This is a genomic window from Xanthomonas maliensis (assembly GCF_009192945.1).
GTDB classification, from domain to species: Bacteria; Pseudomonadota; Gammaproteobacteria; order Xanthomonadales; family Xanthomonadaceae; genus Xanthomonas; species Xanthomonas maliensis.
Genome location: NZ_NSET01000002.1, coordinates 1 through 55,737, shown reverse-complemented (window position 1 = coordinate 55,737; position 55,737 = coordinate 1). Strand labels below are relative to the sequence as shown.

The 55,737-nt window shown below is 66.3% G+C and carries 45 protein-coding genes, 1 pseudogene and 1 riboswitch; of the genes and pseudogenes, 15 read left to right on the top strand and 31 right to left on the bottom strand.

Annotated features, from left to right (window positions below; all coding sequences use genetic code 11):
* The 6 genes from CKY51_RS00450 to CKY51_RS00425 all read right to left on the bottom strand — a co-directional run.
* Positions 1 to 952: TonB-dependent receptor plug domain-containing protein (locus CKY51_RS00450; protein WP_152248725.1), on the bottom strand; the 952-nt coding region annotated here is incomplete at its 3' end.
* A 476-nt stretch (positions 953 to 1,428) separates the two neighbouring features.
* Positions 1,429 to 3,411 carry an esterase/lipase family protein gene (locus tag CKY51_RS00445; protein WP_022973170.1) on the bottom strand — a complete coding sequence of 661 codons (1,983 nt, stop codon included), beginning with the start codon at positions 3,409 to 3,411 and terminating at the stop codon, positions 1,429 to 1,431.
* Positions 3,408 to 4,427, bottom strand: a complete 1,020-nt coding sequence (locus tag CKY51_RS00440; RefSeq protein ID WP_152248724.1) for an Lnb N-terminal periplasmic domain-containing protein — start codon at positions 4,425 to 4,427, stop codon at positions 3,408 to 3,410. The genes CKY51_RS00445 and CKY51_RS00440 overlap by 4 nt, the downstream gene beginning before the upstream one ends.
* Positions 4,424 to 4,996 carry a TetR/AcrR family transcriptional regulator gene (locus tag CKY51_RS00435; RefSeq protein WP_022973167.1) on the bottom strand — a complete coding sequence of 191 codons (573 nt, stop codon included), beginning with the start codon at positions 4,994 to 4,996 and terminating at the stop codon, positions 4,424 to 4,426. Before CKY51_RS00435 ends, CKY51_RS00440 begins: the two co-directional genes overlap by 4 nt.
* 79 nt (positions 4,997 to 5,075) lie before the next feature.
* Entirely contained in the window at positions 5,076 to 7,790 is a 2,715-nt protein-coding gene (gene ppc / locus CKY51_RS00430) for a phosphoenolpyruvate carboxylase (protein WP_022973166.1), read from the bottom strand.
* A 461-nt stretch (positions 7,791 to 8,251) separates the two neighbouring features.
* Positions 8,252 to 10,702, bottom strand: a complete 2,451-nt coding sequence (locus CKY51_RS00425; protein WP_022973165.1) for a S9 family peptidase — start codon at positions 10,700 to 10,702, stop codon at positions 8,252 to 8,254.
* A gap of 177 nt (positions 10,703 to 10,879) precedes the next feature.
* Positions 10,880 to 10,985, top strand: a riboswitch (S-adenosyl-L-homocysteine riboswitch).
* Between the two features lie 31 nt (positions 10,986 to 11,016).
* Between CKY51_RS00425 and ahcY the strand changes: the two genes are divergently transcribed.
* From ahcY to CKY51_RS00405, 4 genes are all read left to right on the top strand, one after another.
* Positions 11,017 to 12,459, top strand: coding sequence for an adenosylhomocysteinase (gene ahcY, locus CKY51_RS00420; RefSeq protein ID WP_152248723.1), 1,443 nt, complete (start codon positions 11,017 to 11,019; stop codon positions 12,457 to 12,459).
* A gap of 509 nt (positions 12,460 to 12,968) precedes the next feature.
* Positions 12,969 to 13,253, top strand: coding sequence for a ribbon-helix-helix protein, CopG family (locus tag CKY51_RS00415; RefSeq protein WP_022973163.1), 285 nt, complete (start codon positions 12,969 to 12,971; stop codon positions 13,251 to 13,253).
* Between the two features lies 1 nt (position 13,254).
* Positions 13,255 to 13,554 carry a type II toxin-antitoxin system RelE/ParE family toxin gene (locus CKY51_RS00410; RefSeq protein ID WP_022973162.1) on the top strand — a complete coding sequence of 100 codons (300 nt, stop codon included), beginning with the start codon at positions 13,255 to 13,257 and terminating at the stop codon, positions 13,552 to 13,554.
* A gap of 600 nt (positions 13,555 to 14,154) precedes the next feature.
* Complete coding sequence (locus tag CKY51_RS00405) at positions 14,155 to 14,403, top strand: SHOCT domain-containing protein (protein ID WP_022973161.1); 249 nt, start codon at positions 14,155 to 14,157, stop codon at positions 14,401 to 14,403.
* Positions 14,404 to 14,553: 150 nt separating this feature from the next.
* Here the strand turns inward: CKY51_RS00405 and CKY51_RS00400 are convergent, their stop codons facing one another.
* On the bottom strand, positions 14,554 to 15,330 hold the full coding sequence (locus CKY51_RS00400; protein ID WP_022973160.1) for a class I SAM-dependent DNA methyltransferase: 777 nt from the start codon (positions 15,328 to 15,330) through the stop codon (positions 14,554 to 14,556).
* 453 nt (positions 15,331 to 15,783) lie between these two features.
* On the opposite strand from CKY51_RS00400, the gene CKY51_RS00395 reads away from it, so the two are divergent.
* From CKY51_RS00395 to CKY51_RS00385, 3 genes are read left to right on the top strand one after another with little or no spacing between them, the layout of a single operon-like run.
* Positions 15,784 to 17,175, top strand: a complete 1,392-nt coding sequence (locus CKY51_RS00395) for a cytochrome P450 (RefSeq protein WP_022973159.1) — start codon at positions 15,784 to 15,786, stop codon at positions 17,173 to 17,175.
* The gene (locus CKY51_RS00390; protein WP_022973158.1) at positions 17,168 to 18,082 is read left to right on the top strand and encodes a sulfotransferase domain-containing protein; all 915 of its coding nucleotides are present in this window, start codon (positions 17,168 to 17,170) and stop codon (positions 18,080 to 18,082) included. The genes CKY51_RS00395 and CKY51_RS00390 overlap by 8 nt, the downstream gene beginning before the upstream one ends.
* Positions 18,079 to 18,750, top strand: a complete 672-nt coding sequence (locus CKY51_RS00385; protein ID WP_022973157.1) for a sulfotransferase family protein — start codon at positions 18,079 to 18,081, stop codon at positions 18,748 to 18,750. The genes CKY51_RS00390 and CKY51_RS00385 overlap by 4 nt, the downstream gene beginning before the upstream one ends.
* Before the next feature lie 97 nt (positions 18,751 to 18,847).
* On the opposite strand, the gene CKY51_RS00380 is transcribed toward CKY51_RS00385, so the two are convergent.
* Both CKY51_RS00380 and CKY51_RS00375 read right to left on the bottom strand, forming a co-directional pair.
* Complete coding sequence (locus CKY51_RS00380) at positions 18,848 to 19,420, bottom strand: DUF3228 family protein (RefSeq protein WP_022973156.1); 573 nt, start codon at positions 19,418 to 19,420, stop codon at positions 18,848 to 18,850.
* Between the two features lie 188 nt (positions 19,421 to 19,608).
* Positions 19,609 to 20,154, bottom strand: coding sequence for a DUF2058 domain-containing protein (locus CKY51_RS00375; protein WP_022973155.1), 546 nt, complete (start codon positions 20,152 to 20,154; stop codon positions 19,609 to 19,611).
* A 462-nt stretch (positions 20,155 to 20,616) separates the two neighbouring features.
* Between CKY51_RS00375 and CKY51_RS00370 the strand changes: the two genes are divergently transcribed.
* Positions 20,617 to 21,987 carry an alpha-amylase family protein gene (locus CKY51_RS00370; protein WP_022973154.1) on the top strand — a complete coding sequence of 457 codons (1,371 nt, stop codon included), beginning with the start codon at positions 20,617 to 20,619 and terminating at the stop codon, positions 21,985 to 21,987.
* A 149-nt stretch (positions 21,988 to 22,136) separates the two neighbouring features.
* Here CKY51_RS00370 and CKY51_RS00365 read toward each other — a convergent pair whose 3' ends face one another.
* From CKY51_RS00365 to CKY51_RS00350, 4 genes are all read right to left on the bottom strand, one after another.
* Entirely contained in the window at positions 22,137 to 23,072 is a 936-nt protein-coding gene (locus CKY51_RS00365) for a Gfo/Idh/MocA family protein (RefSeq protein ID WP_022973153.1), read from the bottom strand.
* A gap of 323 nt (positions 23,073 to 23,395) precedes the next feature.
* On the bottom strand, positions 23,396 to 25,159 hold the full coding sequence (locus tag CKY51_RS00360; protein WP_152248722.1) for a S53 family peptidase: 1,764 nt from the start codon (positions 25,157 to 25,159) through the stop codon (positions 23,396 to 23,398).
* Between the two features lie 206 nt (positions 25,160 to 25,365).
* Positions 25,366 to 26,343: an NAD(P)H-quinone oxidoreductase gene (locus CKY51_RS00355; RefSeq protein WP_031340200.1), complete on the bottom strand. Its 978-nt coding sequence runs from the start codon at positions 26,341 to 26,343 to the stop codon at positions 25,366 to 25,368.
* A gap of 281 nt (positions 26,344 to 26,624) precedes the next feature.
* On the bottom strand, positions 26,625 to 26,858 hold the full coding sequence (locus CKY51_RS00350; RefSeq protein ID WP_022973149.1) for a hypothetical protein: 234 nt from the start codon (positions 26,856 to 26,858) through the stop codon (positions 26,625 to 26,627).
* A gap of 167 nt (positions 26,859 to 27,025) precedes the next feature.
* On the opposite strand from CKY51_RS00350, the gene CKY51_RS00345 reads away from it, so the two are divergent.
* From CKY51_RS00345 to CKY51_RS00335, 3 genes are all read left to right on the top strand, one after another.
* On the top strand, positions 27,026 to 28,321 hold the full coding sequence (locus CKY51_RS00345) for a glycoside hydrolase family 2 TIM barrel-domain containing protein (protein WP_031340199.1): 1,296 nt from the start codon (positions 27,026 to 27,028) through the stop codon (positions 28,319 to 28,321).
* A 247-nt stretch (positions 28,322 to 28,568) separates the two neighbouring features.
* Complete coding sequence (gene metF, locus CKY51_RS00340) at positions 28,569 to 29,396, top strand: methylenetetrahydrofolate reductase [NAD(P)H] (RefSeq protein WP_022973148.1); 828 nt, start codon at positions 28,569 to 28,571, stop codon at positions 29,394 to 29,396.
* 43 nt (positions 29,397 to 29,439) lie between these two features.
* Positions 29,440 to 30,012 (top strand): hypothetical protein, encoded by a 573-nt coding sequence (locus CKY51_RS00335; protein WP_022973147.1) that lies wholly within the window; start codon positions 29,440 to 29,442, stop codon positions 30,010 to 30,012.
* A 334-nt stretch (positions 30,013 to 30,346) separates the two neighbouring features.
* On the opposite strand, the gene CKY51_RS00330 is transcribed toward CKY51_RS00335, so the two are convergent.
* From CKY51_RS00330 to CKY51_RS00320, 3 genes are all read right to left on the bottom strand, one after another.
* On the bottom strand, positions 30,347 to 31,294 hold the full coding sequence (locus CKY51_RS00330) for a Nudix family hydrolase (RefSeq protein WP_022973146.1): 948 nt from the start codon (positions 31,292 to 31,294) through the stop codon (positions 30,347 to 30,349).
* A gap of 362 nt (positions 31,295 to 31,656) precedes the next feature.
* On the bottom strand, positions 31,657 to 34,395 hold the full coding sequence (gene secA / locus CKY51_RS00325) for a preprotein translocase subunit SecA (protein ID WP_152248721.1): 2,739 nt from the start codon (positions 34,393 to 34,395) through the stop codon (positions 31,657 to 31,659).
* Positions 34,396 to 34,553: 158 nt separating this feature from the next.
* Positions 34,554 to 35,495 (bottom strand): M23 family metallopeptidase, encoded by a 942-nt coding sequence (locus CKY51_RS00320; protein ID WP_022973144.1) that lies wholly within the window; start codon positions 35,493 to 35,495, stop codon positions 34,554 to 34,556.
* On the opposite strand from CKY51_RS00320, the gene CKY51_RS00315 reads away from it, so the two are divergent.
* Positions 35,496 to 35,942, top strand: a complete 447-nt coding sequence (locus CKY51_RS00315) for a DciA family protein (RefSeq protein WP_022973143.1) — start codon at positions 35,496 to 35,498, stop codon at positions 35,940 to 35,942.
* Positions 35,943 to 36,127: 185 nt separating this feature from the next.
* On the opposite strand, the gene lpxC is transcribed toward CKY51_RS00315, so the two are convergent.
* From lpxC to mraZ, 15 genes are all read right to left on the bottom strand, one after another.
* Positions 36,128 to 37,042 (bottom strand): UDP-3-O-acyl-N-acetylglucosamine deacetylase, encoded by a 915-nt coding sequence (gene lpxC / locus CKY51_RS00310; RefSeq protein ID WP_152248720.1) that lies wholly within the window; start codon positions 37,040 to 37,042, stop codon positions 36,128 to 36,130.
* A 228-nt stretch (positions 37,043 to 37,270) separates the two neighbouring features.
* Complete coding sequence (gene ftsZ / locus CKY51_RS00305; RefSeq protein ID WP_022973141.1) at positions 37,271 to 38,506, bottom strand: cell division protein FtsZ; 1,236 nt, start codon at positions 38,504 to 38,506, stop codon at positions 37,271 to 37,273.
* 220 nt (positions 38,507 to 38,726) lie between these two features.
* Positions 38,727 to 39,962 carry a cell division protein FtsA gene (gene ftsA / locus CKY51_RS00300; protein WP_022973140.1) on the bottom strand — a complete coding sequence of 412 codons (1,236 nt, stop codon included), beginning with the start codon at positions 39,960 to 39,962 and terminating at the stop codon, positions 38,727 to 38,729.
* On the bottom strand, positions 39,959 to 40,807 hold the full coding sequence (locus tag CKY51_RS00295) for a cell division protein FtsQ/DivIB (protein ID WP_022973139.1): 849 nt from the start codon (positions 40,805 to 40,807) through the stop codon (positions 39,959 to 39,961). Before CKY51_RS00295 ends, ftsA begins: the two co-directional genes overlap by 4 nt.
* An 88-nt stretch (positions 40,808 to 40,895) precedes the next feature.
* Entirely contained in the window at positions 40,896 to 41,879 is a 984-nt protein-coding gene (locus tag CKY51_RS00290) for a D-alanine--D-alanine ligase (protein WP_022973138.1), read from the bottom strand.
* Entirely contained in the window at positions 41,876 to 43,309 is a 1,434-nt protein-coding gene (gene murC / locus CKY51_RS00285) for a UDP-N-acetylmuramate--L-alanine ligase (protein WP_022973137.1), read from the bottom strand. The genes CKY51_RS00290 and murC overlap by 4 nt, the downstream gene beginning before the upstream one ends.
* The gene (gene murG / locus CKY51_RS00280) at positions 43,306 to 44,634 is read right to left on the bottom strand and encodes an undecaprenyldiphospho-muramoylpentapeptide beta-N-acetylglucosaminyltransferase (protein WP_152248719.1); all 1,329 of its coding nucleotides are present in this window, start codon (positions 44,632 to 44,634) and stop codon (positions 43,306 to 43,308) included. Before murG ends, murC begins: the two co-directional genes overlap by 4 nt.
* Entirely contained in the window at positions 44,631 to 45,974 is a 1,344-nt protein-coding gene (gene ftsW, locus CKY51_RS00275) for a putative lipid II flippase FtsW (RefSeq protein ID WP_152248718.1), read from the bottom strand. Before ftsW ends, murG begins: the two co-directional genes overlap by 4 nt.
* Positions 45,974 to 47,059, bottom strand: a complete 1,086-nt coding sequence (gene mraY, locus CKY51_RS00270; RefSeq protein ID WP_152248717.1) for a phospho-N-acetylmuramoyl-pentapeptide-transferase — start codon at positions 47,057 to 47,059, stop codon at positions 45,974 to 45,976. The genes ftsW and mraY overlap by 1 nt, the downstream gene beginning before the upstream one ends.
* A complete protein-coding gene (locus tag CKY51_RS00265) occupies positions 47,049 to 48,608 on the bottom strand; it encodes a UDP-N-acetylmuramoyl-tripeptide--D-alanyl-D-alanine ligase (RefSeq protein WP_022971139.1) in 1,560 nt (519 codons plus the stop codon). The genes mraY and CKY51_RS00265 overlap by 11 nt, the downstream gene beginning before the upstream one ends.
* Positions 48,605 to 50,080, bottom strand: a complete 1,476-nt coding sequence (locus CKY51_RS00260; protein ID WP_031338716.1) for a UDP-N-acetylmuramoyl-L-alanyl-D-glutamate--2,6-diaminopimelate ligase — start codon at positions 50,078 to 50,080, stop codon at positions 48,605 to 48,607. Before CKY51_RS00260 ends, CKY51_RS00265 begins: the two co-directional genes overlap by 4 nt.
* A gap of 8 nt (positions 50,081 to 50,088) precedes the next feature.
* Positions 50,089 to 51,957: a peptidoglycan D,D-transpeptidase FtsI family protein gene (locus tag CKY51_RS00255; protein WP_022971141.1), complete on the bottom strand. Its 1,869-nt coding sequence runs from the start codon at positions 51,955 to 51,957 to the stop codon at positions 50,089 to 50,091.
* Positions 51,958 to 52,168: 211 nt separating this feature from the next.
* Positions 52,169 to 52,432 (bottom strand): cell division protein FtsL, encoded by a 264-nt coding sequence (gene ftsL, locus CKY51_RS00250; RefSeq protein ID WP_022971142.1) that lies wholly within the window; start codon positions 52,430 to 52,432, stop codon positions 52,169 to 52,171.
* Complete coding sequence (rsmH, locus tag CKY51_RS00245) at positions 52,429 to 53,427, bottom strand: 16S rRNA (cytosine(1402)-N(4))-methyltransferase RsmH (RefSeq protein WP_022971143.1); 999 nt, start codon at positions 53,425 to 53,427, stop codon at positions 52,429 to 52,431. The genes ftsL and rsmH overlap by 4 nt, the downstream gene beginning before the upstream one ends.
* Before the next feature lie 14 nt (positions 53,428 to 53,441).
* Positions 53,442 to 53,897, bottom strand: coding sequence for a division/cell wall cluster transcriptional repressor MraZ (mraZ, locus tag CKY51_RS00240; RefSeq protein ID WP_022971144.1), 456 nt, complete (start codon positions 53,895 to 53,897; stop codon positions 53,442 to 53,444).
* A gap of 314 nt (positions 53,898 to 54,211) precedes the next feature.
* On the opposite strand from mraZ, the gene CKY51_RS00235 reads away from it, so the two are divergent.
* The 3 genes and pseudogenes from CKY51_RS00235 to CKY51_RS00225 form a co-directional block, all read left to right on the top strand.
* Positions 54,212 to 54,979, top strand: a complete 768-nt coding sequence (locus CKY51_RS00235; protein WP_022971145.1) for an NRDE family protein — start codon at positions 54,212 to 54,214, stop codon at positions 54,977 to 54,979.
* Positions 54,980 to 55,030: 51 nt separating this feature from the next.
* A complete protein-coding gene (locus CKY51_RS00230) occupies positions 55,031 to 55,282 on the top strand; it encodes a type II toxin-antitoxin system CcdA family antitoxin (RefSeq protein ID WP_022971146.1) in 252 nt (83 codons plus the stop codon).
* Positions 55,279 to 55,529 (top strand): annotated as a pseudogene (locus tag CKY51_RS00225) (CcdB family protein); the annotation flags it as partial. The gene CKY51_RS00230 and the pseudogene CKY51_RS00225, both read left to right, overlap by 4 nt.
* Between the last annotated feature and the right edge of the window lie 208 nt (positions 55,530 to 55,737).

Here is a 55,737-nt window from a genome sequence, read left to right as displayed (position 1 = left end):
GGGGGGGCCCCCCCCGCCAGTCCAGCGCGACATTGCCGCCGTAACGGCGGGTGTCGCCCTGCGAGTAGCCAATATTGACGCCGGTGCTCTGCAGCACCTGCTGTGGGTCGACGCCCGCTGCCAGTTTGCCGCTGGCATCGGCCCGCGCGAATTTCCACGATCCGTCGTTGCGTGCCGCTGCGGCGCCAGCCACTTCGCTGTTCACGAAGCGACGCTCGTCGTAATAGGCACTGAGCGCGATGCCGAACTGACCATCCGCACCAAAGCGCGCATGCCAATCGCCAGCAGCCCCGCCGCCCAGCCCGGAATCGCCGTAGTCGCGTGCGCGACTCTCCATGCGCCCACTCAGCAGGATGCTGCCGCCCTGTCGATCCTGCGAATCGAACGCGCTCGGCGTACGGTAATCGATGGTGCCACCGATCGCATCGCCATCCATATCGGCGGTGGAGGTTTTGCTCAAGGCGATGGTCTGCAGCCCGGAGGGCGGCAGCAGGCTCAGTTGCACGCCACGGCTGTAGGGCATGCCCTGCGCGACGTTGACGCCATTGACCAGATTGACGTTGTACTCGGCATTGAGGCCGCGCACCGAAGAGAACATGCCCTCGCCACGTGCGGCGCCATCGATGCCGCCAAAATACGATTGCCCGGTGTTGATCACGTTGACACCCGGCATCAATCCCAGCGCCTCGGCGACGTTGTGCACGGCAGTGGTCTTGAGATCGTCGGCCGACAGCACGTTGACGGTGTTGGTTGCCGCCATCTGCATGTCGGTGGCGTTGTAGCGTGTCGCCGCCACGGTCACCTTGTCGAGTGTCGTCAATGACGAAGACCCACTGGCCGGCGCGGTGTCCGGGGTGGATTGGGCTGCGGCCTGGCCGCACAACACGGACAGCGAGAGGCACACGGCCAGCGAAAGACGCGAGGGAAGCGGTTGCGAACGGCGGACGAGCATGCGGATACCAATTTGCGGCAACGCATGCGCAGAGAGTGCCACGCATGCGTCCGGTGGAGAGGGAGCGCGACCGCAATCGAAACGGCCGATTGCGTCACACTTGGGTGAAAACGCCGCGCATGGTGGTGAGCATCGATGTCAGTTCCGTGACACCTGTTTTTTAGGTGAATCCACCCGTGCTGCGATGCACAATTCCGCATAGTCGCTGGCGTATGGTCGCTTCGCTGCTGCAGCGCCTGCGCGTCGGCTATAGCGATTGGCTAGGCGCCCCATGCGTAGATGGGCACACTTCCCTTCGCGTCCGCTCGCATTCCTTCGCGTTCGGTCAGGGACGGCCCGCGCGCATCCGCGTTGCTGCGGTGGGGGCTGCCCTCGATGGCCGATCCGGGACGCGCCGGTTGCCAACATTGAGGGCGCATTGGGCTGCAGCGGATGCCTGGCTTGGCGCCCAGCTGCGCAGATTCAGCGCCCGCGACCTAGTGCGTGCCAGCGCCGCTCGCCTGCTCGCTGCGTTGTTGCAGGTGCAGGATGCGGCGGATCTCCAGGATCGCCTGCGGCGTTTCCTGCACGCTATGGCGCGAGGTCACCACCAACTCGGATGCCGCACCCTGCAGATGGGCACTGCGGTAAGGCACCAGACCATCGCTGGAGTCGACCAGCGGGACCGCCGGATTCTCGCGCCCGACGATGGTGTGATACCGCACCAGCGGCGAGATCGGCAGCTCGCTGCTGGCGCGCATGAAGGGATCGGTATCGCGCAGATTGTCCAGGCCGGTCGGCGGCAGCAGGCGGCGCGTCCGATGGCCGGCCGGCGCATTGTCCTTGACGGCGCCGTCGGCCAGGTCCTGCATCACCGCGTCGAAATTGTCCAGAAACGCGATCGGCAGGCGGACCAGCCGTCCCAGCAGACGAACCAGCCGTCCATCGGCGGTCGGGGTGCCACGATGCGGTGCGGCGATGAAGATCGCCCGGTCCACCTGGGGCAGCGGTGCAAAGTGCAGCAACGGTGCCAGCTTGGCGCGCACGCGGGCATCGCGCGCAGCATCGAGCCGGTAGTCGGCCATCAGGCTGTCCCAGAGCCGTTCGCCCGACGCCGACACCAGCAGGCGACCGATCACGCCGCCCATGCTGTGGCCGATCAGCGCCATGTGCTGCGATGCCGCCGACGTCCCGGCAGGATCGAAGTGCTGCAGGGTGTCCTCCACCAGCGCCTGGATCTGCGCGCGATTGAGCGCAATGGGCGCATTGGTCGGGTAATAGACCTGCCAGATCTGGTAGTGCTGGCGCAGCGCCTGGTCTCCCATTACCTCGTTGGCCACATTGACCCAGGCCTCCGGACTACTGGCCAGGCCATGCAGCATCAACAGCACCCGCCGGTTTGGGTCGAAGGGCTGCATCAAATACAGATGCGGACGCTCGATGCCGCGCGCGCGGCCCAGCATCGAGCGCAGCGATTGCGAAACGAATCCAGATTTGGCCAACCACAGCCCGTAGGCGGCGGTGAAGTTGGCGGCCAATGGCACCTGTTGACCGTGCAGCACCAGGTCTTGCTGACGATACGGGTCGTACGGCACCACCGTCACCCGCGTGGTTCGCAGCACTGCATCCAGGGTAGCGCCGTCGAAACGCAGCAAGACCGTGGTCGGTGCGTACGGCAGCTCGCTGAAGATCGGCGACGACGCGTCCTGCGCGTCGCTCTTTGCCGCGCTGCGCTCCGCGGCCATCCCAGCCGGATCGCCGACCACCTGCGGGTCGACCTCAGCCACCAGCTCGGCGCCGAAGCCATCGCGCCGATAGGTGCTGCGCAGGCCATGGAAGCGCAGATCCGGGGCGGCGAAAATCGCGCGCGGAAGCTTGCCGCCACCCGGCAACCGATACGCCGACATGTCAATGGCGACCTGCCAGTGCCCCAGCACGATGGGGACAGGCGTGGTATCGCGAGCCTGCTGCCCCCGGACGAACAACTGCACGACCACTTGCTGCACGGCGTAGTTGTAGTAGTCCCGCACCTGCGTCTGGCGGTTTTCGAACGCCCGCATGCTGGGCGCGCGTGCGGTGAAGAACAAATAGGCGTAGCTACTGCGCGCGGCCTCCAACCACGCCTCGGTTGCCGCATCGCTGATCTGTGCCGACCTATGATCACGCAGCGCCAGCGCATAGGCCGTCCACAGCTCGGCCTGGGTGGCCAGTCGTCGCTCCACCTCGATACCGGCAGTGGCCTGGAGTTGCTGCAAGCAGGACGGCACATCGGCGCGACAAGTCACCGGTGCCAGTCCTGCGACCTGCAAGGTCTCGCTGCTGGCCTGGCTGAGCGTGCCGGTGCTGAGTACATCGCCGCGCGTCAGCGCGACATAGTCGCTACCGGTCTGCGAGCGCACCGTCACCATGGCGCAGCCAGCGACCAGCAACATGGCGACAACGGCGACCGCGCATGCAAACGCCCTGCCGCGCCGCCTCATGGCGCCGCGCTCACCGGCCCTGGTGTCTGCGGCATGCCGACACGGATGCGGGTGGAGAAATCGGCGGCGCGATCAGCGGCGATGGCGCGCGCGGTGATACGGCCGCGTTCTTTCAGCGTGGCAAAGTCGTAGCCAGGCAGTAGGCCACCGTGGTCGTAGGCATACTCGGCGGCGTAGCCGGACAGCAGCAGCCGGTGATCCAGCGGCAGGTTCGGTTGCAGCTGCCGCACCAGCGCGAACACGATCGTCGTGCAATTGCTGGTCAGCGTGTTGTAGTACGCCGGCGCGCGATCCAGCTTGCTGGCCAGGTCCACGTAGCCCATGAACATGCGGCGCAGGCCCGCCTTGGGGATGGCCAGCCGATACAGATACATATCCTCGCCACGCACATTGGTGCGCACGCGAAAGATGTCGCGCTCGTCGGCGGCAACCAGGGTTTCTTCAAAACTCCGGAAGAAACCGCCCAACGCGGAGAACTGCTCACCACGCTCCTTGCGGATTTCCAGCGAAAACACCACCCGCGAGCCATCGTCGAAGCCGAACGACACCAGCGTGTGGGCGATCGCCGGCCCCATCCAGTACGACAGCGCCAGATCGGCGCTGACCAGCCGATCCAGATCGTATTGGCGGGTTTCCCAGCGCGGGCTGTAGTCGTTTTGACTAAGCCAGTCGAAATTGCGGACGTTGTGCAGGGTGACAAGGTGGCCGTGCACTTCCGGTTGCAGGCGTTGGGCGACATCGTCGGCCCAGTCGCGGTCCTGGCGGGGCTGCATCATCCACCAGGCACCCGCCAGCACCATAAAGGCGGCAGCGAAGATGCCCACCAGCGCCCAGTTCTCGCGGCCACGGCGCAAACCCCACAGTGCGACCACGCCCATCGCGCACCAGGAAAGGACCCAGCCGCCGCGTACCAGCGCGTTGCCGCTCAACGCGAAGTGGATCAATAGCCCACCCCACACCGCCGCCGCCAACACCGCCGCGCGCAGTGCCCAACGGCCCACGCCAAGGCGTGTCATCGCTGGTCGCCGGGCGTTGCGGACATTCCGAGCGCTTGCAGCAGCAGACTGGCCGAGCGCCGCGCCAACCGCTTGCGTTCGGCCTCGTCATTGCCGCGCAGGCAGCTGCCCAGCATGTCGATCACCAGCAGGATCTGCTCGTCGTCGAGGTCGGGACGGCACAGTCCTGCCGCCTGCGCCCGCCGCACGAGTGGCAGAAAGATCGAAAGCAGACGACGATCGGCAGCCTCCACCGCCGGGTGCGCGCGTTCCAGCGAACGCCAGAAGTCCACCAGCGGCGCGGATTGGGCGACGTGCTCGGCAACGTCGTGGACCAACACCGCCAGTCCGTCCGGCCGGTCGCCCAGATCGGCCACCAGCCGCTCCAGCCCGTCCAGTCCGCGCTCCAGTAGCGCGATCATCAGCGCCAGGCGGTCGGGGAAATTGCGATACAAGGTGGCGCGGCCGAGGCCGGCGCGCGCAACCACCAGTTCCAGCGGGGCGTTGACGCCGTGCTCGCTGAAGACTTCGTCGGCGGCATCGAGGATTTGCCGGCGGCGCAGCGCCGCATCGGGGCGAGAGGTCATCATGGCGGCATTATCGGACAACTTTGTCCGATAATGCCAGAGCCCGCTTGCACCTTGCCCGCTCCAGCCGATGAACGGCGACTCAGCCGGTGTTCTGCAGCCCTTGCGAGACCCCATTGACGCAGGCCACCAAGGCCCGCAGCAGATCCTCGTCTTCGCCGTCGGTGGCACGCCACCGCTGCAGCAGGTCCACCTGCAGCACGCTGATCGGGTCGATGTACGGATTGCGCAGACGGATCGACAACGCCAGCCGCGGGTCGTGCTGCAACAACGACTGCTGCCCGGTCAGCGCCTTCACCCAGCCCTTGGTCAACGCCAACTCGTCGCGGATGCGCGGGAAGAACGCCTCGTGCAGCGGCCCGGACAAGCGCGAGAACAACTCGGCGATGGCCAGGTCGCCCTTGGACAACACCATTGCGATGTCGTCCAGGAAGGTGCGGAAGAACGGCCAGTCGGCCGCCATCTCGCGCAGGCGCTCCTCGTGGCCGGCATCGACTGCGGCCTGCAGGCCGCTGCCTACGCCGTACCAGCCGGGAATCACCGCGCGCGCCTGGCTCCAGGCGAACACCCAAGGGATGGCGCGCAAGTTGGACAGTGCCGCATCCTGGCCCAGGCGGCGCGATGGCCGCGAACCCAGGGTCATGCGCTCGATCACGTCGATCGGCGTGGCCAAGCGGAAGTACTGCATGAAGTCCGGCGCAGCGACAAAGCCGCGGTAAGCCCGCGTGCTGTGTTCGGCCACCAGGTCCATCACCGGCCGCCACTGCGCCTCGCGCGGCTCCGGTGCGCGTGGCCGCAGGCTCGACAGCAGCACCGCGCCGGTCATCTGCTCCAGCGACCGCAGCGCCAACGCACGGATGCCGTATTTGCGATGGATCACCTCGCCCTGCTCGGTCACCCGCAGCCGACCATCCACGCTGCCCCGCGGTGCCGCCTCCAGCGCGCGCGTGGTCTTGCCGCCACCGCGCACGATCGAGCCACCTCGCCCGTGGAAGAAGGTCAGGCGAATCCCCAGCTCGGCGGCCGCCTCCAGCAGCTCTACCTGCGCGCGCTGCAATCCCCAGCGCGAGGCGGCGATACCGCCATCCTTGCCGCTGTCCGAATACCCCAGCATCACCATCTGCACGTCGCCACGTGCCGCCAGATGGCTGCGGTACACCGGGTCGGCCAGCAGGTCCTGCACGGTGCCGGTGCCCCCGCGCAGGTCGTCCACCGTCTCGAACAGCGGCACGATATCCAGCGGCACCGCGCCGGTGTCGTCGACCAGCCCGCCGCGACGGGCCAGCGCCAGCACCGTCAGCACATCGGCGCGGTTGTGCGCCATCGAGATGATGTAGCTGCCCAACGCATCGGCGCCGTGGCGCTGGCGTGCATCGGCCAGCGCAGCGAACACCGCATCCAGTCGCGCACTGTCGGCATCCTCGACCTGCGGCAGGATCTGCTCGCCCGCCGCGTAGGGTCCCAATGCCTGCGCCCGCTGCGCCGGGTCCTGCGTGTCTTCCTCCCGCTGGCCCAGCGCCGCAGCCACCGCACGTGCATGCACGCTCGACTCCTGACGCACGTCCAGGCGCGCCAGGTGGAAGCCGAAGCTGCGTACCCGCCACAGCAATCGCCGCACCGCGAACCAGCCGGCGTGCAGGCCACGATTCGCCTGCAGGCTGTCCAGAATCAGCTGCAGGTCGTCCTCTAGCTCGCTCGGTGCGGTGTAAGCGCCGTGCGCATCATCCAACGTGGCCTGCAGGCGCGCGCGCATCAGGTCGTTGAGCAAGCGGTACGGCATGTCGCCGTGACGCGGTCGCGAGCGCGCGGCCGCGTCCGGCAGCAGCGCGCGATACTGCTCCAGCCGCTGCTGCAGCTCCGCGCTCACCGGCACCAAGGTGGTCGATTGGCTGAGCAGGCTGGCCAACTCCCACAGTTCCTTCCGGTAGCGCTCCAGCACCACCTGTCGCTGTGCGTTCAAGGTCGCCGTGATGGTGCCGGCATCCACGTTGGGATTGCCGTCCATGTCGCCGCCCACCCAGGTCCCGAAACGCAACAGGCGCGGCAACGCCAGCGTGCTGCCATAGGTCTCGGCGATGGCGTGTTCGAGCGTTTCGTACATCGCCGGCACGATCCGGTACAGCACCTGGATCAGATAGAAACCGACATGCTCGCGTTCGTCGTCCACGCTGGGGCGCACCGGCGAGGAATCGGCGGTCTGCCAGGACGCAGTCAACGCCATGCGGAAGCGCGCCGCATCGGTGGCGCGTTCGTGCGGGGTACGCAGGCCGTCGAGGTTCTCGACCAGGCTGGCCACCATCAATTGTTCCTTCTCCAGCAGCGCACGCCGCACCGCCTCGGTGGGGTGCGCAGTGAATACCGGCTCCACATCGATCCGCGGCAGCCACTGCGCCAGCTCCTCCAGGCTCACACCCTGCGCCTTGAGCCGGCGCACCGCATCGTACAAGCCGTCCGGTTGCGGAGTGTCGGTGCCGCTGCGCTGGTAGTCGCGACGGCGACGGATGCGATGCACGCGCTCGGCGATATTGACCACCTGGAAATAGGTGCTGAAGGCGCGCACCAGCGCTTCGGCCGCGTGCGGCGTGCGCCCGCTCAGCGATTCGCTCAAGGTCGCAGGCGGCGCGGCGCTTTCGCGGCGGGCGATCGCCGCGGTGCGGATGTGCTCGATCTCTTCGAAGAATTCCGCAGACACCTGCTCGGCGAGCAGGTCACCGACCAGCGCGCCCAGGCGACGGACGTCGTCGCGCAGGGGCAAATCGGGCGTAGCGAACACAAGACTGCTGCGGTACTCGTTCATCGGAAACGCACACCTTCTCCAGCGCAAAGTCGTCGAAGACTAACCCAAAAGGATTAGACGATTGCGCCAAGGCGACAGTTTCATCGCGAACGATCGCTGCCAGCCACCGCACGCCACAGGCATGGCATGCGGCCGCAGCGCGCATGGAAGGCCGTACACCGGCGTGACGTGCCGCCTAGAGCATGTTCTGCACGTTGAGATGAGATGCGTTGGCGGTCAGCGGTGCGGAGCGGGTGCTGGGTGGCGCTGGCTTGGCTGGCGCCAAGGCAAGCGGCGCGGCGCATGCACCGTGCCACTGACGGCCAACCCTCGGGGATGCATCCTGTGGCGCGCCGAGACCGCGTTGCACGCTTTGCTCAGCCGGCCCACGCACGCCTTGTCCCGACGCGCCACAGGACGCTTCGCACACACCTCAACGTCCATCACGCGCGCGACGGCGGCCGGCACGCCCGCACGGTTGCTCACGATGCTGGCGTATCGGCCGGCGGCGGCGGTGTCCCAAGATAGGTCTGCAACCATTGCTCGCTTTCGGCCAGCATCTGCATCACCGATTGCCGTGCACGGTAGGCATGCGCTTCGTTGGGCAGCATCACCAGCCGCGCGGTGCCGCCCAGGCCCTTGATCGCGGCAAACAGGCGTTCGCTCTGGATCGGGAAGGTGCCGCTGTTGTTGTCGTCCTGGCCGTGGATCAGCAGCAGCGGATCCTTGATCTTGTCGGCATAGTTGAACGGGGCCATCGCCTGATACACCGCCTGCGCCTGCCAGTAGTTGCGCTCTTCGGCCTGGAAGCCGAACGGCGTCAGGCTGCGGTTGTAGGCGCCACTGCGGGCGATGCCGGCCTTGAACAGGCGCGTGTGCGCCAGCAGGTTGGCGGTCATGAAGGCGCCATAGGAATGACCACCGATGGCGATGTGCTCACGATCGGTGACGCCTCGCCGCACCACTTCATCCACCGCCGCCTGCGCATCGGCGATCAACTGCGGCAGATAGGTATCGTTGGGTTCGGCCACGCCTTCGCCGACGATCGGCATGCTCGGATTGTTGAGCACCACATAGCCCAGCGCGAGAAATGCCTGTGGCCCCCAGAAGCTGATTGCATTGAAGCGGTACGGCGAATCGGTCACCTGCCCGGCGGCATCGGCGCTCTTGAACTCACCCGGATAGGCCCACATCAGCAGCGGCCGCGGGCCGTCGCGCTTGGGGTCGTAGCCTGGCGGCAACAGCAAGGTGGCGGTGAGGTCCAGGCCATCGGCACGCTTGTAGCGGATCTGCTCCTTGCGCACGCCGCGCAGCTGCGGCAGCGGGTGCGTGATATGGGTGAGGGCGCGCGGCGCAGTTGCCGACTGCCCCACTGTCTGCACGAGGTAGTTGGCCGGCTCTTCCGGCGATTCGCGGCTGAGCAGGATCTGCGAGGCCTGCGCGTCCAGCAGCGCGATCGGTGCCGAATAGGTCGGCGCCTGCGAATGGAACAGCCGGGTGGCCTGCTTGCTGCGCAGATCGAAGCGATCGACGAATGGCCGGTCGCCCTCGGGCGAGGCGCCCTTGCCCAGCAGGAACAGGCTGTTGCCATCGCTACCGATATGCAGGCGCTGGTGTCCGCGCTCGTCGGTCCACAGGGCCGGGGTTCCGGGATCGCTGTAGCGATCCTGCGACGAACGGTCCCACAGCAATTCCGCGGCGCGCTCGGGATGCTCCGGCGCGATGCGCCATTGCTTGGTGCGGCGGGTCTTCCACCAGGCTTCGGTGACGATGGCCAGGTCGCCGCGGCCCCACAGCACGCCCTGGTAACGACTGGCCAGCCGCGCCAGCGTCACCGGCGCGCGCGTGAACGGTGCCGCCTGTATGCGTACGACATCGCGCACGGCAACCTCGCGGGCCGGATCGCCCCCGTCCTGCGCCTCGGCCCAGACCAGCGTCGCCGGCGCATCCTGGCGCCAGTCGATCTCGCGCACCCCGGTGGGCACGGCGTCGTTGCCGGTCGGCAACCCCTCCACCAGCGGCAGGCGCGCGATCTCGCGTACCAGCTTGCCCTGCAGGTCCAGCACCTGTACCCGCCGCGGGAACGCCTCGGCCGGCACCAGGTAGGAGAACGGGCGCTCGATGCGCTCGCTCAGCACATAGCGCCCATCCGGCGAGAGCGACAAGCGCAGGTAGATACCGGGGCTGCCCAAACGACGGACCTGGCCGGCAAGATCGAGCAGCACCGGCTGCGCGCTGGCGTAGTGCTCGAACAGCTGTGCATCGCTCTCGTTGCGCAGCAAATCCTGATAGGTGCGGATCGCGCGCACGCCGGCACCGACAGCGGTTTGCTGGATCGCCGGCCCCTGTGGCACCGTCGCCGGCGCGGGCGCCTGACCGGGAAGCTGTTGCTGCAGCAACAAGCCGCTGCTGTCGGGCAGCCACTGCAGCGCGTCATCGACGACCGTGTTCAGGCCGGACAGCAGCCGGCGCGCCTGGCCGGTGGCCACATCCACCAGCCACAGCTCGTTGGCGCCGCTGGCCGCGTCCTCGCGCCGGAAGGCGACATAGCGCTGGTCTGGCGACCAGGCCAGGTCGGCCAGCGACAACGGCGTGGGCAAGCCGGCCAGCTGCCGCTCGCTGCCATCGGTCACGGTCAGCAGCGACAGCGTGCTGGCGAAGGAAAAGCGACTGGCCGCATGGGTCCCCGGATGCAGCCGCAGGCCGGCCAGCTTGAGCTCAGGCTGCGCCACCTCGGCAATATCCGGCAGCGCGGGGAGTTGCACCACGGCGGCCAGGTCGCGCCGCGGCGACAGCCGCAGCAGCGGCGCACGCGGCGCATCGACCACGGCCTGCAAGGCCGGCGAGGGCAGCCGATACCCCGCGCCCTCGGCAGCGACCTCTGGATTGGCTGCGATCGCCCACAGCGGCAGCAGCACCGCCGCGACCCCCATCACCCCGACCATGTACTGCCGCCACCCGCGTGGCGTCCCCGACCGTGCCTGCATGGCATTCCCTGGTTGCGATCCCGCCGGCGACCATAGCAGCGTCCGCGCCCCTGCCCCCCTGCCTTTGGTTGGGGTCGGCGGCAATTCATGCCGCACGGCAGCGGCGTCGATATAATCGAATGCCTCGTCGAGGGGCGCTGCGACCGGTACGGCAGAGTGATCTGCCGCCTGCATCCTGCAGGCACGGCCAGGCTCGACAGGCCTTACCGTTCAACGGCGCCCGGAATTGCAGACATTCGCCTGCCTACCGGAGCCATCGCATGAACGCTGTCGCAAAACCCGTCCCGCAGACCGACTACAAGGTCGCCGACATCTCCCTGGCCGATTGGGGCCGCAAGGAGCTGGACATCGCCGAGCACGAGATGCCGGGCCTGATGTCGATCCGCCGCAAGCATGCCCAGACCAAGCCGCTGCAGGGCGTGCGCGTGACCGGCTCGCTGCACATGACCATCCAGACCGCCGTGCTGATCGAGACCCTGAAGGACATCGGCGCCGATGTGCGTTGGGCTTCGTGCAACATCTTCTCCACCCAGGACCACGCTGCCGCCGCGATCGCTGCCAGCGGCACGCCCGTGTTCGCCTGGAAGGGCGAGACGCTGGAAGAATACTGGGACTGCACGCTGGACGCGCTGAGCTTCACCCTGCCCGACGGCACCCTGACCGGCCCGGAGCTGGTGGTGGACGACGGCGGCGACGTGACCCTGCTGATCCACAAGGGCTATGAGCTGGAGAACGGCTCCAAGTGGGTCGACGAACCCGCCTCCTCGCATGAGGAGCAGGTGATCAAGAACCTGCTCAAGCGCGTCGCAGTCGAGCGTCCCGGCTACTGGACCCGCGTGGTCAAGGACTGGAAGGGCGTCTCGGAAGAAACCACCACCGGCGTGCACCGCCTGTACCAGATCGCCGAGCAAGGCAAGCTGCTGGTGCCGGCGATCAACGTCAACGACTCGGTCACCAAGAGCAAGTTCGACAACCTGTACGGCTGCCGCGAGTCGCTGGCCGACGGCCTCAAGCGCGCGATGGACGTGATGCTGGCCGGCAAGGTCGCGGTGGTCTGCGGCTACGGCGACGTCGGCAAGGGCTCGGCGCACAGCCTGCGCGCTTACGGCGCACGCGTGATCGTCACCGAGATCGACCCGATCTGCGCACTGCAGGCCGCGATGGAAGGCTTCGAGGTCAACACCGTCGAGGACACCCTCGGCCAGGCCGACATCTACGTCACCACCACCGGCAACAAGGACATCATCACCCTCGAGCACATGAAGGCGATGAAGGACCAGGCCATCGTCTGCAACATCGGCCACTTCGACAACGAGATTCAGGTCGATGCGCTGTATGCGATGCCGGGCGTGCAGAAGATCAACATCAAGCCGCAGGTGGACAAGTTCGTGTTCCCCAACGGCAATGCGATGTTCCTGCTGGCCGAAGGCCGTCTGGTCAACCTGGGCTGCGCCACCGGCCACCCGAGCTTCGTGATGTCCAACAGCTTCGCCAACCAGACCCTGGCGCAGATCGATCTGTGGCAGAACAAGGACGTCTACGAAAAGGCCGTCTACCGCCTGCCCAAGCAGCTGGACGAGGAAGTGGCGCGCCTGCACCTGGAAAAGATCGGCGTGAAGCTGACCACCCTGAGCAAGGCACAGGCCGATTATCTCGGTGTGCCGGTGGAAGGTCCGTACAAGCCGGAGCATTACCGTTACTGATCCACTGGCAATACATCGTCATGCACACAAGAACGGGCGCCGCGAGGCGCCCGTTCTTGTGTGCGATCAGCGAACCGAGTGCACCTCGAATGGCTCTACCATCGACGCTGTCCATTGAGCCGCAGGGAGTACTGCTCCAAACAGCGCCTGCGACAGCGAACAGTTGCCAAGCTGCAGGCACTGGATATCCAGGCTAATAGGCTAGAGCGTGTCATGTCCGTTGAGGTGAGTGTGAAGCGCACTGTGGCGCGTGGAGATCAAGACGTGCGGCTTGTCTTTGCGCCAGCGACGACGGCGCCACGAAGCACCCGCTCCGCACGCTGACGGCCAACGCATCTCAGACTGCATAAACCGCGCTCAGGTCGACATCCACCCGTCGACTCCCTGACATTTCTGCGTGGCCCCTTCTCCGATCAGCCGTCTGGCCGACTGACCTGAGCTCCTGACTGGCCCGTTCGCCCGTAACACATATGTGCTACATTGAACTCAACCCCTGATGGGAGCCTCGCGTGAGTACCACCACCATCCGCCTACCGGACGCACTCAAGGCTCGCGTCGCCAAGGCGGCCGAAGCGGCCGGCACCACGTCGCACAACTTCATCCTGGAAGCCATTGCCGAGAAGGCCGCGCTGGCCGAGCGACGGGCCGACTTCCACGCCCAGGCCGACCAGCGCTGGGCCGAGTTCTTGGAGACAGGCGAGACCATTCCGTGGAACGAGGCGCGCAGCTATTTCCAGGCACTGGTCGTAGGAAAGCCTGCCAAGCGACCGGTGGCGCGCAAGCTGGAAGACTGAGGTGACGCGCATCGGCCTTGGCTTCGGCGTGATCGAGGATCTGGAGCGGATCGCCGCGTATTTGCGCGAGCACGAAAGCGAACATGCTGAAGAAAGAGCCGAGGAAATCGTCAGCGCGCTCGACGTGCTGAGAAGCAATCCATTGATCGGCCGACCGGTCCATGGAGAACAGCGCGAACTGGTGATGGGCCGCGGTTCGCACGGGTACGTGGCGTTGTATCGCGACGTGGATGTGACCGACACGGTCGTCGTGATGGCACTCCGCGCACAGCGAGAGGCGGGCTATACACGTGACACCTGAAAACCGAAGTGCCACCCGCGGCGATTTCTGCCGATTCGCTGCAGTGGTATCACCACGCCAAGCGCATGCTGGCAGCATTGCGCAGATCCGCAGTGCGTTCGTCGAATCCACCCGCACGTGTTCTGCGATCAACTGCCGCACGAAACGCTCTAGTGGCACGCGCATGATCGAAACAGGCCATCCGTTTGCCTGCTGCGCGGCCAAAAGTGCGCGCTGCGTCGGTAGGCACCGCGATCCAGGGGTACGCCCTAGTGCCCTACCCCCAAGTGCATCGCGAAGCGCTGTCATCGGCCGATCGGCATCTGTTAGGGCGCGGTTGGGCCGCGCTGCATGCCGCCTACCTGCTCCTGTGAAACAGCCGACCACGATCGGCAAAACGTCGCAACGCGGTACGCCATCCCGACGCGCCTTACACAATCATGCAGCACAGACACGCCGATTGACCGCCGAAGACCTTCGGCGCGCAGCGAGCTGTAGCGACCCTTCGCGGGCGGCCAGTGCTAGGCTTGCGAGCGTTCGGGCAAGGCGACCGACGTCGCCCGGCGACCTGCGCAGACAGGTCTGCCCACTGACTTTCCACTCCCGGCACAAGGACAACGCATGGGCGGCTTCAGCATCTGGCATTGGATCATCGTCTTGGGCTTTCTCGCCAGCATTGGCGGTGTGATCGCTGCCATCGTGTGGTCTGCCCGGCGTACCGCTGGCCCATCGCCCGGCAGCTCGCGTCCCACGGCTGCGCCGTCCCCTACCCAGGCCAGGCTGGCGGAGCTGGACACGCTCAAAGCACAGCAGCTGATCTCCGACGAGGAATATCACCAGCGCCGCGCGCAGATCCTCGCCGAGATCTGAATCGACCTGGGCGGCGCGCGATGCGCCGCCGCCTGCGCTGTCGATGGCCGACCGGTCGCCCGAAGCGCCAATTGCGCCGCCAAAGGCACTCTCTGCATTCCGGTACCCACTGTGCACATGGTTGCCCACCGTTCGCTACCGCCAGTGTGCTCAGCTCATGCGCACCGCCCGGCCGACCGTCGGCGCAGGCTCATAGAGGGAGATCTGGGTGCGACTGCGCGCCGTATAGGGCTGCCCGGCCCAATCGCTCCATCGCGCACGCAGCCGCAACCCCGCGATCTGCGCCATCAGATCCAGCTCGGAAGGCCAGACATAGCGCCTGCGCTCGTTGAAGATCCGCGTTCCGTCCTCGCCAAGCACCACGATCCGCTGATCGATGCGCTGCTGCACCGGATCGGACTGCGAGCAGACCAGCATCACGGCAGCACCCTCGCCGTCCTCGGTGGGAACATCCAGTACCTGGCTGACCTTGCCCCCCGCCTCGAATGCCTCACCCGCCGGCACCGCCGTCTGGATCGCGAGCACGCCGTCGCTGGCCAGGCAACCGGCGACGTTGATCAGGCACCGCAGTTGCTCGGCCTGCGTCAGCAGATAACCGAACGACATGCTGGAATAGATCAAGCCGAAGGAACCGGCGAGCGGCATATCGGCAAAATTGGCGCAGACCAGCTGTAGCACCTCGCTACCCGGCTTGGCACGCAAGCGCTGCAGCATTGCAGGCGCGTTATCGATCCCGACCACCGGCACACCACAGCGGGACAACGGTAAGGCGATCCGTCCGGTGCCGATTCCGAGTTCGAGCGCGGCCCGGCCCTGTGCCAGGACGGCCAATGCCTGGACGCACTCGGCTTTGGCACTCTCCGGCCAGCGATCGTGCCAGGCATCGTAGAACGCGGCGAACCGATCGTAGTGCAGTCCGACTGCCATTGGCTTTCTCGTTCCACTCGGTTGCCAAACGCTATCACGCGCATTACGACAGGTGACATCCATATGCTGCGCAGTGCAGCCCTCATCCTGATTCCGCGCATAACTTCTGCGGAAGCTTCATCGCAAATCGATACGTAGCTTCGCAATACCGGACAGACCGGCGATTGCGGATGTCATCGCCTGCGCGGCAAGGTAGAAGTCCCTTTCGGTCATACCGAAGGGGACTTCTATTAACAGGAGATATACCGATGATGACTGGCCTGATGACCACACTCCGCCGTTGGATGCAGGTGTTTGGCGCCCGCAAGCTCGGCTACATCTATACCTACTGAGCTAGCTTGCGACGCGGAGAGGGCATCCCCCTGCTCCGCGTCGTCCCTCGCAAACGCGCACAGCGCGACCTTGCTCAGCGCGTGAGCCCGGCCCTGCGGATACATTCTTGGCGAGGTCTCCATGCGCGCCGAAAGCCAACAACGTGTTCCTCCCGGCCCAAGCGGGCATTGGGCGCTCGGAAATCGCGTCGCATTCCGTGACGATCCACTGACCTTCCTGCGGGCCTGCGTCCGCGACCACGGCGAGGTCGTCAAGATCGCTGCGGCCACCTATGTCGTTGCCGCACCAGCGCTGATCGACGAAATTCTCAGCGATACCGGCCTGCGTTTCAGCAAGCACGACCCCGCGTTCGACAGCCGCCGTGCGGCCTTTCCCGCCTCGATGATGAACTGCAGCGGCAAGCAGTGGCGCGATCAGCGCCAGTTGTTGCAGCCAGCATTTCGATCAGCACTGGTGCGCGAGCATGCGATTCAAGCTGCAGCTGCCACGCAATCGCTGCTGCAACGGCTGAGCGGCCACGCTGACGCCGTCGACATGCGCATCGCGATCAACGACCTGTGCGCAGAGCTCGGCGCTGGCTTTCTGCTGGGAGACCCTGCGCTTGCGCCGCAGCTTGCCGGTTTGATCCCGATGGTGGACGCCATCATGCGTCAGACCCGTCATCGCAGCGGTCGGCCATCCTGGTGGCCGTCGCTGGCTCACTGGCGTCTGCGGCGCGCACACCGCAGCCTCGACGCGGCCCTGGATCGCATCATCGCGCAGCGCAGATCAATGCCTAACGGCGGTGATGCGCTATTGGATCGCCTGCTGGCGCATGACCCGCATGGCCAAAGCCGCTGGTGCCGCGACGAGCTGGCCGCGATGCTGATGTCTGCCCTGGAGCCGATGTCCGCCGGGCTGAGTTGGACGCTGTTGCTGCTGGCCCGGCACCCGGACATGGCGCAAGCGGTGGCCGACGAGGCGCATGCCGTGCTGCCATCGCCCGACGAACCCTTCGGCGAGGACAGACTGCAGCATTTGCAACTGAGCAAGGCCTGCGTCAAGGAGGCGCTACGCCTTTATCCGCCGGCCTGGATGACCGCACGAATCGCGCAACAGGACACAGTCCTGGGCGGCTTCGATGTCCCGGTGGGCACGCAACTGATCGTCAGCCCTTGGATCGCACAGCGCGATCCACGCCACCATGTCGACCCCGATCGATTCATGCCGCAGCGCTGGCATGCCGCCGCGCCCAACGCCACCATGCGCTACAGCTATTTCCCGTTCGGCGCAGGACCGCGCAGTTGCATCGGCAGTGCACTGGCCATCACCCAGATGACGGTGGTGGTGGCCTGGATGCTGCGCGCGGTCACCTTGCAACTGGCCGCCGGTGCACGACCGTCCGCGTTTCCCGCCTTGGTGCTCCGTCCGCTGGACGTCCGCCTCCACCTGCGGCCGCGCCCCGCTACCGCCGCGGCGATGCAAACAACACCCACGACCGTACCGACATCGTCGAAGGATGCGCATGCGTGATGCGACACCACCGGCGCCAGCGCGCCCCTATAGCAACCGGTTCTTCGATCCTTCTGTGTGGGATGGCATCGATGCCCGCAGCGACGATATCGTGATTGCCAGTTATGCGAAGGCGGGGACAACGTGGCTGCAACAGCTCGTTGTGCAACTGATCTTCGGCGGGCGTGCAGACGTCGAGGTTGCGGCGATCTCGCCGTGGGTGGATGGCGTCTATCCGGACAAGGCCGGCAAGCAGGCGCTGTTGGCTGCACAGACTCACCGGCGGGTGATGAAGACCCACCTGCCCGCCGATGCGCTGCCGTTCCGCAGCGAAACCAAGTATCTGTACATCGGCCGCGATGGTCGCGATATCGCGCTAAGCCTATACGACCATCAATGCGCGCTCAGTCGCGATGCGCAGGCACGCCTGGAGACCGCCGGGTCCGATGGCAAGCCGCTGCGCGTGGTCCCGCCTCCGGACCTGGACATCCCCGATTACGTCGCGCGCTGGCTACAGCAGGATGGCGCGCCGTTCTGGCCATTCTGGGAGAACGTTCGCTCCTGGTATGGACGCCGCGCAGCCTCCAATGTCCTGGTGCTGCACTACGCCGATCTGGTCGCGGACCTGCCGGGCCATGCGCGGCGCATCGCCGACTTTCTTGGCATCCAAGTCGCCACCGCGCACTGGGACGCCATCCTGACGCACTGCGGCTTCGACTACATGCGGCAGCACGCCGCACGCTATGTGCCGCATGGCGCCGGTCTCTGGCGCGACGGCGGCAAGGCCTTCTTCAACCAGGGCCGCCACGGCCGCTGGCGCGAGCGGCTGCCAGCCCCGCTGTGCGCCGCTTACGACGAACGGGCGCGCCAGGAGTTGGGCGAGGAGGCGGCACGCTGGCTGGCCCACGCAGGCGGAGGATCGCCATGAGCTTGCGCGTGATCGGCGCCGGGCTTGGGCGAACCGGCACGCTCTCGTTGAAGGTCGCGCTGGAGCAACTGGGGTTTGGCCCGTGTTATCACGCGATGGAACTGGCCGCCAACCTGCGTCAGGCACTGCCGCTATGGAATCGCGCCATCCAGGGCACTCCCGACTGGGAGGCGATCTTTGCCGGCTACGCCGCAACCACCGACTATCCGGGCTGCTGTTTCTGGCCTGCGCTGGCCACGCGCTATCCGCACGCCAAGGTCATCCTGACCGTCCGCGATCCGGACGACTGGTTCGACTCGGTGCGCAGTACGATCTTTTCAACCTCGCCCGAGGTGCCCGGACTGTTCGGCCCCGATGGCCGCGCGCTCAGCCAGTTCATCCGCCGCGACCTGGGCACGCACATCGACGATCGCGGATTCATGCGCGACTATTTCCAGCGCTGGAACCAGCATGTCATCGACAGCCTTCCAGCGGAGCGCTTGCTGATCCTGAGCGCAGACGAAGGATGGGATCGGCTATGCGCTTTCTTGCACTGCCCGGTGCCGGCGCACCCGTACCCGCGCGTGCATGCGCGCGCAACCGCAGCGCAACCACCCGCGCTCGCGTCCGATCCCGCCGCACGCGAACAACAGCTACGCGCCTACCTGGACCGACTGGCCATCCCGTAACAACGCCAGTAATGCGCGCATGATCTCCAGCGCCCACACGCGATGAGCCTCTGCGGCCAGGTCACGCGCAGGCGCAACCTGGGTTCCAGCCGGGTGACTAGCCCAATGGCGACGACGGTCGCCAGTTGGCATTGCGCTCCCAGAATGCCACGCTGCGGCGGTAAGCCTGGCGATCCAGCGGCACACCGGAACCGCCCTCGTCCACGCCCAATGCATTGCGCAACATGGTGATCGGCGCCATCGGCAACTCTTCCGGTTCGGCGGTGTACAGGCAGCCGACCACGCCCCATTCGGCATCGATCGGCGTGCCCTCCTTGGCCAGCTGCGCGCGGCTGTAGAGGATGGGCAATAGATACGTCGCTACCGGCGATTCGATGCCCTCGAACCAGCGCACCAGTACCGGCAATTCGCGTGCGTTGCGCGCTTCGTAGCCAGAACGCAACTGCGCGCGATTGTCGTCGCTGATCGGCACCGTCAGGCAGCGGGTGGAGGTCCAGTTGCGATGCACGTGCAGTTGGCAGAATGGCGCATAGCCGGGTAGAACCTTGAGCGGCGGCTGCGTGTTGAGATGGGCAACGAACTGCTCCGGCGTGCAGTCCTGGATGGTATTGCGGCGCGGTTCGCGCGGAAACAGGCGGGTCAGGGCGAAATCGGTCAGGACGATGGACATGGCAACGCAACTGTCGGCAAGGCGCTAGGGTAACGCAGGCCCAGCAATCGCTGTGGCCAACACGCGTTTTCGAGCGGTCACGGGGCGGATGCCGCTCGACGCCGCACCGGCTTCAATGAGCCTCGGCTGCGCCATCGCCAGCCGGTGACGTCCCACCGGCCGCAGCGCACGACCGACCAGGCGCACCCTCACCAGATCAGATCGTCCGGCACCTTGAATTGACTGTAGTAGGCATCGTCATCATTGCCGCCCGACGCCGTGTCCGCGCTGCGTCCATGGTCGAGGACGATGACGCCGGGGTCGCGGCTGTAGAGCTTTTCCGCCGCGGACCGAGGCACCAACGCGAAGTGGTCGCCGAGCCGCGCAATCACCAGCGCGCCGCTGGCCAACTGGCTGCGTAGTGCAGCAGTGACCAGGATGCTGCGGATCACCTTGCCATCGTTGAAGCGATAGTCGATCTCGCCCTCGGCTCGGACTTGCGTGGTCTCGATGATCTGACGGATCTGCGCCTGCAGCTCCTGCCGCCGCTGCTGCGCATTGCGTTCTTCGGCCAGGGCGCGATCGCGCTCGGCACGCTCGGCCTGTAGCCGCGCGGTATCGATCTTGTCCGGGTCGACAGCCGCCGGCGCCGCCTTGGCATGGCGCTGGCGGGTCTGTTCGCGCGCCACCTTGTCCACCTGGGCCTTCTTGACCAGGCCCGCCTTGAGCAATTGTTCCTGCAGAGGATTGCGCATGCGTCGAACCGAGCGTGGGAATGAGTGCACAGTGTAGCGACCCGCCGCGCACGCCGCTGCCTGGCTGCGACGCAGCGCCCCTGCCTGTCGGCCGATCCCCCGCTGCGCAGCACCACGCCGGCGATGTGACACCCTGTACAGACCGTCTCACACGGCTCGCTTCCGCGCATCGCGCCGTCACCAGGACTGCGATCGACGGCGCGCCCGTCGCACGACCGTCCCCACGGTTTGCGCGGGCTGGGCGTTGAATACGTATGCAGCAACACGATGCTGCGCCGCGATGCGCGCTTAGCATCAGCGCGCGCCGCCAGTCCGTGGCGCACGTTCGCATCGACTCATCCCATCCGCCGCCTGCCGCGCCGTTTCCCTACGACGCCACCTGTTGACTCCATTGGAGATCCATCCATGCGCGACCTGTCTGCTCATCCCACGCACCTGCTGCGACGGTACACACAGCGATTCATGCTCTGCATCTGCATCCTGCTGCTGGCCACCGCCAACGCCCAGGCCGATGTCATCCTGCACGCCTTCAACTGGCCGTATGCCACGGTGGAAGCACGCGCCAAGGAGATTGCCGATGCCGGCTACCGCAAAGTCTTGGTCGCGCCGGCCTACCGCTCGCAGGGCAGCGCCTGGTGGGCGCGTTATCAGCCGCAGGACATCCGCCTGATCGACAATCCGCTTGGCGACACCGCGGCCTTTTCGCGCATGGTGCAGGCCCTGGCCAACAACGGCGTGGAAACCTATGCCGACGTGGTGTTCAACCACATGGCCAACGAGGCGGCAACGCGCTCGGACCTGAACTACCCGGGTAGCGCCGTGCTGGCGCAGTACGCGGCCAATCCCGGTCGCTACGATAGCTTGCGCCTGTTCGGCACACTGTCCTCCAATTTTCTCAGCGCCAGCGACTTCGGCCCGGCGCAATGCATCACCGACTACAACGATGCCTACCAGGTCCGCACCTACCGCATCTGTGGCGGCAATGGCGATCCCGGCCTGCCGGATCTGGTCGGCAACGACTGGGTCGTGCAGCAGCAGCGCGCCTATCTGCAGGCACTCAAGGGCCTGGGCGTGACCGGCTTCCGGGTGGATGCCGCCAAGCACATGACCTTCGACCACCTCAATCGTGTTTTCGATGCCGGCATCCGCTCGGGCACCTATGTGTTCGGCGAAGTGATCACCGGTGGCGGTAGCGGCAACAACGACTACGACCAGTTCCTGGCTCCCTATCTGCAATCCACCCCGCAGGCCGCTTATGACTTCCCGCTGTTCAATGCCATCCGCAACGCCTTCGCGATCGGCGCCAGCCTGCAGCAGTTGGTCGATCCCGCCGGCGCCGGCCAGGCTTTGCCCGGAAATCGCGCGGTGACCTTCGCCGTCACCCACGATATTCCCAACAATGCCGGCTTCCGCTACGCGATCCTCGACCCGGTCGATGAAACCCTGGCCTATGCCTACCTGCTCGGCCGCAACGGCGGCATGCCGATGGTCTATACCGACAACAACGAAAGCGGTGACAACCGTTGGGTGGATGCCTACAAGCGTGATGACCTGCGGCGAATGATCGGCTTCCACAACGGCGTGCAGGGCACGGACATGCAGGTGTTGTCGTCCAGCGCCTGCCATGTGCTGTTCCGTCGCGGCAGCCTGGGCATCGTCGGCATCAACAAGTGCGGCAATCCAGTCACCACCACGGTCGGCATGAACAATAGCGTGCTGTACTGGAATGCCGATTACGTCGACGCGCTGGGATCGGGCAACGTGGTCCGCATCACCAGCAGCTCCTACACCTTTACGCTGCCAGCGCGCGGTGCGCGGATGTGGCGCCGCTGAGAGGCCAGCCATCGCAAGCGCCGCGTGTGCGCGATCGCAGTGCCCGCAACGTCGGCTGGTGTGTCCCGTCGGCGTTGCGGGCACCACCGTGGCAGCGCGGCATCGCTGCCGCGCGGGTCACCGCCGCGGTGTCATCGCGGCGGCAAGACTCACCAGGAAAACGGCGCGACCTGCTCGCGCTCCCCAAGCAGGAACGCGTCAGCCACATGGACGAATGGCGCCACATCGACGTCGGACATGCGGCTGTTCACCAGCTCCACGAAGCGTGCGTACAGCCCGTCGTATTCGCTGGTCTCGGCCAGCGGCTGCGGCTGTCCGTCGATCTGCAGGTGGGCACCGCCGTCACTGAGCAGCAGCTGCCCGTCGCTGGTGTCTACCACGATATCCCAGCGCTGCCGACCGGTCTGCAGAAAGTCGAACTCGGCCGTCACCGCCACGCCGTCGGCGGTGGCGAACGCCAACCGTGCGGCCAACGGTGCCTGACGATTCTGCGGCACCTGCAACACCGCCTCGCGCAGCGCGAAGGGCATCGGCAGCAGGTGAGTGACGATGGACAATGCGTTGATGCCTGGATCGAACACGCCCATGCCACCGGGCGCAAGAATCCAGTCCTGGCCTGGATGCCACTGGCGGATGTCTTCTTTCCAGGCGATATGGACGGCCTGCACCTGCTTACCGACCAACCAGCGGCGTGCGGTGGCCACGCCGGCGGCGTAGCGCGAATGCCAGCTGGCGAACAGGCTGCGCTGCGCATCAGCCGCCAGGCGCTGCAGGTCGCCGATCTCGGTCAACGTGGCCGCCGGTGGCTTTTCCAAGAACACATGGCGTCCTGCCGCCAACGCGACCTGGGCCAGCGCATGGCGACCAACCGGTGGCGTGCACAGCACCACCGCCTGAATCTGCGGATGCGCGGCAAACGCGGCATCCAGGGTCTGATACCCCGGCACACCTTCCACGGTGCCATGGCGACTGACGGTGGCCACCAGCTCCACGTCCGCGCGTGCAGCGATCGTCGGGACATGCTGATCACGGGCAATCTTGCCGATCCCGACCAGCGCGATACGCAATGCATCTGGATGCTTCATCGAACCCATGCTCACAAGAGGGGGCACCGTCGTCGCCGAACGCACCGCGACCTGATCAAGACAGGTCGATGCGGCCGATGCGCGGCGCGGGCCATGACGCTGCGCGGCCGCAGTGTACGGTCAGCGCGCGGGCCACGACGAGACATCGCTCTCAAGAGTTTTGCTATACCTGTCTCGGACGATCGGGCACCCAGCATGCGCAAGGTCGCCATCGACAGCGGAGGCTGCAGAAGGCCTGCCACGCTGCAGGCCGATATCCCCTATACGGGTAACACTGCTGCCGCAGGGTCCGGGCCGTCGCCGTGACGACCCGGACCAGTGCCTCACGGAAAGGTACGCGTCAGGAAGCGATCGAAGTCGCCGATGTTCATGCTGCCCCAGCCCGATGCGAAATCCCAGCCATAGTTGGCCATATAGCCGTCGTTGTAGAGGCCATTGCTGCCGACGACTACATCGTGCTGGCGCTGCGCATCGCTGCGCTGGCTCGCGTACTGATAGATCTGCGGTGCGACAAAGCCCAGGTTGGGATGCGACTGCAACAGCCGGGCGATATAGCCGGCGAAGGTCGGCGTAGCGGCACTGGTGCCCCACACATACCAGGCAGCCTCGTTGCCCTGCGCATCGGTGCCGCGGATCTGCGCACTGCTGTAGAACGAGCCGTTGAAGCTGACATCGGGCACGGCACGGTAGCCGAACGCGGTCTGGCCAGGCAGCAGGGTGCGCTGCCACTGCGGCGCGTAGGCGATCTTGCTGACGCCGCCCTGGCTGAGCTGACGGCCGACACCGGCGTTCCAGACCCGCTCGGAGGCGTAACGGCCGGGATTGCCGACCTGGGTCGACAGTTCGGTGGCGCCAACGGCGATGGCGTAGCGATGCGACGCCGGCCAGCCCACCTGGCGCAGGTCCGGGCGCGCCATCAGGCTGTCGTAATACGGCGCGTTGGCGCGTGCGCTCAGCGGTAGATACACGCCGTCGTCGCCACTGCAGATCACGAAGTTCTGGCCCTGCTGCACTGCCTTGGTCAGGCTGGCGTCCATGGCCTGGAAGACCGCGTCGTTGACCTGGATTTCCTGCCCATAGATCGACATGCTGACCACGCGGGCCAGGTTGTCGTCGGCGGCGCGGGCCATGCCGTCGATGATGCTCTTCCAGGAGAAGTCCGGGATGTTGTAGATGATCAGACGCTTCAACCCGCCGGAGCTACCGACCAGCAATTGGGTATCCATGTCCCACTCGACTTCGGAATCCTTGCTGGCGGCATTGGACTGGTAACCCGGTGCGCCGGGGTCGCCCACGGTCACCACCGTGACCGGGGTGTGGAGGCCATGCAGGGCCTGGAAGCTCTGCAGCCGCGCGAGGGTATTTTCCAGATTACCGGCAGCGATGACCGCACCGACGATATCGCTGGCCGGTGCCAGCGTATCGGCGCCATAGGCGCTATTGAGCTCCTCGATGCTGTGGCGCACGACTTCGGTGCCGCCGCTGTTGGAGGCCATGACGGCACTGCTGCTCAACAGGGCGTTGCGGGCGGCGCTCAGCGGCGCTCCGTGCGGGGTCACCTTGGCACCGGCAGTGCCGTCCAGGCCGATCACACCTTGCACGACCGTCTGCAAGCCGGCGGGCACGGCGACTGCGCCCTGCGCCGCGGCAACGCCGACGCGGCCGTCGGTGCTCACGGCATGCAGCTGGGTGCCCAGGGCCGCCTGCAACGCCGCCGCCGTTGCGCGGACCTGCAGCAAGCGGCCATCGGTGGCCGGACGCACATCGGTGATGCCATAACGACTCAGGTATGCCTTGACCTGCGCAATGTCGCTCGCCGCCGCGACCGAGGCCTGGGCCAGTTGGCCACGCAGCAGCGGATCACCGGCATCGCGGACCAGCCACTGCTCGACTGCCGCGTGTTGCTGGGTCATGGCGACTTTCGGCTTGAGGACAAAGCCAACCTGCAGCACGCGCTCCGGTGCCAGGGCAGCGGCGCCGCTGGCCGCTTGCGCTGGGGTCGCCGATTCGGCCGCCTGCACGCCGCTGGCCAGACCCAGTGCGATGGCCGAGGCCAGCATGGCCTGACCAAAAGAACGCGTCATCATTTCGTTTACCGCCCGTTGCTGTGTGTGAAGAGGCTGCGGATTCTTCACGAGGCGGTATAAGTTTTGGTCGCAACACTGCGAAGCCGGCGCTCGAGAAGCGATCCCAACAAGCTGTGCGCTTCAAGATCTGCGCCGCCTTGCCGCACCCGACCCGCCGCATACCAACGCCAGGCGCCAGCAACCTGGTGCCTGTGCGACAGCTGCGCCTACATCTCCAGCACCACCTTGCCCAGGTGGCTCCCCTGCTCCAGGTAACGATGGGCCGCGGCAGCCTCGGCCAGCGGGAAGCGCTTGTCGACCAACACGCGCAGCTTGCCGTCGGCGATCCACGGCCACACCACCCGCTCCACTTCCGCCGCCAGCCGTGCTTTCTCATCCGCGGTGCGTGGGCGCAGGGTCGAGCCGGTGATGACCGCCTGCTTGCGCATCAGCAGCGGAATCGGCACTTCCAGCGTAGCCCCGGCCTGCGAGGCGATATAGACGATGCGTCCATGCGGATTCAGCGCCTCCAGCGTCTGCGCAAACACCGCCGCGCCCACCATATCGAGCGCGACATCGACCCCGCCGTGCGCCTTGGCCACTTCCACGAACGCGGTGCTGCGCGAATCGATCGCCACGTCCGCACCCAGGGCGCGCGCCTGTGCAGCCTTCTGCTCTGAGCGTGCCGTGGCCAGCACATGCGCACCCGCCGCCTTGGCCAACTGGATGGCGGTGACGCCGATTCCGGACGTGGCACCATGCAGCAGCAACCATTCGCCGGCTGCCAACCTGCCGTGTTCGAACAGGTTCGCATAGGCGGTGAACACCGTTTCCGGCAGCGCGGCGGCGTGTACCAGGTCCATCCCGGGCGGAACCGGCAGGACATGGCGGGCATCGACCACGGCGTATTCGGCGTAACCGCCGCCACCCAGCAATGCGCAGACGCGATCGCCCACCTTCCAGCGACCGGCCGGCTCGACGATCTCGCCCGCCACCTCCAGTCCCAAGGTCTGCGGCGCGCCTGGCGGTGGCGGATAGCGGCCGGCACGCTGCAACAGATCGGGGCGATTGACCCCGGCCGCATGCACGCGGATCAGCACCTGCCCATCGCCGGCACGTGGCCGCGGCAAGGTGGTGGCGTGCAAGGCGTCGGCATCACCCTTGCCATCGCGAATGGCGATGGCGGTCATCGTGGTCTCGGACATGCGCGCGCTCCGTAGTGGGGCACGTAGTGTAGGGCTGCCGACGTCAACGCCTTGCGGCCGGCAATCTCGCCGTTGGCAAGCCATCACGACTTGTCGCTGCCATCGCAGTCGCAACGCGCGAGCGCATTGCAGATCACACCCGTCCGGCAACGCAGCGACCGCTGCTCGCCCGCCGGCGATCACTGCACACGTGCGGCAGCGACACCTGCGGCGCGCGCAGCGGACAGCGACGAGCGCTCCCGCCTGTACGGACGCCGCAGGCGTGTCCGATCAGCGATCGCTCACTCCTCGGCGCTCGCGTCCTGGCCAAGGTACTGGCGGATCGCCTCGAACACCTTGGAGGTGCCATCGTCCTGACCGGACGGCAGCCGTGCACTGAAGTCCCGCAGCAACTTGTCGCCATCGACGCCGGGCTGCTCGGCCAAGGCCAGCGCCAGGTCGCCCACGCTGCGCGCCAGTGCGACCCAGATGCGGCCCAACGATTCGGCGATTACGTCCATTTCCTGCTCTTGCATGTCGCGCTCCGGTCTGTGGCGTGGGGTGCGCCCAGCTTAACGCGTGCACGGCCCGCGGGTCTGCCAGCAAGCGAGCCCGGCGATGGTCCGGTCGCCGCCGCCATGACGCCGGCACTGGCGCCCTGCTCTATGCTCGCGACCACACGCCCTGCACTCAAGGACATCGCATGAGCTCGCGCGCGCGCTGCTGCCTACGCATCTTGGTGGCACTCACCCTGGCAGCGGTCACTGCGGCGGCATCGGCCGCCCAGGTCCGCATCGTCGACACGCCGGCCGGCTATCGCCTGCTGGTGGATGGCCAACCGTTCCTGATCAAGGGCGCTGGTCTGGGCGACGGCCGCATGGATGTGCTGGCCGCGCGTGGCGGCAACGCCGTGCGTACCTGGCGCATCGATGCCGATCCAAAACGTCAACGCGCCCTGCTCGATACCGCCCAACGCAATGGCCTGATGGTGGCCGTGGGCATCGAGGTCGGCAACGAACGCCATGGCTTCGACTATGACGATGCCGTCGCCGTGCAACACCAGCAACAACGCATCCTCGCCCAGGTCCGCCAATGGGCCGGCCATCCCGCTGTCCTGATGTGGTTGGTGGGCAACGAATTGAATCTGGACTATCGCAATCCCAAGGTCTGGAACGCGGTGGGCGCGATTGCCCAGGCCATCCATGCCATCGATCCAGACCATCCGGTGACCACCACCCTGGCCGGATTCGATCGGGCACTGATCGCCCAGCTCGCCAGCCGCGCGCCGGCGCTGGACCTGATCGCGGTGCAGCTCTACGGCGACATCGAACGACTCCCGCAGAAGCTGCGCGACAGTCAGTGGCAGGGCCCCTACGTGGTGACCGAGTGGGGGCCGACCGGCCACTGGGAATCGCCTCGCACCGACTGGGGCGCACCGATCGAGGACGACAGCCGTCGCAAGGCGCAATTGCTGGAACGGCGTTATCGCCACGCCATCGCCGCGGACACGCGTCAAAGCCTGGGCTCGTTCGTGTTCCTGTGGGGCGACAAGCAGGAACGCACACCCACCTGGTATGGCCTGCTGCTGCCGACCGGGCAGGCCACGCCCAGCGTGGATGCCTTGCAGGCCGTGTGGAGCGGACAGTGGCCGCGCACGCGCGCGCCGGACGTGACCGGTTTGACGTTGGCGGGCCAGCAGGCGCTGGACAGCGTCACCCTGGTGCCTGGCGTCAGCGTCGAGGCGCGCGTGCAGGCCAGCGGCAGCGGCCCGCTGCGCTATCGCTGGCAGGTGCGCCAGGAAAGTACCGCGCGCAGCATCGGCGGCGATCCGGAGGCCGTGCCGACATTGCTGGCGGTCGGCCTGCAGTCGGTTGAGGGCGGCATTGCCCGCTTGACCACACCTGGACCAGGACACTATCGGCTATTCGTCGAGGTACACGACGATGCCGGTCGCGCCGGCTATGCCAATCTACCGTTCCGGGTGCAGGCCACGCCCTAGAGCGCCTGGCGCGAGTCGCAGCGAAATACCCGCAGCATGCAGGGTCGTGCAGTGGGTCGGCAGTACGTCGGTCTCGGCCGTCGCGCCCTGTCGGCGCCGTCGGGCAGCGCTGCGGCGGCCATGCGCGTTGCGGCGCTCGCGGCTGCTTTCCGCGCGGACAGCGCCGGATGCAGCACAGCCGCAACTAAATATGCATTCATCGCGATGAAGCGATATTATTCGCGCACGTTCCGCCGGATCTGTCGCGATGACGCCTCTCAGCTTTGAGTTCTACCCTCCCAAGACCGACGAACAGCGCGCACAACTGGATCGCACAGCCAACCGGCTGCAGTCTTACCGGCCCGATTATGTCTCCTGCACTTTCGGCGCGGGCGGCTCCACGCTCAGCTACACCTCCGAGACGGTGCGCCATCTCAAACAGAGGCACGGCTTGGAGGCAGCACCACATCTGTCTTGCGTCGGTGGCAGCCGGCAGGAGATCCGCGAACTGCTCAAGCTCTACCGGGCGATCGGCTGCACCCGCATCGTCGCCCTGCGCGGCGACCTGCCATCGGGCATGGGCCATCCGGGCGATCTGCGCTACGCCTCCGAGCTGATCGCCTTCATCCGTGCCGAGCACGGCGATGCCTTCCACATCGAGGTCGGCGCCTATCCGGAAACGCATCCGCAGGCAGTCGATGCGCTCAGCGATCTGCGCTACTTCAAGGCCAAGGTCGACGCTGGCGCCGACGCGGCGATCACCCAATACTTTTATAACGCCGACGCCTACTTCCATTTTTGCGATGCCGTGCAACGGCTAGGGGTGCAGGTCCCGATCGTGCCCGGCATCATGCCGATCTCCAACTTTTCACAATTGCGGCGCTTCTCCGAGCAATGCGGCGCGGAGATCCCCCGCTGGATCAGCAAGCGCATGCAGGCCTACGGCGACGATGCCGAGTCGGTACGGGCATTCGGTGCCGAGGTCGTGGCCGGACTATGCGAACGGCTGATCGCCGGCGGTGCGCCGGGCCTGCATTTCTACACGCTCAACCTGGCCAAGCCGACCACCCAGGTGCTGCAGCTGATCGGTCGCTGACGACGGCCTCGCCAGTTCACGCGCCGCCGGCTACGCTGCACCGATGCGTCGTCTGTTACCGCTGTTGTTATCGCTCGGGTGCTGGCCTGGCTTGCACGCGCAGGAGATCCGCCGCTGCGTTTCACCCGAGGGGCTGACCGTGTTTACCGATCGCCGCTGCGAGGACGTCGGGGCCAGCACGCGGCTGCCGCCGGCACCACGCCCACAGGGCGACCCGCAAGGCGGCGCCACGCTGTCGCGCTATGGCTGCCCGCGGCGGCTGAGCGAACTGGTGAGCCTGCTGCACGGCGCCATCGACAATCGCGATGTCAATCGGCTGTCCAGCCTGTATCTCTGGGGCGGGCAGTCCGATGCCGCAGCCAATCAGGTCCTGGGCCGCCTGGAGGGCATCGCGCAACGGCCATTGCTGGATATCGCGCCATTGTATCCGCAGGACCAGGGCTCGGATGGCCTGGCCAGCGAAAGCGTCGACGCGGCTGTCGCCCCTGTCGTCAGTGCATCGGCACGTCCACGTCCGTGGGGGCTGCGACTGGAGCAGACCTTGGCCAACGGCACGCCGACGCGCAGCGTGCTGCGGCTGCGCCGCCAGTACAACTGCTTCTGGGTGACCTTCTGAGCAACGCTGCGGCGGTGCGCATGATGCAGCGCCAGTCGCAGGCGTTGTGCAGCGACGGACGTACCGCCAGCTGCGATCGCGAGCGCCGACGCGATGCGGCATCCGTCCTCAGCAAGCGCATCGACGCTGGGCACGTCCGCGCGGGCAGCGGCGTCTCGAGCAACCCGCTCATGGCCGTATGGGCAGGTCGTCACGCAGTCGCTGGGTCGGTCACTGGCGACCGACCACTGACCTGTGGGATGCAGAGAGAGACGGAAGTGTCGTCCCAGTCCCGGCGCTGCCAGGCCCTGCCCTGTGTCCCGCGCACATCGACCCCGGCCCGCGATGCCAATCCTCAATCCGGCCACAACCCGCGGATTGCGGCGATCCCCTGGGCGCCATGCTTGCGCGCCTCCTGCAGGTCCGCCTCGGTCATGCCACCGAGCGCGTAGATCGGCAGTGCCACTTGCTCGCGCAACTGCTCGAAGCCCTCCCAGCCCAGCGTCGCAGCGCCGGGATGGGACGCGGTCTCGCGCACCGGCCCCAGCACTGCGAAGTCGCAGCCCAGGCGCTGGGCCTGCCGCAGCTCCTCCACGGTGTGGCAGGACGCGGCCACCGGCAGGTCTGCCGGCAGCGGTCGCTCGGATAATGCGGCCAGTTGCTCGGCGCCCAGATGCACGCCCACGCCCAGCGCAGCGGCCTGGGCGATATCGCGGTTGAGCAACAACTGCGCGCGCTGGCGTCCCCGTAATGCCAACGCTTGCTGCACCAGCGCCCGCCAATGCGCCGGCGGCAGCGACGGGGCGCGCAGCTGGATGCGGGCGATCCCCCCCTGCAACGCACGCTCCAGCCCGTCCAGCCAGGCCTGCGGATCCGATGGCTCGGGCGTGATCAGATAGCGGTCTGGCTGGCGCAGTACGCCGACTACCGGCACATCGGCCGGCGGCATCGAATAGCGTCCGAGCTTGTCGGCGGCGACCCAGGTCATCGCCTGCCCTTCGCGACCGCGCGGGCTCCCTTTCCAGCTCGTGATGTGGCGCACTTCCAGCCGCAGACGTTTGTCCGGATACAGCTGCGGCACATCCATGATCCACTCGCCGACCTGCGCGTCGATGCCGAGCTCTTCGTTGAGTTCGCGCACCAGCGCCTGCTCGGAGGTCTCACCAGCCTCGCGTTTGCCTCCAGGAAACTCCCACAGGCCAGGCATATCGCGCGTTTCGGTACGACGGGTCAGCAAGATACGACCGCGGGCGTCGGTGATCACGCCGGCAACGACGTGGATGGATCGAAGGGAGTCGGGCATGGGCGCAAGAGTGCCGCGAGTGAGCGGCTCAGCGCAATCGGGTCGAGGCCTGCAGTCGCGATGGGGACAGGGCACATTCGCAAAGGCGGCCGTCGGCGCGCGTCGACCAAATCGATGCGCCGCCCGCACGGCGGCGGCACCCCGGTCAGCTCAGCGTCTCGACGACTCCAACCATCAATCGATATTGCTCAAGCCACCATCGCATTGCTGAGGCGGCCATCTACGACCACAAGAATCCCCCTTGGCAAGGGGAGCGCGCCGAAGGCGCGAGGGATCGGAAGCGGCACCGTGAGCCCGCTATCCGCAACGCGGATAGCGGGTGAGCAGCCCGCAAAGCGGGCTGCTCCACGGTCAGCTCAGCATCAGTTGAGCTGACCGTGGCAATGCTTGTACTTCTTGCCGCTGCCGCAGGGGCAAGGATCGTTGCGGCCGACCTTCGGCTCGTCGCGGGTGACCTGCGAGACCGCGACCGGCGCGTTTCCGCCCTGCACTTGCGCAGCTTCCTCGTCGGCGCCGTAACCACCGGCATCCTGATGCTGGAACTGCGAAGCCAGCAGACGTGCCTCGGCCTGACGACGTTCCTGCTCTTCCAGTTGGGCCACTTCTTCTTCGCTGCGGATGCGCACCCGCGCCAGCAGGTTGATCACCTCGCGCTTGACGTTCTCCAGCATCTCCGAGAACAGTTCGAAGGCTTCCTTCTTGTATTCCTGCTTGGGCTGCTTCTGCGCATAGCCACGCAGATAGATGCCTTGGCGCAGATAGTCCATCTTGGCCAGATGCTCCTTCCAGCCCTGGTCGAGCACCGTCAGCATCACGTGCTTCTCGAGCGCGCGCATGGTGTCGGCGCCAATGGCGGCTTCCTTTTCGGCGAAGTGCGCATCCACCGCCGACTGCACCTTGACAGCGATCTGCTCGGCATCGATCTCTTCCTGCGTCCGTACCAGCTCGGTCAGCGACAACGTCATGCCCAGCTCCGACTCCAGCGTCGCCTCCAGGCCCTGCAGGTCCCACTGCTCATCGACGGAGTTCGGCGGCACGAAGCGTGCGACCAGGTCGTGGATCACATCGCCACGGATGCCTTCCACATTGTCCTTGACCGACTCGGCGTCCAGCAGCTCGTCGCGCTGGGCGTAGATCACCTTGCGTTGGTCGTTGTTGACGTCGTCGAAGTCGAGCAGGTTCTTGCGGATATCGAAGTTATGCGCTTCGACCTTGCGCTGGGCCTTCTCGATCTGGCGGCTGACCAGACGATCTTCGATGACGTCGTCTTCCTTCATGCCCATCATGCGCATCGCCTTCTGCACCCAATCGGAGGCGAAGATGCGCATCAGGTTGTCTTCCAGCGACAAGTAGAAGCGCGAGGAGCCTGGGTCGCCCTGACGACCGGAACGACCGCGCAACTGGTTGTCGATACGCCGCGATTCGTGCCGTTCGGTACCGATGATATGCAGGCCACCTGCGGCCTTGACGGCATCATGCCGGCGCTGCCACTCGGTCTTGACCCGGAAGCGTGCGTCCTCGCTGGCATCCTCGCCGAGCGCGTGGTATTCGGCCTCCAGCGAACCGCCCAGCACGATGTCGGTACCGCGACCGGCCATGTTGGTGGCGATGGTCACCGCACCCGGCTGACCGGCATTGGCGACGATGGTCGCTTCGCGCTCGTGCTGCTTGGCGTTGAGCACCTCGTGCTTGACCCCAGCCTTGCGCAGATGCTCGGACAGCATCTCCGAGGTCTCGATCGAGGTGGTTCCCACCAGCACCGGCTGCCCGCGCTTGGCGCAGTCCTCGATGTCGGCCAGCACCGCATTGAACTTGCCCTTGCGGTTGAGGAACACCTGGTCCGGATGATCCTTGCGCACGGTCGGGCGATTGGTCGGGATCACCACCACTTCCAGGCCGTAGATGCTCTGGAATTCGTAAGCTTCGGTGTCGGCCGTACCGGTCATGCCGGACAGCTTCTTGTACATGCGGAACAGGTTCTGGAAGGTGATGCTGGCCAGCGTCTGGTTCTCGCGCTGCACCGGCACCCCTTCCTTGGCCTCGACCGCCTGGTGCAGGCCATCGGACCAGCGACGACCGGTCAGCGTACGACCGGTGAATTCGTCGACGATCACCACTTCGCCATCGCGCACGATGTAATCGACGTCGCGCTGATAGAGCGCATGCGCACGCAGCGCCGCGTTGAGGTGATGCACCACGCTCAGATTCTGCGCCGCATACAGTCCGTCGTCGGCGTTTTCCAGGATTCCGGCCTGCAGCAGCAGTTCCTCGGCGTGGCCCATGCCGGCCTCGGACAGATGGACCTGCTTGCCCTTCTCATCCACCCAGTAGTCGCCGTCGGCCTCTTCGTTCTCCTGCTTGGTCAGCTGCGGCACGATGCGGTTGACGCGGATATACAGTTCCGGCGACTCGTCGGCCGGCCCGGAGATGATCAGCGGCGTGCGCGCCTCGTCGATCAGGATCGAGTCGACTTCGTCGACGATGGCGTAATGCAACGTGCGCTGGTAACGGTCGGCACGCGACAGCGCCATGTTGTCGCGCAGGTAATCGAAGCCGAATTCGTTATTGGTGCCGTAGGTGATGTCGGCGCCGTAAGCGGCGTGCTTGTCGCTGTGCGGCATGCCCGGGTAGACCACGCCCACGCTCAGCCCCAGCCAGTTGTACAACTTGCCCATCTGCGCGGCATCGCGGCGCGCCAGGTAGTCGTTGACGGTCACCACATGCACACCCTCGCCCTGCAAGGCGTTGAGGTAGACCGGCAGGGTCGCCACCAGGGTCTTGCCCTCGCCGGTGCGCATTTCGGCGATCTTGCCCAGGTGCAACACCATGCCGCCGATCAGCTGCACGTCGTAGTGACGCATGCCGAGCACGCGCCGGCTGGCCTCGCGGCAGACCGCGAAGGCTTCCGGGAGCAGCTTGTCCAGCGATTCGCCGGCGGCGATGCGCTGCTTGAACTCCGGGGTCTTGGCTTGCAGCTCGGCGTCGGAGAGCTTCTCGATCGTCGGCTCCAGCGCATTGATCTGGGTGACGAGACGGTTGAGCTGGCGCAGCTGGCGTTCGTTGCGACTGCCGAAGACACGGGTAAGCAGACTGTTGATCATTGAAGAAACCGGTTGAAAAGGAACGGTTTGACCGACGCCGGTCCCCACAGACCCGACCGCCGTAAACGAAACAGGGCGCACTGCGCCCTGTCGATGGCAACACCCTATTGTAGCTTGGGGCGGGCCGGCACGAATCAAGCGCCGCCGCCCCCGCCTGCTCAGCCGCGCCCGCGACGCCCCACCGGGGTCGTGTCGTCGAGGAACTTGCGCGGATTGACCACCTTGCCGTCGACCCAGACTTCGAAATGGACGTGCGCACCGGTGGAGCGCCCGCTGGAACCGGCCTTGGCGATCTGCTGCCCGGCCCGCACCAGGTCTCCGACCTTCACCACCAGGCGCGAATTGTGCGCGTAGCGGGTGACGTAGCCATTGCCATGATCCACTTCCACCACGTTGCCGTAGCCGCCGCGCACGCCGGCGTAGCTGACCACGCCGTCGGCGACCGACAACACCGGATCGCCCACGTTGGCGTGGAAATCCACGCCCTTGTGGAAGGCAGAACCGCCATCGAAGGGATCGGCGCGGCCGCCGAAGCCGGAGGTGATGTAGGTGTTGCGGATCGGCGCTCTGGAGGGCATCGCGTTCTGTTCCAGCTGATGGTCGAACATCAACGACGCCAGTACGTCCAGCTGCTGGCCGGAAGCGGAGAACTGTCGCTCCACCTGGTTCAGATTCTCTTTCAGATCCTTCACCGGCATGTCGCTGACCGGCTCGTCGCCGCCACCGACGCCGACCGGCTCGTCGAAGTCGAACTCGCCGTCCTTCAACTTGCCCATCTGGGTCAGGCGTTCGCCCAGCGCGTTCAGCCGGGTGGCCTGCGCCTGCAGCTCGCCCAGCCGTGCCGCCAGCGCATTGACCTGCGCCTGCGAGGCACGCTGCGCGCGCGTCAGTTCAGCCTGTTGCGCATCGACCTTGGCCTGCAGGGCGGAATTGGTCACCATGCCGGTCGCGGTACTGGCGCCGGCACCGATCAGCATGCCGACGCCGAGGACGGCGCCCAGCACCACCATCGGTCGCTCCGCAGCGAACCCCTGGAACTGCCGGGTCCACCGCTCGGAACGGGTTTCACGCGATTTGATTACGACTTTCTTCAACGCCATATGAGTGTCATGTCCAAGCCCAAGTCCAGCGCACGCGCCCCTTCCACCCCGCAGCAGGCCGCCGAGGCGCTGCTGAGCGATAGAGCCGGCGATCCCGTACGTCGCGCCCTTTGGCTCGACGCGCTGGACCGGCAGTTGCGCCCCCTGTTGCCGCCGCAGCTGTCCAGCCGGTGCCGGCTGGCCAATGTGCGAGGAGAACAGCTCGTTTTTCTTGTCGAGTCTCCGGTCTGGCATGCCAAGGTGCGGCTTGCCGAAGCACAGATCCTCACTGCCGCCCGATCCATCGGGCTGAAGGCCACCCAGGTGACCGTCAAGACCGCGACCACCCCGCTGCATTCCCCAATGCAGCAGAACCGGGACCGGTCACTGCCTGTTTCCGACGCCACTCGCCAAGGGCTGCGTGACGCACTGGCCTCCTTGCAGGACATCCCACCGAGCAAACGGTGAAGCCCTGATCCGCCCAAAGGCGGCCGCCGGTGCGTGAAGAAAATGCGAAGTGCCGCACACGACCCGACGCATCCTAGCGGGCAAGTCCCGTCGAGGAGTTAGGGAAGTATTAAGATCAGGTTAAAGTCGGACCAAAAGTCCGATAGAGTTCACAGTCCCGACCCCAGCCAGGGAAATCCCCGACATCAGGCGTAGACAGGACTGGCGTAGGTGACCGGAGGCTGTTGGACGCTGCCCTGAGGAAAGCTGACCCACTCCCAAGCAGCCTGGTCGGCGAGCAGGGCCCGGACCAGCTTGTTGTTGAGGGCATGGCCGGACTTGAAACCCTCGTAGGCACCGAGGATGGCACCACCGGCCAGGTAGAGGTCGCCGATGGCATCGAGAATCTTGTGCCGGACGAACTCGTTGGTATAGCGCAGGCCGTCTTCGTTGAGCACCCGGAACTCATCCAGCACGATGGCGTTGTCCATCGAGCCGCCCAGGCCCAGATTGCGCTCGCGCATGTATTCAAGGTCGCGCATGAAACCGAAGGTGCGGGCGCGGGAGATTTCCTTGACGTAGGCCGCAGTGGAGAAATCGATCTCCTGCCGCGACTGCTGCGCCGGGATCATCGGGTGGTTGAACTCGATGGTGAAACCGAGCTTGTAACCCTCGTAGGGCTCGAATCGGGCGATCTTGTCGCCATCGCGCACTTCGACCGGGCGCAGGATGCGGATGAAGCGCTTCGGCTTGGCCTGCTCGACGATGCCGGCCGACTGCAGCAGGAACACGAACGGACCAGACGAGCCATCCATGATCGGCAGCTCTGCCGAGGACAACTCGACAATGACGTTATCCACGCCCAGCCCGGCCAGCGCGGACATCAAATGCTCGACGGTCTGGATCTTGGCGCCGTTGCAGGTCAGGCCGGTGCACAAGGTGGTCTCGGTGACCAGTTCGGCATCGGCGGGTACCTCGACCACCGGCTCCAGGTCCACTCGACGGAACACGATGCCGTGGTCGACCGGGGCCGGGCGCAATGTCATATAGACCTTGTCGCCACTGTGCAGGCCGACGCCGGTGGCACGGATGGTGTTCTTGAGAGTGCGTTGCTGGGTCATGGGCGAAGTCTGGAGGAACAAAGCAGACAGACGCTGAACCGACTGTCTAGATCGGTGAGATTAGCCGAATCTTAACAAATACTGCGTGACGGCAGGTGTAACGCCGTCGTCATGCGGTCGCAAAAGCTGCCGGGTCGTGGACCGACCCGGCAGAAAGAGACATGACATGGCGCCGGAGCACGCTCCGGCGTAAGACGCGGCGCCGACAAGCGACGCCGTTGACGCGGATCAGTCTGCCTGGCGGCGCAAGAACGCCGGGATATCCAGGTAGTCGTTGGGCAGGTCGGCCGCGGCCGGAGCCGAGCTGGAGGCGCTCGCACTGGCACCGGCCGAGTCGCTGCTGGGGCGCCGCAGGCCCAGGCCCATGCTGCCGCCAACCGCCTTGGACACTGCATCGCCGGTTCCGGTATCGAAATCGGCGAACTCCGGCTGGCCGGTGGTGGCATTGCGCACCAGCTTGATCGGCGCGCGCTGGTCCGGACGCTGGGCCGCACGCGGCGCAGCGCGATTCAGCCCGGTGGCGACCACGGTCACGCGCACTTCGTCCTGCATGTCCGGATCCAGCACGGTGCCGACCACCACGGTGGCGTCTTCGGAGGCGAAGCCGTCGATGGTGCGGCCGATCTCGTCGAACTCGGACATGGTGAAGTCCGGGCCGGCGGTGATGTTGACCAGGATGCCGTTGGCACCGGCCAGGTTCACATCGTCCAGCAGCGGGTTCTGGATGGCGGCTTCGGCAGCGGCCTGGGCGCGATCATCGCCGCGTGCCGAACCGGTACCCATCATCGCCAGGCCCATTTCCGACATCACGGTGCGCACGTCGGCGAAGTCGACGTTGATCAGGCCGGGGCGCACGATCAGATCGGCAATTCCCTGCACCGCGCCCTGCAGCACGTCGTTGGCGGCGCGGAAGGCCTGGATCATGGTGGCATTGCGGCCCAGCACAGTGATCAGCTTTTCGTTGGGGATGGTGATCAACGAGTCGCAGTGCTGGCTCAACTCTTCGATGCCCTTCAGCGCCACCTGCATGCGGCGGCGGCCTTCGAACGGGAACGGCTTGGTGACCACGGCCACGGTCAGGATGCCCATTTCCTTGGCCAGCTGCGCCACCACCGGTGCGGCGCCGGTGCCGGTGCCGCCGCCCATGCCGGCGGTGATGAACACCATGTCTGCACCCTGCAGCGCGTCCATGATGCGCTCGCGATCTTCCAGCGCGGCCTGACGGCCGACCTCCGGATTGGCGCCTGCGCCCAGACCCTTGGTCACGTTGGTGCCCAACTGCAGCTGCAGCTTGGCGCCACAGTTCTTGATCGCCTGCGAGTCGGTGTTGGCGGTGATGAACTCCACGCCGTCGACATTGGTGTTGACCATGTGTGCCACCGCGTTACCACCACCGCCGCCGACGCCGACGACCTTGATGACCGCGTTGGGAGCCATTTTTTCAATCAGTTCGAAATGTGCCATGTCAGTGTCCTCTTGTATGAAGCCGGGATCCGCGGCTTGGGACCCGGGACCCGGGAAGCGATCTCCCGGCTCCCGGCCCGCAACGCGGACCGGCAAAATTTTTCTTATGGATATTGCGTAACGCCCACGACCTACCGCATCTAATCTGCCTTCCTACCAACCTTCCGCTCTCTGCTCTTGCTCTCTAGCTCTTCCGGGTCCCGGGTCCCGGGTCCCGGCTTCAAAACTCGCCGCGATACCAGTTGCGCAATTTCTTGAACAAGCTGCCCGCACGTCCGGTCGGAATCGACGGCCGTCGCGGATGTTCGATCTGGCTGCCCATCAGCAACAGGCCCACGCCGGAGGCGTGCACCGGATTTCCCACCACTTCGCCCAGGCCGGTGACATGCTGGGGAATCCCCACCCGCACCGGCATCTGCAGCATTTCCTCGGCCAGCTCGACCACGCCTTCCATCTTTGAGGCGCCGCCGGTGAGCACCATGCCGGCACGCACCAGTTCCTCGAAACCGGAACGCCGCAGCTCGGCCTGCACCATTTCGAAGATTTCCTCATAGCGGCCCTGCACCGCCTGGGCCAGCGCATGCCGCGGCATGCGACGCGGCGGACGGTCGCCAACCGACGGCACCTGGATGCTTTCCTCGGCGGTGGCCAGCTGCGCCAACGCACAGGCGTAGCGCACCTTGATCTGCTCGGCCTCGGGGGTCGGCGTGCGCAACATATGCGCGATGTCGTTCGTGACGTGGTCGCCGGCGATCGGCAACGAGGCGGTGTGGCAGATCGCGCCCTGCACGTAGACCGCAAGATCGGTGGTACCGGCGCCGATGTCCACCAGCACCACGCCCAATTCGCGCTCGTCGGCGGTCAACACGGCCACCGAGGAGGCCAGCGAGGACAGCACCAGGTCGTCGACCTGCAGGCCACACTTCTGCACGCACTTGCTGATGTTGGCCGCAGCCGACTGCGCACACACCACCAGATGGGCATGCACCTCCAGGCGTACGCCGGTCATACCGACCGGGTTGCGAATGCCTTCCTGCGAGTCGTCCAGCACGTATTCGCGTGGGATCGCGTGCAGGATGCGCTGGTCGGCCGGGATCGCCACCGCCTTGGCAGCGTCCAGCACCCGTTCCAGATCGCTCCAGGTCACTTCGCCGTCGCGGATCGGCACGATGCCGGGCGAGTTCTTGCACTGCACGTGATTGCCGGAGATCGACGCGTACACCGAGCGGATCTCGCAACCAGCCATCAGCTCGGCTTCCTCCACCGCGCGCTGGATCGACTGCACCGTGGATTCGATATCCACCACCACGCCGCGCTTGAGACCGCGCGATTCATGCGAACCGATCCCGATCACCTCGATCGGGTTGCCGGGCGAATACTCGCCGACCAGCGCGACGACCTTGGAGGTGCCGATGTCCAGTCCAACGATGAGGGATTTGTCGCCTTTGCGGTTCATGTGCGGGGACTGCGAAGAGGGGAGGTGAGGGAAGCCGGAGCCTGGAAAAGCGAAGCGACCGTTTCAGCCGGCGTGGCGTGGTTGATTCGAGCTGCCTGGGGAGCGTGAGCGTGCTTCGAGTCCCGCGTCCCGGGTCCCGGGTCCCTGCTCTCCACCGCCGAGCGAGTCACGGTGAACCCATTGGTATAACGCAGGTCGGCGCGCGCGATCGGGCGTTGCGGATCGGCCAGTTGCGGCAACACTCGCGCGAAGCGTTGCAGGCGCGCACGCGCATCGTCACGGCCAATGACGATCTGCAGGCCGTTGCTCAGGCTCAGCGACCAACTGCCGCGCGCATCCATCTCCAGCCGCTCCACATCCAGGCCGGTGGGCGCGAACAGCGCGCGCGACTCGTTGTACAAGGCCACCACTTCATGCGTGCGGCTGTCCGGCCCGCCCAGCTGCGGCAGCTTGAAATCCTTCAGCAGCGGCGGCGTACGGAACAAGCGTCCTTGTTCGGACAACATGCGATCGCTGCCCCAGCGCGCAAACGGCCGGTGTTCGACGACATGCACTTCCAGCACGTCGGGCCAACGCTTGCGGACCTGCGCGTGCTCGACCCATGGCAAGCGTGCGATGGCGTCCTGTGCATCCTGCAGCTTGACCGCGAAGAAGCCCGCCCGCGCGTACGGCAACACCACCGCGCGCAACTGCTCGGCCGACACCCGCTTGAAGTCGCCGGACACGCGCAACCTGGCCAACGGCCAGCGCTCGGCGCCGACCCAGCCGTTGAGCACGGCGACCACCGGCAGCGCCACCAGCGCCAACGCGATCACCCAGGCCAGGATGCGCAGGGTCGCGTTCAAGGGCGCGCTCCGTGCGCGTCGTGCGCGTCGTGCGCGTCGGGACCCGGGTCCCGGGTCCCGAGTCCCGACATCACTGCCATCACCAGCGTCATAGCGTCTGCTCCAGCACACGCCACACCAGTTGCTCGAAATCGATACCGAGCTGGCGCGCCGCCTTGGGCACCAGCGAATGGCTGGTCATGCCAGGTGCGGTGTTGACCTCCAGCAGATACAACTGACCGCTGGCGCGGTCGCGCATGACGTCCACGCGTCCCCAGCCACGGCAGCCGGCGGCGCGGAACGCGGCCAGCGCCAAGGCGCCGATCTGCGTTTCGGCCTCGCCTTCCAGGCCAGGACACAGGTATTGAGTGTCCTCGGCGACGTATTTGGCGTTGTAGTCGTACCACTGCCCGTTGGGCACGATGCGGATCGACGGCAGTGCGGTCTCGCCGAGCACGGCCACGGTGAGTTCGTCGCCGTCGATCAGTTGCTCCATCAGCAACGCGCCGTCATAGCGCGCCGCCAAGGCCACCGCTTCTTCCAGTTGATCCTGGTCGAACACCCGGCTGACCCCGACGCTGGAGCCTTCATTGGCCGGCTTGACGATCACCGGCAGGCCGATCTGCTGGGCAGCCGCGTGGATCTCGCTGGCGCTGGCACCGGCAGCCAGCCGCGCATAGCGCGGCGTGCTCAGGCCCAGCGACAACCACACCTGCTTGGTGCGGATCTTGTCCATGCTCAGCGCCGAGCCGAGCACGTCCGAACCGGTATACGGAATGCCGAAGGCTTCCATCAGCCCCTGTACGATGCCGTCCTCACCGCCGCCGTTGTGGCCGTGCAGCACGTTGAAGACGCGATCGAACTGCTGGGCGACAAGCGCCTTCGCCAATGCCGGAATGCCGTCCACCGGCTGCGCATCGACACCGCGCGCGCGCAGCGCGTCCAACACATTGCGGCCGGAATTCAACGACACCTCACGCTCGGACGAGGTGCCGCCGAGCAGCACGGCAACGCGACCGAATGCAGACGGATCGCGGGTGCGTTTGTCAAAGCCGGGTCCCGGGTCCCGGGTCCCGACCGCTGAAGCGCTCATGCTTCACCTCCGGAAAATCCATGACTGATGATGTGCTGTGCCATGTAGCCGATATCGCCCGCGCCCATCATCAGCAGCAGGTCGCCATCCTGCAGCACGTCCGGCAATACGTCCGGCAGGCCGTTCACCTGCCCGACGACCACCGGCTCGCTGCGACCGCGCGCGCGAATGGCACGCGCCAGGGCACGCGAATCGGCGCCTGGAATCGGCGCTTCACCGGCCGGATAAACTTCGCTCAACACCAGTGCATCGACGGTGCTGAGCACGGCAGCGAATGCGTCGAACTGGTCGCGGGTCCGGCTATAGCGATGCGGCTGGAAGGCCACCACCAGGCGCTTGTCCGGCCAGCCGCCACGGGCAGCGGCGAACACCGCTTCCAGCTCGCGCGGATGGTGGCCATAGTCGTCGACCACGCGCACGCGCGCACCGCTAGCGGTGATGACTTCACCCAGGTCATTGAATCGGCGCCCGATGCCGGCGAAGTTTTCCAGCGCGCGCGCGATGGTCTCTGGCGCCACGCCCAGCTGCCAGCCAATCGCGGCAGCGGCCAGCGCATTGAGCACATTGTGTCGTCCCGGCAAGGCCAGCGTCACCGGCGTGGTGGTGCCTTCGGGCAGGCGCAGGGTGAAGCGCATGCGCGGCCCATCCTGCACCACGTCCTCGGCGCGCACGTCGGCGGTCTCGCTCATGCCATAGGTCATCACGTGGCGCGGTGTCTTGCCCGCCAGCGCAGCGACTTCCGGATCGTCGATGCACAGCACCGCCAGGCCGTAGAACGGCAAGCGCTGCAGGAACTCGGCGAAGGCGGCCTGCACGCGGGCAAAGTCGTTGCCGTAGTTTTCCAGATGATCGGCATCGATGTTGGTGATGACCGCCATCAACGGATTCAAGCGCAGGAAGCTGCCATCGCTTTCGTCGGCCTCGGCCACCAGCCATTGGCCGCCACCGAGCTTGGCGTTGGCACCGGCGGCCAGCAGTTGTCCGCCGATGACGAAGGTCGGATCCAGTCCACCTTCGCTCAGCACGGCCGCGGCCAAGCTGGTGGTGGTGGTCTTGCCATGGGTGCCGGCCACTGCGATGCCGCGACGGAAGCGCATCAACTCGGCCAGCATCGCTGCGCGCGGCATGATCGGAATGCGCTGGCTGCGCGCTTCCATCAGTTCCGGATTGTCCTCGCGAATGGCGCTGGACACTACCACGCAATCAGTGCCGAGCACGTTGGCTGCCGAGTGCCCACGCATCACGCGTGCACCGAGCTTGGCCAGCCGGCGCGTGGCCGCATTGTCCGCGTTGTCCGAACCGGAGACTTCATAGCCCAGCGTCAGCATGACTTCGGCGATACCGCTCATGCCGGTGCCGCCGATGCCGACGAAGTGCACGCGTGGGAACGCCCGCACCAGATCGCCGCTGTCCTGCAGACGACGGATCATTGGGCACCTCCGGGGGAAAGGCCGGGACGCGGGACCCGGGACCCGGGCCCCGGGAAAAGCGAAACGGCGGCGCGCTGCGCCTGCCCCTGAGGTTGGTCGACGTGCATGCCCATCCGCTGTTGATCGTGCGTCCCGCGTACACCGGCATCCGCATCGCGGTTCACGGCTCTCCTTTGCTGTTGCTCTTCCCGGGTTCCGGGTCCCGGGTCCCGAGTCCCGGCTTCTTCCAGAATGATGTCGGCGATATGTTCGGCCGCATCCGGCTTGGCGAGCGTGCGCGCGGCCTCTGCCATCGCCAGCCGGCGCACAGGATCGGCGAGCAAGGTCTGCAAGACCTGCTGCAGACGCACCGCCAAGCTGTCGTCCTGCTTGAGCAGCACCGCGGCGTTGGCGCCGACCAGATACTCGGCATTCCGGGTCTGGTGGTCGTCCACCGCGGCAGCGAACGGAACCAGCACGCTGCCGACACCGGCCGCGCACAACTCGGCCAGGGTGGATGCACCGGCGCGGCACACCACCAGGTCAGCCCAGGCATACGCCGCCGCCATGTCCGCGATAAAGGCTTCGACGCTGGCGCTGACGCCGGCATCGGCATACGAGCGTTCGGCTTCGGCGCGCAGCTTCTCACCGCACTGGTGACGCACCTCCACTGCCGGATGGCCGAGGGCGGCCAGCGCAGCAGGGACAGCCTGATTGAGCGCACGAGCGCCCTGGCTCCCACCGAGCACCAGCAGCCGCACCGGACCGCCACGGCCGCTCAACCGCACTGCCGGCGCCGGCAATGCGGCAATTTCAGCGCGCACCGGATTGCCCACCGCTTCCTCACCGGCGAAGCTGCCCGGGAAGCCGGTCAGCACGCGACGCGCGAAACGCGACAACACCTTGTTGGTCATGCCTGGAGCGCGATTCTGTTCGTGCACCAACAGCGGCAAGCCGAGCAAGCGTGCCGCCAGCCCGCCGGGGCCGGCCGCAAAGCCGCCGAAGCTGACCACTGCGCGCGGCTGGCGCTGGCGCAACACAAAGCCGGCCGCGCGCACCGCGCGCGCCACCCGGACCGGCGCGCCCAGCAGCTTCAACACGCCCTTGCCACGCAGGCCGGTAATGGCCAAGGTGTCGATCGCAATGCCCTGTGGCGGTACCAGCCGCGTTTCCATCGCGCCCTCGGCACCCAGCCAGGTGACCGGTACGCCCCGCGCGCGCAGCACCTTGGCGACGGCCAGGCCAGGGAAGATATGGCCGCCGGTCCCACCGGCCAGAATCATCACCGGTCGCGCGCCCGCAACCGGATGCGCCGACGCTTGCGAGGGATGCGCAGACAGACTCATGCCATCCTCCCGAAGGTCGGTTCCACCCGCGGCTGCATCCGGCTGGTACCACGCAACACCGCCGAGGCAGGCGCCACCGAGACCGACGCGATGGCCGGCTCGCGTTGCGGTGCACGTGCCGGCGCAGCCGGTGCCGGCTCGGCCACCGCAGCCGGCTCGGCGGGTGCGGTGGCCGCCACGCCCTGCGGCGACAGCTTGCTACGCAGACGTTCGGCGCGATCCATTTCGTAGGAGACGCGCAGCAGCAGCCCCATCGCCACGCAGGTCATCAGCACCGACGAGCCGCCGGAAGAAATCAGCGGCAAGGTCAGACCCTTGGTGGGCAGGATTCCCAGGTTCACGCCCACCGAGACGAAGCTCTGCAGGCTGATCCACAGGCCGATGCCGAAGGCGATGTAGCCGGAGAAATGGCGCTTCATTTCCACGCAGCGCATGCCCAGCCAAAACGCACGGCCGACCAGCAGCGCATACAGCGCGACCACGCCGCAGACCCCGACGAAGCCGAGTTCTTCGGCGATCACCGAGAAGATGAAGTCGGTATGCGCCTCAGGCAGGTAGTTGAGCTTCTGCACCGAAGCGCCCAGGCCCACGCCCGTCCATTCGCCACGGCCGACGGCCATCAGTGCATTGGACAGCTGGTAGCCCGAGCCGAGCTGGTCGGCCCACGGGTCCAGGAACGAGGTGATGCGACGCAACCGATACGGCTCGAGGATGGCGATGAATGCAAACACCGGCAGGCCGATCACGATCGGCATCGACATCCGCGGCAGGTTCACGCCGCCCAGCACCAGCATGCCGGCGGTGATCGCCAGCAGCAGCGTCGAGGAGCCGAAGTCCGGCTGCAGCAGCAGCAGACCGACCAGCGCCACCGCCACACCGAGCGGCTTGAGCATTGCTGGCCAGGTCGCATTGACCTCGTCGCGAAAGCGCACCAGATAGCTGGACAGCCAGACGATATACAGCACCTTGACCGCTTCGACGGTCTGGAACTTGGACACGCCCAGATTGATCCAGCGTCGCGCCCCGTTGACGCTGCTGCCCAGGCCCGGCACGAACACCACCACCAGCAAGGCGAAGCAGGCCAGCAGCAGGATCTGGTTGTATTGCTCGATGGTCTTGAGCTCGGTGCGCATCGCCCAGAACGCCAGGCCCACGCCGATGCCCAGGAACAACAGATGGCGGGTCAGGTAGTAGAACGGGCTATCGGTCAGCTCGATCGAGCTGGACGCCACCATCACCACGCCCAGCGAGGCGAGCGTGGCCGCGGCGCCGAGCAACCAGGGATCGTAGCGGCCGCCGATGGCATCCAGTCGGGTGGCTTGGCGAGACATGTCGTTCATCAGCGCACCTTCAACGTGGCCAGGCCAATCAGCACGAGCACGACCGAGATGATCCAGAAGCGCACGATCACCCGCGGCTCCGGCCAGCCCTTCAGTTCGAAATGGTGGTGGATCGGCGCCATGCGGAACACGCGCTTGCCGGTCAGCTTGAAGCTGGCGACCTGGATCATCACCGACAGCGTTTCGACCACGAACACGCCGCCCATCACCACCAGCACCAGTTCCTGCCGCACGATCACCGCGATGGTGCCGAGCACCGCACCCAGCGCCAGCGCGCCGATGTCCCCCATGAACACCATCGCCGGATAGGTGTTGAACCACAGGAAGCCGAGGCCCGCGCCGGCGATCGCCGCACAGATGATGATCAGTTCGCCGGCACCGGGAATGGTGGGGATCTTCAGATACTCGGAGAACACCACGTTGCCCGAAGCGTAGGCGAACACGCCCAGCGCGCAGGCCACCAGCACGGTCGGCATGATGGCCAGTCCATCCAGGCCATCGGTGAGGTTCACCGCGTTGGAGAAGCCGACGATCCAGAAGTAGGCGATCACCACGAAGCTCACGCCCGCCAGCGGCAGCGCGATCGCTTTGAACATGGGGATGTAGAAGGTGATCGCCGCCGGCACATCGGCGGTGTAGAACAGGAACAGACCAGCAGCCAGGCCGAAGATCGACTGCAACAGGTACTTCCAGCGCGACTTCAAACCATTGGGGTCGCGGCGGACGATCTTGATCCAGTCGTCGTACCAACCGATCGCACCGAAGCAGATCATCACTGTCAGCACCAACCACACGTAACGGTTGCGCAGATCGCCCCACAACAACACCGACGCCAGCACGTTCATCAGAATCAGGCTGCCGCCCATGGTCGGCGTGCCGGCCTTGGAGAAGTGCGTCTGCGGGCCGTCCTGACGGATCGGCTGGCCACCCTTGAACTGCGCCAGCTTGCGAATCACCGCCGGCCCCATCCACAGCGACAGGAACAGCGCGGTGAGCGCGGCGAGGATGCCGCGGAACGTCAGATAGTTGAAGAGGCCGAACACGCTCTCCAACTGCTGCAGCCAACGCGCCAGTTCAAGCAGCATGGGAAGCCCCCTCGTTGCTCGCGAGCAGGGCGGTGACGATGCGGTCCATGGCGCTGCCGCGCGAGCCCTTCACCAGGAGGGTGATGGGAGCTGGCCCCGGGACCCGGGACCCGGGACCCGAAAGAGCGGACGTGGACTGCAGTTTTGATTGGTGAATCAAAGCGTCTTCCTGCGTATTACCCGATGCTTGCTGTTGCTGTTGCTGTTGCTGTTGCTGTTCCCGGGATCCGAGGCCCGGTTCCTGGGTCCCGGCTTCCAGAAGATCCGCCTGCAATGCCGCCGCCAGCTCCGCGTGCGTGGCAAATACCCGGCCGCCCTCACCAAAGGCCTGTGCGGCGGCGGCGCTGAGGTCGCCCAGGGCGTACAGCCGCTGCAAGCCGGCGCGACGGGCACGCTGACCGGCAGCAGCATGCAATGCCATCGCTTCTGCACCGAGTTCGCGCATATCGCCCAGCACCAGCCAGCCCGGGCCGGCGGCAGCGGCCAGGGTGTCGATGGCCGCATCCAGCGAACCGGGGTTGGCGTTGTAGCTGTCGTCGACCAGGACCGCGCCGCTCGCCAGGCGATGGGCGATCTGACGTCCGCCGACGGGACGCGCCTGCGCCAGGCCGGCGGCGATGGTCGACAGGGCGATGCCGGCGCCCAGCGCCAAGCCAGCGGCAGCCAGCGCATTGAGCACGTTGTGGCGCCCCGGCAGGGCTAGCGTGATGGCGGCCTCGCCCTGCGGGCAGACCAGGGTGAAACGCGCGCCGTCGACGCCAACTTGCAGCTGGCGCGCGGTCAGATCGGCGCTGGCCTGCAGGCCATAGCGCACGACACGCCGGCCCGGCGTGGCCTGCAATTGCTGCTCGAACCAGGCGCCGAAGGCATCGTCGGCATTGATCACTGCCACGCCGCCGGGCGGCAACGCCGCGTAGATGGCGCCCTTGGTCTGCGCCACGCCCAGCAGGCTGCCCAGCCGTTCCAGGTGCGCCGAGGCGATGTTGTTGACCAGCGAGACCTGCGGCGGCGCGATGTCGGTCAGATAGGCGATATCGCCCGGCTTGCCTGCGCCCATTTCGTAGATCGCCAGGTCCGCATCGTCGGGGGCGGCGATCACCGCCAACGGCAGGCCGATCTCGTTATTGCGATTGCCCGGCGTGGCATACACGCTCCGGCCTTCGACACGGCTGGCTTCCTGCAGGATGGCCGACAGCAAGGCCTTGACCGTGGTCTTGCCATTGGAGCCCGTCAGTGCGATCACCCGCGTGGCGCGATCGCGCTGCATGGCCGCGGCGATGCGCGCCAGCGCGCGCTCGCTGTTGTCGACCACCACCTGCGGTACCGCCAGCTCGGGCAGCCTGCGCTCCACCAACACACCGCTGGCGCCGTGCGCCACCGCGTCGGCAACGAAGTCGTGGCCGTCGAAGCGCTCACCACGCAAGGCGATATACAGGCTGCCGGTCGTGGCGGTGCGGCTGTCGTTGCCGACCGCATCGATCATGGCGTCCTCGCCATGCAGGTCACCGCCGGCCCAATGGGCGATCAGCGAGAGCGGCGTCAGCTTCATACGCGCACTCCCAGCCCGGTCCGCGGCAGCAGCGCCTGCGCGGCAATGGCCGTGTCGTCGAAGGCATGGCGCACGCCGGCCACTTCCTGGTAAGGCTCATGACCCTTGCCGGCGATCAGCACGATGTCGTCGGCACCGGCCATGCTGATGGCCTGAAGGATCGCCGCCGCACGGTCGCGCTGCACGATCGCCGCATCGGGGCGGGCAAAGCCACGCCGGATGTCGGCGACGATGGCATCGCCATCCTCGCCACGCGGATTGTCGTCGGTGACGATGACCACATCGGCATTGACCTCGGCAATCGCCGCCATCTGCGGGCGCTTGCCGCTATCGCGTTCGCCACCGCAGCCGAACACGCAGATCAGCCGGTCCTGCGCGTGCGCGCGCAGACTCGCCAACGCCTGTTCCAGCGCGTCGGGCGTGTGGGCATAGTCGACCACCACCAGTGGGGCGCCATAGGCGCCGCCGAGCCGGTTCATGCGGCCATGGATCGGCTGCAACTGGCCAAGCACGTCGGCGATCTGCGCCGGCGGATGGCCCAGCGCAAACAACGCGCCGGCCACGGCCAACAGGTTGTCCACGTTGAAACGTCCCAGCAAAGGCGAGCGTACCGGATGCACGTGCTGGCCGAGATGCAGCGCGAACGCAATCCCTTGCTGGTCGAGCTGAAGATCCTGTGCCTGCACCATTGCACCGGCCTGGGCACGCGAGCTGACACCGATGACGCGCACGCCCGGATCCATCAGGCCCAGCAACTCGCGGCCGAAGGCGTCGTCGAGATTGATCACCGCCGCCTGCAGGCCGGCACGCACGAACAGCTTGGCCTTGGCCGCGCCGTACTGGGCCATGTCGCCGTGATAGTCGAGATGATCACGGGTGAGATTGGTGAACACCGCCACGTCGAAGCGCACCGCATCCACGCGCCCTTGGTCGAGCGCATGCGAGCTGACTTCCATCGCCACTGCGCGGGCGCCGGCATCGCGCAGCTGCGCGAGCAAGGCGTGGGTCTGCAAGACCAACGGTGTGGTGAAACCGGTCGGCACCGCGGCCCCGTACAGGCCCACGCCCAAGGTGCCGATGGTGCCAGCCGGCTCGCCGAGCAGGGTCAAGGCTTGCGCCATTAGCTGCACGGTAGAGGTCTTGCCGTTGGTACCGGTGACCCCGACCATGCGCAAGGTCTGCGAGGGATGGCCGTGAAACTGGTCGGCCATCGCACCCAGGCGCGCGCGCAGGCCAGGCACGGCGATCGCATCGGCCGGTGCTGGCAGATCGGCCGGTGCCGGCGGTTCGAACAGGATCGCGCTCGCGCCCTGGGTCCGCGCCTGTGCAGCAAAACGCAGACCATGCGCGCCAAAGCCGGCGATCGCCACAAAGGCATCGCCGGGCTGCAGCGCACGGCTGTCCATCACCAGGCCGGACACCTGGACGTCGTGCGTCAGCGCCACGTCCGGCAACAGCTGCGAGAGTGCCAGGGTGCGGCTCACTGGCGGCGCTCCTGCACGGGTGCGGGCTGCGCTGGCGCGGCGGGTAGCGCAGGTGCCAGTGCGGTCGGAATACCGGCCGACACTTCGTCCACCGGGTCCGGCACCAAGGCCGGATCCAGGTCGGCCGGCTGCGGCTTGACGACCGGCTGACCGGTCTTGCCGGCCGCTTGTGCTGCGAGCCACGACTGGATGTCATCCGGCGGCACGTCCATCAGCCGCAGCGCGCCTTCCATCACGCGATGGAAGACCGGCGCCGACACCAGGCCGCCGTAGTACACCTTGCCCTGCGGATCGTTGATCACGATGACCGTGGCAAAGCGCGGGCGCGTGGCCGGTACCAGGCCCGCGAACAGCGCGTTGTAATGCCCGCGTTCGTAGCCGCTGGCGCCGTTCTTGCGCGCGGTGCCGGTCTTGCCGGCCACGTGATACCCCAGAATCGCCGCGCCCTTGGCGCCGCCCTGGGTCACCACCGTTTCCATCATGTCGATGACCTGCCGCGCCACTTCCGGGCTGACGACCTGGCGCGACTCGTTATGCTGGCCGCGCACGAAGGTCGGCTGGATCAACTTGCCGCCATTGCCGAGCGCCGAATAGGCCTGGGCGATCTGCAGCGGGGTTACCGACAAGCCGTAGCCGTAGGACATCGTGGTCTTGGAGGTACCGCTCCAGCGCGCCGGCGACAGCACCACACCGCTGGACTCGCCGGGGAAGCCGCTGTGCGGCGCACTGCCGTAGCCGAACTTCTGGATCGACTGATAGAAGGTCTGGTCCGGCACCTTGGCGGCGATCTTGGCCGCGCCGATGTTGGAGCTGCGGGTGATCACCCCGGTCACGTTGAGCACGCCGTTGTTGCGTGGCACGTCGCGAATGGTGAAACGCCCCAGCGTCATGAAGCCGGGGTTGGTGTCGATGATGGTGTCCTTGGTCACCACGCCGGCCGTCAGCGCCGTGGCTACGGTCAACGGCTTCATCGTCGAACCCGGCTCCACCAGATCGGTCACCGCGCGGTTGCGGCGTGCCGATGGGTTGATGCCGGTGACCGCATTCGGGTTGTAGGTCGGCAGGTTGACCATCGCCAGCACTTCGCCGGTGGCCACATCCATCACCACGATCGAACCACCGGCCGCGTTGTTTTCGACCAACGCATTGCGCAGTTCCTTGTAGGCCAGGAACTGGATGCGACGGTCGATGCTCAGCGTCAGGTCCTTGCCCGGCTGTGCCGGATGGATGAGGTCCACGCTCTCGACGATCGCGCCGCGCGCATCGCGCACCACTTTCTTGGAGCCCGGCTTGCCGCGCAGCCATTCGTCGAACGCCAGCTCCAGTCCTTCCTGACCACGGTCGTCGATGTTGGTGAAGCCCAGCACGTGGGCCATCGCCTCGCCTTGCGGATAGAAGCGACGGAATTCGCGCTGCGAGAACACGCCAGGAATTTTCAGGTCGACGATCGCATGCGCCTTGTCCGGGTTGATGCGGCGCTGCAAATACATGAATTCCTTGCCGGCCTTCTGCGCCAGCTTGGCGTTCAACTCGTCGAGCGGCTGTCCGAGCGCCTTGGCCAACTCGGGAATGCGGTCCTGGTTGCGCAACAGTTCCTGCGGATTGACCCAGATCGATTCGACCGGCGTGGACACCGCCAACGGCTCGCCATTGCGATCGGTAATCATGCCGCGCGAGGTGGCGATCGGCAGTTCGCGCAGATAGCGCGCCTCGCCCTGGCGCTGATAGAAATCGCGATTGACCAACTGCACATAAGCCGCGCGCCCGATCAGCGTGACCGAGCACAGCCCCAGCGCCACGCCGACCAGGGTCAGGCGACCGCGCAGGTTGAAGTTGCTGCGAGGGCGGTTGCGGCCGGCCTTCACCTGGCACCTCCCTGTGCGCCACCCTGCGGGCGGCTGCGCCGTGCAAAACGGCTGTCCTGCTGTTTTGTCATAGCCGCACCTCCCTGTGCGCCACCCTGCGGGCGGCTGCGCCGTGCAAAACGGCTGTCCTGCCGTTTTGTCATAGCCGCACTTCCCTGTGCGCCACCCTGCGGGCGGCTGCGCCGTGCAAAACGGCTGTCCTGCCGTTTTGTCATGGCCGCACCACGACGATGTCGTTGGTCTCGGGGAATTTCATCCCGATGCGCTGGCGCGCCACCTGATCGACGCGGTTGCTCTCCGCCCAGGTCGCCTGCTCCAGCTGCAGCCGGCCGAATTCGATGTTGAGCTCGTCGCGGGTGTGTTCGAGCTTGGACAACTGCACGAACAGCTTGCGATGCATATGGCGCATGTAGACCACCCCGATCGCCGAGGCAATCGTGCAGGCCAACAGCACGATGAGCAGCAGGCGGCTCATGACGCGCTCCGCAGGAGCGTGTTCGGGACCTGGGTCCCGGGTCCCGCCAGCTTTTCAGCCACCCGCAATACCGCGCTACGCGCGCGCGGATTGGCGTCCAGCTCGGCGTCGTCGGCCTTGATCGCACCGCTGACCAGTCGCAGGGTCGGCACGAAGGTCTGGGCTTCGGGCAGCCGGCGATTGCTCGGCGGTGCCTTGGCGTGGCGCGCCATGAACTGCTTGACGATACGGTCCTCCAGCGAGTGGAAACTGATCACTGCCAGCCGACCACCGGGTTTGAGCGCGCTCAGCGCCGCGTCCAGACCGGTCTCCAGATCGGCGAGTTCGCGGTTGATATGGATGCGGATGGCCTGGAAGCTGCGGGTGGCCGGATGGGTCTTGCTGTCGCCGCGCGGCATCACCGAGGCGATCAGCTCGGCCAGTTGGGCGGTGCGCAGCAGCGGCTGCTCGGCGCGGCGGGCGACGATGGCGCGGGCAATGCGGCGGCTCTGGCGTTCTTCGCCATAGGTCCACAGCACATCGGCGATCTCGCGCTCGCCGGCCTGCGCCAGCCACTCGGCCGCACTCTGTCCGGCTTCCGGGTCCATGCGCATGTCCAGCGGACCGTCCTTGCCGAAGCTGAAGCCACGGCCAGCCACGTCCAGCTGCGGCGAGGAAACGCCCAAGTCGAGCAGCAGACCGTCCACGCTGGCGGCGGCAGCCACCTGCCCCAGGCCAGCGAAGCTGCCGCGATGGATGGACACGCGCACATCGCCACCGAACTGCTGTTCGGCCACCGCGATCGCCTCGGGATCCTTGTCCATCACCAGCAGTCGACCTCCCGGGCCAAGCTGTTGCAGCACGCCACGTGCGTGCCCGCCACGCCCAAACGTGCCATCGAGATACGTTCCGTTATCGATCACCTGCAGGCCTTCGAGAACCTGCGTGTACAGCACCGGCACATGGGCCGCCGGCGGCTGCGACACCGGGTGACCGGGCTGCGCTTCACCGCGCATCCGGGCACCCCGGCTCACAACCTGAGATCGAGCAACTCATCGCCCAGATCCCCGTCAGACAGCGTCTGCTGGATCAATGCGCGATGCGCCTGCTCGCTCCATAGTTCGAATTTGTCGCCCATGCCCAGCAGCACGGCCTTCTTCTCGATGCCAACCGCGTTGCGATGGCTGGCCGGAATGCTCAGGCGCCCATTGGCGTCCAGCTCCAACACCGCCGAGGAGCCGACCAGCTTCTGCTGCAGCGTGCGGACCACCCGCTGGGTATTGGGCTTGGACATCACGTCGTCGCGCACCCGCTCCCATTCCTTCTCGGCATACAGCCACAGGCACCCGGCCTCGAACGGGTTGTAGGTGAGGACCAGGCGATTTTCACTGACGCGCGCGACCAGGTCGCGATACGCGGTCGGAACCGCCATGCGCCCTTTGTCGTCCACCGTGATGGCCGTCTCGCCCTGAAACACCGAATGCAACCTCGAAAACCCGCCTGGGGAATCATTGAACCACGAAAAACCACAAAAAGCCTGGTTTTCCCTCCGATGCCCACCTTAGCAGCGCGTCAAAGGTTGTCAACAACTTTTGAGGCCCCTATTTGCTATTCACATCAATGAGTTGCGGCACTCTTTAGAGACTTGTTCAAAGCTTATCCACAAGTTGCTGTTTCGTCTCAGATTTTGAGATTGAACGGAAATTCAGGGGGGTGAAGGCCGCGTCAGCGCGACCTCCATCCCACTTCACGCCGGACGCGTCCGCTGCACTCAATGCGCAAAACCGGGACAATGACCGAATGTGTCTGGTCGCCCTTGCCTGGCAGTCCCACCCGCGTTGGCGCCTGCTGTTGGCCGGCAACCGCGATGAGTTCCACGACCGCCCAACCGCGCCGTTGGCCCACTGGCCGCCGCCGGCCGAGGGCGTCCTGGCCGGTCGCGATCTGCGTTCGGGCGGTAGCTGGGTCGGTGCGGGCCGCGATGGCCGTGTGGCAGTGGTCACCAATGTGCGCGACCCACTGGCCAGCGCCTCGGGACGCTCGCGCGGCCACCTGATCGCAGACTACCTCGCCAGCAACGAGCCGGCGGCTGCCTATGCGCAGACGCTGGCGGAAGTGGCCGACGCCTTCCCGCCCTTCAACCTGCTGGTCTGCGATGCCGACCATTGCCAACATCTGAGCAATCACCCACCCCTGGCCCGACGCCTGCCGCCGGGCATCCACGGCATGTCCAATGGCCCACTCGATGCGCCGTGGCCGAAGACCCGCGCTTTGACCCAGGCCCTGACCACCTGGTGCAACAGCGGCAGCGACGACCTGAGTCCACTCTGGGCCGCGCTAGCCGACCTGACCACCGCCGAGGATGCCGAGCTGCCTCAGACCGGTGTCGACCCGGCGACTGAGCACCTACTGTCTGCCGCCTTCATCAGCGGTCCCCACTACGGCACCCGCGCCAGCACCGTCGTGGCGGTTGACCACCGCGGCCACGGCTTCATCCACGAACGCCGCTTTGGCCCCAACGGCCTGTTCATCGGCGAAACCGTCCTTCAACTCGCGGGCGCGCACTGATTGACGCATAGCGTGCGCATAGCGTGTACATAGCGATCCGGAGCCTGACGCATGTCCCGCTATTACGATGTCTCGGCGCAAACGAAGCAGCTGAACCCGACGATCAATTCGGACCTTGCCGCGCAGGCGCGCGCGATGGCGGGCACCTTGCCCGCAAAGGTGGAAGAGTTGCTGGCCGAATACGTCACTAAAGAACGTGACAGCCATAGTGCAAGGACACTGGAGCTGCAGCGCGCCGCGAGCGAATGGACGACCTTCACCAAGGCGCACGGCTCCTTTGCCGACGGGCTCTCCACGCTGTGATCGCTCAGTTCGATGTCAACGCCAATGTCGGCCAAAACAAGAACATCCCCTACGTGGTCGTCGTCCAATCGAAAATTTTCGACGCGCCCCGTGCCGCGTGGTCATCCCGCTGATCCAAAAATCCAAGCACGCTCCCACTCCATCCCGCGTTACTCCGGAACTCACGGTGGCAGGTCACAGCGTCATCCTGCAGCCCTTGGAAATGACCTCCGTGCCGCTGGCTGTGTCGCATCGATCGCAGCGGACGCAAGGCGCGCGAAAAAGCACCCGCACCTCCTCCCTTGAGCCAGCGGCGCAGCGACAGCCGCGGGGTTTGGCAGGCCCCAAGCGGGACCCGCGCTTTGGTACTGCCACAAAATGAAAAACGGCCCGATCCCGTGCAATCGCAAGATGGCCCACAACGACAGGCCACCCATTGCCCAAGTCCCCGACCCAACACCTAGCTGCAAGCCCCC

Excerpts from the sequence above, each read along its gene's own strand:
- CKY51_RS00445 (WP_022973170.1), bottom strand. The coding sequence starts at position 3,411 with ATGAGGCGGCGCGGCAGGGCGTTTGCATGCGCGGTCGCCGTTGTCGCC.
- CKY51_RS00440 (WP_152248724.1), bottom strand. The coding sequence starts at position 4,427 with ATGACACGCCTTGGCGTGGGCCGTTGGGCACTGCGCGCGGCGGTGTTG.
- CKY51_RS00435 (WP_022973167.1), bottom strand. The coding sequence starts at position 4,996 with ATGATGACCTCTCGCCCCGATGCGGCGCTGCGCCGCCGGCAAATCCTC.
- ppc (WP_022973166.1), bottom strand. The coding sequence starts at position 7,790 with ATGAACGAGTACCGCAGCAGTCTTGTGTTCGCTACGCCCGATTTGCCC.
- CKY51_RS00425 (WP_022973165.1), bottom strand. The coding sequence starts at position 10,702 with ATGGGGGTCGCGGCGGTGCTGCTGCCGCTGTGGGCGATCGCAGCCAAT.
- ahcY (WP_152248723.1), top strand. The coding sequence starts at position 11,017 with ATGAACGCTGTCGCAAAACCCGTCCCGCAGACCGACTACAAGGTCGCC.
- CKY51_RS00405 (WP_022973161.1), top strand. The coding sequence starts at position 14,155 with ATGGGCGGCTTCAGCATCTGGCATTGGATCATCGTCTTGGGCTTTCTC.
- CKY51_RS00400 (WP_022973160.1), bottom strand. The coding sequence starts at position 15,330 with ATGGCAGTCGGACTGCACTACGATCGGTTCGCCGCGTTCTACGATGCC.
- CKY51_RS00395 (WP_022973159.1), top strand. The coding sequence starts at position 15,784 with ATGCGCGCCGAAAGCCAACAACGTGTTCCTCCCGGCCCAAGCGGGCAT.
- CKY51_RS00390 (WP_022973158.1), top strand. The coding sequence starts at position 17,168 with ATGCGTGATGCGACACCACCGGCGCCAGCGCGCCCCTATAGCAACCGG.
- CKY51_RS00385 (WP_022973157.1), top strand. The coding sequence starts at position 18,079 with ATGAGCTTGCGCGTGATCGGCGCCGGGCTTGGGCGAACCGGCACGCTC.
- CKY51_RS00380 (WP_022973156.1), bottom strand. The coding sequence starts at position 19,420 with ATGTCCATCGTCCTGACCGATTTCGCCCTGACCCGCCTGTTTCCGCGC.
- CKY51_RS00375 (WP_022973155.1), bottom strand. The coding sequence starts at position 20,154 with ATGCGCAATCCTCTGCAGGAACAATTGCTCAAGGCGGGCCTGGTCAAG.
- CKY51_RS00370 (WP_022973154.1), top strand. The coding sequence starts at position 20,617 with ATGCTCTGCATCTGCATCCTGCTGCTGGCCACCGCCAACGCCCAGGCC.
- CKY51_RS00365 (WP_022973153.1), bottom strand. The coding sequence starts at position 23,072 with ATGAAGCATCCAGATGCATTGCGTATCGCGCTGGTCGGGATCGGCAAG.
- CKY51_RS00360 (WP_152248722.1), bottom strand. The coding sequence starts at position 25,159 with ATGATGACGCGTTCTTTTGGTCAGGCCATGCTGGCCTCGGCCATCGCA.
- CKY51_RS00355 (WP_031340200.1), bottom strand. The coding sequence starts at position 26,343 with ATGTCCGAGACCACGATGACCGCCATCGCCATTCGCGATGGCAAGGGT.
- CKY51_RS00350 (WP_022973149.1), bottom strand. The coding sequence starts at position 26,858 with ATGCAAGAGCAGGAAATGGACGTAATCGCCGAATCGTTGGGCCGCATC.
- CKY51_RS00345 (WP_031340199.1), top strand. The coding sequence starts at position 27,026 with ATGAGCTCGCGCGCGCGCTGCTGCCTACGCATCTTGGTGGCACTCACC.
- metF (WP_022973148.1), top strand. The coding sequence starts at position 28,569 with ATGACGCCTCTCAGCTTTGAGTTCTACCCTCCCAAGACCGACGAACAG.
- CKY51_RS00335 (WP_022973147.1), top strand. The coding sequence starts at position 29,440 with ATGCGTCGTCTGTTACCGCTGTTGTTATCGCTCGGGTGCTGGCCTGGC.
- CKY51_RS00330 (WP_022973146.1), bottom strand. The coding sequence starts at position 31,294 with ATGCCCGACTCCCTTCGATCCATCCACGTCGTTGCCGGCGTGATCACC.
- secA (WP_152248721.1), bottom strand. The coding sequence starts at position 34,395 with ATGATCAACAGTCTGCTTACCCGTGTCTTCGGCAGTCGCAACGAACGC.
- CKY51_RS00320 (WP_022973144.1), bottom strand. The coding sequence starts at position 35,495 with ATGGCGTTGAAGAAAGTCGTAATCAAATCGCGTGAAACCCGTTCCGAG.
- CKY51_RS00315 (WP_022973143.1), top strand. The coding sequence starts at position 35,496 with ATGAGTGTCATGTCCAAGCCCAAGTCCAGCGCACGCGCCCCTTCCACC.
- lpxC (WP_152248720.1), bottom strand. The coding sequence starts at position 37,042 with ATGACCCAGCAACGCACTCTCAAGAACACCATCCGTGCCACCGGCGTC.
- ftsZ (WP_022973141.1), bottom strand. The coding sequence starts at position 38,506 with ATGGCACATTTCGAACTGATTGAAAAAATGGCTCCCAACGCGGTCATC.
- ftsA (WP_022973140.1), bottom strand. The coding sequence starts at position 39,962 with ATGAACCGCAAAGGCGACAAATCCCTCATCGTTGGACTGGACATCGGC.
- CKY51_RS00290 (WP_022973138.1), bottom strand. The coding sequence starts at position 41,879 with ATGAGCGCTTCAGCGGTCGGGACCCGGGACCCGGGACCCGGCTTTGAC.
- murC (WP_022973137.1), bottom strand. The coding sequence starts at position 43,309 with ATGATCCGTCGTCTGCAGGACAGCGGCGATCTGGTGCGGGCGTTCCCA.
- murG (WP_152248719.1), bottom strand. The coding sequence starts at position 44,634 with ATGAGTCTGTCTGCGCATCCCTCGCAAGCGTCGGCGCATCCGGTTGCG.
- ftsW (WP_152248718.1), bottom strand. The coding sequence starts at position 45,974 with ATGAACGACATGTCTCGCCAAGCCACCCGACTGGATGCCATCGGCGGC.
- mraY (WP_152248717.1), bottom strand. The coding sequence starts at position 47,059 with ATGCTGCTTGAACTGGCGCGTTGGCTGCAGCAGTTGGAGAGCGTGTTC.
- CKY51_RS00265 (WP_022971139.1), bottom strand. The coding sequence starts at position 48,608 with ATGAAGCTGACGCCGCTCTCGCTGATCGCCCATTGGGCCGGCGGTGAC.
- ftsL (WP_022971142.1), bottom strand. The coding sequence starts at position 52,432 with ATGAGCCGCCTGCTGCTCATCGTGCTGTTGGCCTGCACGATTGCCTCG.
- rsmH (WP_022971143.1), bottom strand. The coding sequence starts at position 53,427 with ATGCGCGGTGAAGCGCAGCCCGGTCACCCGGTGTCGCAGCCGCCGGCG.
- CKY51_RS00235 (WP_022971145.1), top strand. The coding sequence starts at position 54,212 with ATGTGTCTGGTCGCCCTTGCCTGGCAGTCCCACCCGCGTTGGCGCCTG.
- CKY51_RS00230 (WP_022971146.1), top strand. The coding sequence starts at position 55,031 with ATGTCCCGCTATTACGATGTCTCGGCGCAAACGAAGCAGCTGAACCCG.